This window comes from Candidatus Pantoea rara (assembly GCF_051136265.1).
Taxonomy (GTDB): domain Bacteria; phylum Pseudomonadota; class Gammaproteobacteria; order Enterobacterales; family Enterobacteriaceae; genus Pantoea; species Pantoea rara.
In genome coordinates this window covers 57,422-113,448 of the sequence record NZ_CP194943.1, presented here as the reverse complement: position 1 = coordinate 113,448, position 56,027 = coordinate 57,422, and the positions used below count along the sequence as shown (strand labels likewise).

The 56,027-nt window shown below is 51.2% G+C and carries 56 protein-coding genes and 1 pseudogene (2 of these 57 running past the window's edge); 25 read left to right on the top strand and 32 right to left on the bottom strand.

The window, feature by feature from the left end; translation table 11 throughout:
- Window positions 1–1,266: the beginning of an amino acid adenylation domain-containing protein gene (locus ACR8BF_RS19010; protein WP_434746131.1), read on the bottom strand. It extends 2,628 nt beyond the left edge of the window; only the first 1,266 of its 3,894 coding nucleotides appear in the window; its start codon is at window positions 1,264–1,266; its stop codon lies beyond the left edge, outside the window.
- Between the two features lie 157 nt (window positions 1,267–1,423).
- Window positions 1,424–1,909 (bottom strand): MarR family winged helix-turn-helix transcriptional regulator, encoded by a 486-nt coding sequence (locus ACR8BF_RS19005; protein ID WP_434746130.1) that lies wholly within the window; start codon window positions 1,907–1,909, stop codon window positions 1,424–1,426.
- Window positions 1,910–2,058: 149 nt separating this feature from the next.
- Here ACR8BF_RS19005 and upp point away from each other — a divergent pair, with 149 nt between their 5' ends.
- The 5 genes from upp (at window position 2,059) to ACR8BF_RS18980 (ending at window position 4,956) form a co-directional block, all read left to right on the top strand.
- The gene (gene upp, locus ACR8BF_RS19000) at window positions 2,059–2,724 is read left to right on the top strand and encodes a uracil phosphoribosyltransferase (RefSeq protein ID WP_434746129.1); all 666 of its coding nucleotides are present in this window, start codon (window positions 2,059–2,061) and stop codon (window positions 2,722–2,724) included.
- Complete coding sequence (locus tag ACR8BF_RS18995; RefSeq protein WP_434746128.1) at window positions 2,717–3,622, top strand: EamA family transporter; 906 nt, start codon at window positions 2,717–2,719, stop codon at window positions 3,620–3,622. Before upp ends, ACR8BF_RS18995 begins: the two co-directional genes overlap by 8 nt.
- 44 nt (window positions 3,623–3,666) lie before the next feature.
- On the top strand, window positions 3,667–4,368 hold the full coding sequence (locus tag ACR8BF_RS18990; protein ID WP_434746127.1) for an HAD family hydrolase: 702 nt from the start codon (window positions 3,667–3,669) through the stop codon (window positions 4,366–4,368).
- 27 nt (window positions 4,369–4,395) lie between these two features.
- Window positions 4,396–4,647 carry a hypothetical protein gene (locus tag ACR8BF_RS18985; RefSeq protein WP_434746126.1) on the top strand — a complete coding sequence of 84 codons (252 nt, stop codon included), beginning with the start codon at window positions 4,396–4,398 and terminating at the stop codon, window positions 4,645–4,647.
- 165 nt (window positions 4,648–4,812) lie between these two features.
- A complete protein-coding gene (locus ACR8BF_RS18980; protein WP_434746125.1) occupies window positions 4,813–4,956 on the top strand; it encodes a hypothetical protein in 144 nt (47 codons plus the stop codon).
- A gap of 397 nt (window positions 4,957–5,353) precedes the next feature.
- On the opposite strand, the gene ACR8BF_RS18975 is transcribed toward ACR8BF_RS18980, so the two are convergent.
- Both ACR8BF_RS18975 and ACR8BF_RS18970 read right to left on the bottom strand, forming a co-directional pair.
- Entirely contained in the window at window positions 5,354–6,730 is a 1,377-nt protein-coding gene (locus tag ACR8BF_RS18975; protein ID WP_218928197.1) for a glycoside hydrolase family 10 protein, read from the bottom strand.
- A gap of 93 nt (window positions 6,731–6,823) precedes the next feature.
- Window positions 6,824–8,314 (bottom strand): PLP-dependent aminotransferase family protein, encoded by a 1,491-nt coding sequence (locus ACR8BF_RS18970; protein ID WP_179898211.1) that lies wholly within the window; start codon window positions 8,312–8,314, stop codon window positions 6,824–6,826.
- 110 nt (window positions 8,315–8,424) lie between these two features.
- Here ACR8BF_RS18970 and gabT point away from each other — a divergent pair, with 110 nt between their 5' ends.
- Window positions 8,425–9,711: a 4-aminobutyrate--2-oxoglutarate transaminase gene (gabT, locus tag ACR8BF_RS18965; protein WP_434746124.1), complete on the top strand. Its 1,287-nt coding sequence runs from the start codon at window positions 8,425–8,427 to the stop codon at window positions 9,709–9,711.
- A gap of 77 nt (window positions 9,712–9,788) precedes the next feature.
- The gene (gene gabP, locus ACR8BF_RS18960) at window positions 9,789–11,204 is read left to right on the top strand and encodes a GABA permease (RefSeq protein ID WP_179898209.1); all 1,416 of its coding nucleotides are present in this window, start codon (window positions 9,789–9,791) and stop codon (window positions 11,202–11,204) included.
- Between the two features lie 328 nt (window positions 11,205–11,532).
- Here the strand turns inward: gabP and ACR8BF_RS18955 are convergent, their stop codons facing one another.
- The 3 genes from ACR8BF_RS18955 to ACR8BF_RS18945 form a co-directional block, all read right to left on the bottom strand.
- The gene (locus tag ACR8BF_RS18955) at window positions 11,533–11,835 is read right to left on the bottom strand and encodes a type 1 fimbrial protein (protein WP_434746123.1); all 303 of its coding nucleotides are present in this window, start codon (window positions 11,833–11,835) and stop codon (window positions 11,533–11,535) included.
- Between the two features lie 462 nt (window positions 11,836–12,297).
- Window positions 12,298–12,717, bottom strand: coding sequence for a bleomycin resistance protein (locus ACR8BF_RS18950; protein ID WP_292986133.1), 420 nt, complete (start codon window positions 12,715–12,717; stop codon window positions 12,298–12,300).
- Between the two features lie 21 nt (window positions 12,718–12,738).
- A complete protein-coding gene (locus ACR8BF_RS18945) occupies window positions 12,739–13,635 on the bottom strand; it encodes a LysR family transcriptional regulator (protein WP_292986132.1) in 897 nt (298 codons plus the stop codon).
- Window positions 13,636–13,781: 146 nt separating this feature from the next.
- Between ACR8BF_RS18945 and ACR8BF_RS18940 the strand changes: the two genes are divergently transcribed.
- Window positions 13,782–14,633: a Vmh family MBL fold metallo-hydrolase gene (locus tag ACR8BF_RS18940; protein ID WP_292986131.1), complete on the top strand. Its 852-nt coding sequence runs from the start codon at window positions 13,782–13,784 to the stop codon at window positions 14,631–14,633.
- Window positions 14,634–14,716: 83 nt separating this feature from the next.
- On the opposite strand, the gene ACR8BF_RS18935 is transcribed toward ACR8BF_RS18940, so the two are convergent.
- Together ACR8BF_RS18935 and ACR8BF_RS18930 are read right to left on the bottom strand one after the other, a co-directional pair.
- On the bottom strand, window positions 14,717–15,388 hold the full coding sequence (locus ACR8BF_RS18935; protein WP_313552731.1) for a hypothetical protein: 672 nt from the start codon (window positions 15,386–15,388) through the stop codon (window positions 14,717–14,719).
- Window positions 15,389–15,576: 188 nt separating this feature from the next.
- Window positions 15,577–16,464: a LysR family transcriptional regulator gene (locus ACR8BF_RS18930; RefSeq protein ID WP_434746122.1), complete on the bottom strand. Its 888-nt coding sequence runs from the start codon at window positions 16,462–16,464 to the stop codon at window positions 15,577–15,579.
- A 97-nt stretch (window positions 16,465–16,561) separates the two neighbouring features.
- Between ACR8BF_RS18930 and ACR8BF_RS18925 the strand changes: the two genes are divergently transcribed.
- Complete coding sequence (locus ACR8BF_RS18925) at window positions 16,562–17,620, top strand: SDR family oxidoreductase (protein WP_434746121.1); 1,059 nt, start codon at window positions 16,562–16,564, stop codon at window positions 17,618–17,620.
- Between the two features lie 54 nt (window positions 17,621–17,674).
- Here the strand turns inward: ACR8BF_RS18925 and rluF are convergent, their stop codons facing one another.
- The 4 genes from rluF to ACR8BF_RS18905 all read right to left on the bottom strand — a co-directional run bounded on the left by rluF (window position 17,675) and on the right by ACR8BF_RS18905 (window position 22,374).
- Complete coding sequence (gene rluF, locus ACR8BF_RS18920; RefSeq protein WP_434746120.1) at window positions 17,675–18,553, bottom strand: 23S rRNA pseudouridine(2604) synthase RluF; 879 nt, start codon at window positions 18,551–18,553, stop codon at window positions 17,675–17,677.
- A 103-nt stretch (window positions 18,554–18,656) separates the two neighbouring features.
- Window positions 18,657–19,127, bottom strand: coding sequence for a GNAT family N-acetyltransferase (locus tag ACR8BF_RS18915; protein ID WP_434746119.1), 471 nt, complete (start codon window positions 19,125–19,127; stop codon window positions 18,657–18,659).
- A gap of 185 nt (window positions 19,128–19,312) precedes the next feature.
- The gene (locus ACR8BF_RS18910; RefSeq protein WP_434746118.1) at window positions 19,313–21,286 is read right to left on the bottom strand and encodes an autotransporter outer membrane beta-barrel domain-containing protein; all 1,974 of its coding nucleotides are present in this window, start codon (window positions 21,284–21,286) and stop codon (window positions 19,313–19,315) included.
- 197 nt (window positions 21,287–21,483) lie between these two features.
- Entirely contained in the window at window positions 21,484–22,374 is an 891-nt protein-coding gene (locus ACR8BF_RS18905; protein WP_434746117.1) for a MurR/RpiR family transcriptional regulator, read from the bottom strand.
- Window positions 22,375–22,846: 472 nt separating this feature from the next.
- Between ACR8BF_RS18905 and ACR8BF_RS18900 the strand changes: the two genes are divergently transcribed.
- Both ACR8BF_RS18900 and ACR8BF_RS18895 read left to right on the top strand, forming a co-directional pair.
- Window positions 22,847–24,967: a TonB-dependent siderophore receptor gene (locus ACR8BF_RS18900; RefSeq protein ID WP_434746116.1), complete on the top strand. Its 2,121-nt coding sequence runs from the start codon at window positions 22,847–22,849 to the stop codon at window positions 24,965–24,967.
- 34 nt (window positions 24,968–25,001) lie between these two features.
- Window positions 25,002–26,096, top strand: a complete 1,095-nt coding sequence (locus tag ACR8BF_RS18895) for an ABC transporter substrate-binding protein (protein WP_434746221.1) — start codon at window positions 25,002–25,004, stop codon at window positions 26,094–26,096.
- On the opposite strand, the gene ACR8BF_RS18890 is transcribed toward ACR8BF_RS18895, so the two are convergent.
- The 5 genes from ACR8BF_RS18890 to ACR8BF_RS18870 form a co-directional block, all read right to left on the bottom strand.
- Window positions 26,085–27,068: an XdhC family protein gene (locus ACR8BF_RS18890; protein WP_434746115.1), complete on the bottom strand. Its 984-nt coding sequence runs from the start codon at window positions 27,066–27,068 to the stop codon at window positions 26,085–26,087. The two genes, ACR8BF_RS18895 and ACR8BF_RS18890, sit on opposite strands and share 12 nt — an antisense overlap.
- Window positions 27,065–27,631: a nucleotidyltransferase family protein gene (locus ACR8BF_RS18885; protein WP_434746114.1), complete on the bottom strand. Its 567-nt coding sequence runs from the start codon at window positions 27,629–27,631 to the stop codon at window positions 27,065–27,067. Before ACR8BF_RS18885 ends, ACR8BF_RS18890 begins: the two co-directional genes overlap by 4 nt.
- A gap of 94 nt (window positions 27,632–27,725) precedes the next feature.
- The gene (locus ACR8BF_RS18880; protein WP_434746113.1) at window positions 27,726–30,035 is read right to left on the bottom strand and encodes a xanthine dehydrogenase family protein molybdopterin-binding subunit; all 2,310 of its coding nucleotides are present in this window, start codon (window positions 30,033–30,035) and stop codon (window positions 27,726–27,728) included.
- Entirely contained in the window at window positions 30,032–31,024 is a 993-nt protein-coding gene (locus tag ACR8BF_RS18875; RefSeq protein WP_434746112.1) for an FAD binding domain-containing protein, read from the bottom strand. Before ACR8BF_RS18875 ends, ACR8BF_RS18880 begins: the two co-directional genes overlap by 4 nt.
- Window positions 31,021–31,485: a (2Fe-2S)-binding protein gene (locus ACR8BF_RS18870; RefSeq protein WP_179898382.1), complete on the bottom strand. Its 465-nt coding sequence runs from the start codon at window positions 31,483–31,485 to the stop codon at window positions 31,021–31,023. The genes ACR8BF_RS18875 and ACR8BF_RS18870 overlap by 4 nt, the downstream gene beginning before the upstream one ends.
- A 431-nt stretch (window positions 31,486–31,916) precedes the next feature.
- Here ACR8BF_RS18870 and ACR8BF_RS18865 point away from each other — a divergent pair, with 431 nt between their 5' ends.
- Window positions 31,917–32,045 (top strand): hypothetical protein, encoded by a 129-nt coding sequence (locus ACR8BF_RS18865; protein ID WP_434746111.1) that lies wholly within the window; start codon window positions 31,917–31,919, stop codon window positions 32,043–32,045.
- A gap of 315 nt (window positions 32,046–32,360) precedes the next feature.
- Window positions 32,361–32,801 (top strand): GNAT family N-acetyltransferase, encoded by a 441-nt coding sequence (locus ACR8BF_RS18860; RefSeq protein ID WP_179898191.1) that lies wholly within the window; start codon window positions 32,361–32,363, stop codon window positions 32,799–32,801.
- Window positions 32,802–32,942: 141 nt separating this feature from the next.
- On the opposite strand, the gene ACR8BF_RS18855 is transcribed toward ACR8BF_RS18860, so the two are convergent.
- The 4 genes from ACR8BF_RS18855 to ACR8BF_RS18840 form a co-directional block, all read right to left on the bottom strand.
- Window positions 32,943–33,881: an omptin family outer membrane protease gene (locus ACR8BF_RS18855; protein ID WP_292986118.1), complete on the bottom strand. Its 939-nt coding sequence runs from the start codon at window positions 33,879–33,881 to the stop codon at window positions 32,943–32,945.
- A gap of 268 nt (window positions 33,882–34,149) precedes the next feature.
- On the bottom strand, window positions 34,150–34,638 hold the full coding sequence (locus ACR8BF_RS18850) for a GNAT family N-acetyltransferase (RefSeq protein WP_179898189.1): 489 nt from the start codon (window positions 34,636–34,638) through the stop codon (window positions 34,150–34,152).
- Between the two features lie 153 nt (window positions 34,639–34,791).
- Window positions 34,792–35,094 (bottom strand): hypothetical protein, encoded by a 303-nt coding sequence (locus ACR8BF_RS18845; RefSeq protein ID WP_179898188.1) that lies wholly within the window; start codon window positions 35,092–35,094, stop codon window positions 34,792–34,794.
- Window positions 35,091–35,993 carry a LysR family transcriptional regulator gene (locus tag ACR8BF_RS18840; RefSeq protein WP_179898187.1) on the bottom strand — a complete coding sequence of 301 codons (903 nt, stop codon included), beginning with the start codon at window positions 35,991–35,993 and terminating at the stop codon, window positions 35,091–35,093. The genes ACR8BF_RS18845 and ACR8BF_RS18840 overlap by 4 nt, the downstream gene beginning before the upstream one ends.
- Before the next feature lie 117 nt (window positions 35,994–36,110).
- Here ACR8BF_RS18840 and ACR8BF_RS18835 point away from each other — a divergent pair, with 117 nt between their 5' ends.
- Window positions 36,111–36,836 (top strand): SDR family oxidoreductase, encoded by a 726-nt coding sequence (locus ACR8BF_RS18835; RefSeq protein WP_434746110.1) that lies wholly within the window; start codon window positions 36,111–36,113, stop codon window positions 36,834–36,836.
- Window positions 36,837–37,055: 219 nt separating this feature from the next.
- Here ACR8BF_RS18835 and ACR8BF_RS18830 read toward each other — a convergent pair whose 3' ends face one another.
- Entirely contained in the window at window positions 37,056–38,258 is a 1,203-nt protein-coding gene (locus tag ACR8BF_RS18830) for an MFS transporter (RefSeq protein WP_434746109.1), read from the bottom strand.
- Between the two features lie 60 nt (window positions 38,259–38,318).
- Between ACR8BF_RS18830 and ACR8BF_RS18825 the strand changes: the two genes are divergently transcribed.
- A complete protein-coding gene (locus ACR8BF_RS18825) occupies window positions 38,319–39,398 on the top strand; it encodes an AraC family transcriptional regulator (protein WP_434746108.1) in 1,080 nt (359 codons plus the stop codon).
- Between the two features lie 195 nt (window positions 39,399–39,593).
- Here ACR8BF_RS18825 and ACR8BF_RS18820 read toward each other — a convergent pair whose 3' ends face one another.
- Window positions 39,594–39,911 (bottom strand): ArsR/SmtB family transcription factor, encoded by a 318-nt coding sequence (locus tag ACR8BF_RS18820; protein WP_179898183.1) that lies wholly within the window; start codon window positions 39,909–39,911, stop codon window positions 39,594–39,596.
- Between the two features lie 52 nt (window positions 39,912–39,963).
- On the opposite strand from ACR8BF_RS18820, the gene ACR8BF_RS18815 reads away from it, so the two are divergent.
- Window positions 39,964–40,956, top strand: a complete 993-nt coding sequence (locus ACR8BF_RS18815) for a threonine ammonia-lyase (RefSeq protein WP_179898182.1) — start codon at window positions 39,964–39,966, stop codon at window positions 40,954–40,956.
- Window positions 40,957–41,197: 241 nt separating this feature from the next.
- Window positions 41,198–41,803 carry a hypothetical protein gene (locus tag ACR8BF_RS18810; RefSeq protein ID WP_434746107.1) on the top strand — a complete coding sequence of 202 codons (606 nt, stop codon included), beginning with the start codon at window positions 41,198–41,200 and terminating at the stop codon, window positions 41,801–41,803.
- A 228-nt stretch (window positions 41,804–42,031) separates the two neighbouring features.
- Here the strand turns inward: ACR8BF_RS18810 and ACR8BF_RS18805 are convergent, their stop codons facing one another.
- Together ACR8BF_RS18805 and ACR8BF_RS18800 are read right to left on the bottom strand one after the other, a co-directional pair.
- Window positions 42,032–42,445, bottom strand: coding sequence for a hypothetical protein (locus ACR8BF_RS18805; RefSeq protein ID WP_434746106.1), 414 nt, complete (start codon window positions 42,443–42,445; stop codon window positions 42,032–42,034).
- Complete coding sequence (locus tag ACR8BF_RS18800; RefSeq protein WP_313698543.1) at window positions 42,429–42,629, bottom strand: hypothetical protein; 201 nt, start codon at window positions 42,627–42,629, stop codon at window positions 42,429–42,431. Before ACR8BF_RS18800 ends, ACR8BF_RS18805 begins: the two co-directional genes overlap by 17 nt.
- 355 nt (window positions 42,630–42,984) lie before the next feature.
- Here ACR8BF_RS18800 and ACR8BF_RS18795 point away from each other — a divergent pair, with 355 nt between their 5' ends.
- Both ACR8BF_RS18795 and ACR8BF_RS18790 read left to right on the top strand, forming a co-directional pair.
- Window positions 42,985–43,764, top strand: a complete 780-nt coding sequence (locus ACR8BF_RS18795) for an AraC family transcriptional regulator (protein ID WP_255434233.1) — start codon at window positions 42,985–42,987, stop codon at window positions 43,762–43,764.
- 77 nt (window positions 43,765–43,841) lie between these two features.
- On the top strand, window positions 43,842–44,489 hold the full coding sequence (locus ACR8BF_RS18790) for a LysE family translocator (RefSeq protein ID WP_179898178.1): 648 nt from the start codon (window positions 43,842–43,844) through the stop codon (window positions 44,487–44,489).
- 152 nt (window positions 44,490–44,641) lie between these two features.
- Here ACR8BF_RS18790 and ACR8BF_RS18785 read toward each other — a convergent pair whose 3' ends face one another.
- Window positions 44,642–45,670 (bottom strand): CHAT domain-containing protein, encoded by a 1,029-nt coding sequence (locus ACR8BF_RS18785; RefSeq protein WP_179898177.1) that lies wholly within the window; start codon window positions 45,668–45,670, stop codon window positions 44,642–44,644.
- 229 nt (window positions 45,671–45,899) lie between these two features.
- Between ACR8BF_RS18785 and ACR8BF_RS18780 the strand changes: the two are divergent.
- A pseudogene (locus ACR8BF_RS18780) lies at window positions 45,900–46,020 on the top strand (molecular chaperone DnaJ); the annotation flags it as partial.
- Between the two features lie 202 nt (window positions 46,021–46,222).
- Window positions 46,223–46,513, top strand: coding sequence for a Bor family protein (locus tag ACR8BF_RS18775; RefSeq protein ID WP_010259114.1), 291 nt, complete (start codon window positions 46,223–46,225; stop codon window positions 46,511–46,513).
- Window positions 46,514–46,722: 209 nt separating this feature from the next.
- Here the strand turns inward: ACR8BF_RS18775 and ACR8BF_RS18770 are convergent, their stop codons facing one another.
- Window positions 46,723–47,124, bottom strand: a complete 402-nt coding sequence (locus ACR8BF_RS18770) for a VOC family protein (protein WP_179898176.1) — start codon at window positions 47,122–47,124, stop codon at window positions 46,723–46,725.
- A gap of 369 nt (window positions 47,125–47,493) precedes the next feature.
- Between ACR8BF_RS18770 and ACR8BF_RS18765 the strand changes: the two genes are divergently transcribed.
- A complete protein-coding gene (locus ACR8BF_RS18765) occupies window positions 47,494–49,431 on the top strand; it encodes a methyl-accepting chemotaxis protein (RefSeq protein WP_069729944.1) in 1,938 nt (645 codons plus the stop codon).
- A gap of 317 nt (window positions 49,432–49,748) precedes the next feature.
- Here the strand turns inward: ACR8BF_RS18765 and ACR8BF_RS18760 are convergent, their stop codons facing one another.
- The 4 genes from ACR8BF_RS18760 to ACR8BF_RS18745 are packed head-to-tail and all read right to left on the bottom strand — an operon-like array spanning window position 49,749 to window position 53,637.
- On the bottom strand, window positions 49,749–50,849 hold the full coding sequence (locus ACR8BF_RS18760) for an ABC transporter substrate-binding protein (protein ID WP_192377946.1): 1,101 nt from the start codon (window positions 50,847–50,849) through the stop codon (window positions 49,749–49,751).
- Between the two features lie 15 nt (window positions 50,850–50,864).
- On the bottom strand, window positions 50,865–51,701 hold the full coding sequence (locus ACR8BF_RS18755; protein WP_434746220.1) for an ABC transporter permease: 837 nt from the start codon (window positions 51,699–51,701) through the stop codon (window positions 50,865–50,867).
- Between the two features lie 2 nt (window positions 51,702–51,703).
- Window positions 51,704–52,573: an ABC transporter permease gene (locus ACR8BF_RS18750; RefSeq protein WP_192377948.1), complete on the bottom strand. Its 870-nt coding sequence runs from the start codon at window positions 52,571–52,573 to the stop codon at window positions 51,704–51,706.
- Window positions 52,570–53,637 (bottom strand): ABC transporter ATP-binding protein, encoded by a 1,068-nt coding sequence (locus ACR8BF_RS18745; protein WP_192378042.1) that lies wholly within the window; start codon window positions 53,635–53,637, stop codon window positions 52,570–52,572. Before ACR8BF_RS18745 ends, ACR8BF_RS18750 begins: the two co-directional genes overlap by 4 nt.
- Before the next feature lie 215 nt (window positions 53,638–53,852).
- Here ACR8BF_RS18745 and ACR8BF_RS18740 point away from each other — a divergent pair, with 215 nt between their 5' ends.
- The 3 genes from ACR8BF_RS18740 to ACR8BF_RS18730 form a co-directional block, all read left to right on the top strand.
- Window positions 53,853–54,680, top strand: coding sequence for a glycerophosphodiester phosphodiesterase (locus tag ACR8BF_RS18740; RefSeq protein ID WP_434746105.1), 828 nt, complete (start codon window positions 53,853–53,855; stop codon window positions 54,678–54,680).
- 29 nt (window positions 54,681–54,709) lie between these two features.
- Window positions 54,710–55,828 (top strand): ROK family transcriptional regulator, encoded by a 1,119-nt coding sequence (locus tag ACR8BF_RS18735; protein ID WP_192377949.1) that lies wholly within the window; start codon window positions 54,710–54,712, stop codon window positions 55,826–55,828.
- A gap of 70 nt (window positions 55,829–55,898) precedes the next feature.
- Window positions 55,899–56,027, top strand: partial view of a DUF1868 domain-containing protein gene (locus ACR8BF_RS18730; RefSeq protein WP_192377950.1) — the start only. It continues 576 nt past the right edge of the window; only the first 129 of its 705 coding nucleotides appear in the window; it begins with the start codon at window positions 55,899–55,901; its stop codon lies off the right edge, out of view.

Sequence of the window (56,027 nt, the reverse complement as noted above, 5' to 3'; positions counted from 1 at the left end):
CGTATTTCCCGCTTTATCCTGCCAGACTAAGTCACCGGTTTTATAAAGCAGTTCATGACCGGGAATCATTTTTCTGGGATTCGGTATAAATTTCTCGTGAGTAAGGTCTTGCCGATTATAGTATCCATTCGAAACCTGCAAACCTGATATATGGAGTTCACCGGTTTCACCGTGTAAAACGGGTTCTCCATTCGGGTTTAGCACATGATAAAGTGTATTCGATGCAGGCTTCCCTATAGCAATAGCGTCGGGATAGGAAGAGACGACCGCTGCATTAAGCGTAAAACTCGATGTATTGATGGTGCACTCGGTCGGACCGTATAAATTAGTCAGCATGGCGTGTGGTAAGCGCTGGAAAAATTCCTGTGCCAGATTACGCGTAAGAATCTCGCCGCCGCTGAATACCTGCTTTAACGAGCAGCAGTCTGGAAAAAGTGGGTGATCAACCAGTGCCTGAAGCAATGTCGGCACACATTGTAATACGGTAACGCCCTCTTTAATCAGAGTGTTGATTAAAGCATCGGGATCTCGATAGCAATCCTTTGGACCAACAATTACCTGACAGCCCAGTGCTGGTGCCAGTATTTCCCATTGAGCAGCATCAAAACTGGCAGGTGTCTTCTGCAGAATGCGATCGTCATGGTCAAAATTAAACTGATTCTTAAGCCACGCCATCTGATTAGATATATTGGCATATGTAACCATAACACCCTTTGGTTTACCGGTGCTGCCTGAGGTGTAGATCATATAAGCCAACCGATCACGTCGAATGTGTGAACACACAGTAATCTCATTCGCTGCAGACGGATAAAGATCGTCCAGAGTAAGGATTGTGACCCCCGAGTCCACCATCGAAGCAAGTTGCGCTTTAAGGTGTTGCTGGGTAAGGACCAATCTGATTCCAGAGTCCTCGATCATATAACGGAGTCGGTCCTCGGGATAATCGGGCGCAAGTGGGAGATAAGCTCTCTCTGCAGCGAGGATACTCCAGGCTCCGCAGATCATTTCAACTGAAGGGTCACAATACAGCCCAATATATTGCAGCTCATCATCAATCAAAGCACTGAGATTCTTGCTGTTGCTCCACACCTGCTGCAAAAACTGGCGATAATTGAGAGACTTTATCTCATCCCTGACGGCAATTTGCTCTGGAAAATGGTGTGCATGCGTTTCAAGCATGGAAAATAAGTTATTTGAATCAGTGAGTTGACTACGTTCTGTTAAGTGTTCTGCGAAAGCTGATGATAAAGGAGCTTTAACATTCATGATGAAGTAACATTCCCATAGTTAATATTTCATACAAAAGATACTTTCAGGAAAGTTAAAGTCAAGTGTCTTTTTGGAAAGTTACTTTGATTTGAAATAAGTCAGGGGGACTTGCATTAAGCGGTGGTACCAGCCTGCAATGAGGCCGGTATAGGGTTTACTTTTCGTTGGCGAGTAACCAGGTACGTAGCAAAGAGGCCAGCTGCTCTCTCTGTTCATGGTTAAGAGGCTTAAGGATCTCATCTTCGTTAGCAATATGCTCAGATATTGCCTTATCAATCAGATGCCTGCCATCTTTAGTAAGTCGAAGATTACAGCTGCGACGATCTTCTTCACTATATATCCTTTCAACCAGATTACGCTTAACAAGTTGTTCTACGCGAGTACTCATTGCCCCTGAAGACAACATTAATGTCTGGTACAGTTCAGTTGGCGTCGTCAGGGCATTAAAACGTCTGAGCGCAGCCAGAATGTCAAACTCAATCGCACTCAAGTTGTTATTTTTGAATGTCTTATCGAGTTTTTTATCTACTATTCTGCTCATACGACTAATGCGACCAAGAACGCCCATCGGTGAGCAGTCCAGCTCTGGGCGTTGCTGAAGCCATTGAACAAGTAATCTGTCTACATGGTCATACTGCATAGTGTTCCTCATGAGTAAAAAGGGACTTGAAATGAAGTGTTGTTATGATTATCTTTTATGTAAGTATCTTTTGAGAAAGATACTATTATATGAGATATATTTATCTTAACACTCTATAGCCGATTCTCAAGGCTCAACAGGAATGACCTATGACTATACAAAAGAATGTTTATGAGCTTCCCGATTCTTACTGGCTTTCTTACCTTCAACTGAAAATGCGTGATCGTACGGCTAATGTTGCAGTTTTTACCCATTACGCAAACCAGCTAATACGTTTACTTCTCCAAAGCGCTGCACAGTTATTACCGTATGCGGATGATGCGGTAACCACACCAATTGGCGATCAATTCACAGGCAAAGTTTTTACCCGCGACATCTGCGGTGTATCAGTGATCAGAGCCGGGGAGAGTATGGAAGCAGAGTTCCGGTCAATGTTTCCGAACCAACCCATCGGTAAAATTCTTATACAGCGAGATAAAAATTCCAAACTTCCTCATTACTTCTATTCTCATCTTCCACCGGGTATTGCGGGTATGAGTGTGATGCTCTTTGAACCGATGCTGGCCACCGGCGGTTCATTGCTGAAAGCTATAGATGTTCTTAAAGAGAGTGGCGTCCTGATTGAAAATATCATTGTGGTTAATGTACTGGCATCGCCATATGGTATACAACGCCTGAACGAAACATGGCCTGATTTAAAAATTTTGACGTCTTCGATTGAGACTGGGATGACAGAGTCAGCTTTTATGCGGCCCGGCATAGGCGATTTTGGCGATCGTTACTTTGGTACATATCCAGGTACATCTCATGAATAAATTTGGAACATTGATAAATATTGTTATCACTGCACTGGCTCCCGTTATCTGGGGAAGTACCTATATTGTCACCACTCAAACATTGCCGGCTGGTATGCCTCTACTGGCATCAGTAATCAGAGCGTTGCTCGCAGGTATCATTTTATTACTTATATGTCGCGTTCGGCCTAATGGCATCTGGTGGATGAGAATGGCTATATTAGGTTTTCTCAATATTGGCCTCTTTTTTTACTGTCTGTTTGCCGCAGCTTACTTTTTGCCTGGTGGTTTAGCATCGCTAGTGATGTCGTGCCAACCCATAATTGTGATGGTGATCGGCGCTATGGTGTTCAAGCAAAAACTGAGCGTGATGCATTTAGTCTCTGCATTAATTGGAGTAACGGGAATCAGCCTGCTGGTGTTCAACAGTGCAGTTGAGCTTAATATTCAGGGGGTCGTAATTGGACTGGTTGGCACCACAAGCATGGCTTTAGGTATTCTTCTTACCAAGCACTGGGGTCGTCCTGGTAACATGTCATTACTTGCTTTTACCGGCTGGCAACTTACGCTCGGCGGCATAATGTTATTACCCGCAGCACTTCTGATGGAACAACTCCCCTCTCATCTGACATTAACCAATATCATAGGCTATGGATGGCTAAGTCTTGCTGGCGGTGTTTTTGGCTATTTCGTCTGGTTCCGTGGAATTGAAATACTGCCACCGGTGACAACATCATTCCTGGGTTTTATGAGTTCCTTATCGGCCGGTGTCCTTGGGTATCTCATTCTCGGTCAGACTTTTACTCATTTACAGCTAATTGGGTGTATAGCCATTGTTTCAGCCATTTACCTGGCACGTCCGCCACGCCACAAGTCAAAATCAACCTTGCTACCTCAGCGCAAAACGTTGAGCCAGTAAAATTTTCTTGTTAGAAAGCTAATGATTTAAAGAAAGGAAAATAAATGAATACCAATCATATTATCGCTATGTTTGACCTGGACGGCACACTTTTCGACACAGCTCAGGCAATCCCTTTGGCATTTAATGGTGCTTTCCGCGAGTTGGGTTTATCAGAATTACCGTTAAAAACCATTAAAGAGACGATAGGCTTACCGTTAGAAAAGGCATTTTCTGTCCTCTTGCACCTTCCCGTAGCGAATCCGCTGGTCGATCATGCAGTTGATGAGTATCAAAAGCAGTTTAGAAACACTATTCTACCCTTAGCTAAATCATTGTTATTCCCTGATGTGGTTAACGGGCTTGAAACTTTGAAACATTCCGGGCTCCGTTTATCCGTTACAACTAATAAATTTGCGCAGAGTGCAAACACTCTGCTAGCAGCAGCGGGTATAGCGCATTTTTTTGACATTGTGGTATGTGCTGATGAGGTTAATGAGAAGAAACCAAATCCCGAATCAGGCCAAAAGATTCTCGATTATTTTGCAGCTAAAAAATCACACGCAGTGATGGTGGGAGATACCACTCACGACATTCTTATGGCAAATAATCTGGGGTGCGAGTCAATAGCCGTCACTTACGGCATTCATGATGAGGACACACTACACACTGCTTCACCAGGATCAATAGCTAATGATTTTAATGAAGTGGTGCAACATTGCCAGCAATTTCACCAATCCAAATCACGTTTATTTATACTCTGCTAAAGTAATGCCAAAAAAGATGAGGTAAACATGCAGACTTTACTTTCAGATTTCATATCTGCCTATATTTTGGTGGGGTATGCAGCAACAGCTTATATCATTTTTATTTTTATTATCAGTGGAAAGCATATCTTTCGAGGCGTAACAAAAAAGCTTTCAACTGATGACCAGATAGGGTACGTGCTGGCTATGATTATAATCATGCCGGTCTTCTATATTTTTTATCTCAGTGAGATTCGCCAGTTAAATCCCGACAGATCCCATAATAGTTCTGCGGTTTAAAAAGCAGGAATGGTGAAACAGCACTTGAACATTAAGATATTTATATAGTGTGACTCCATATTCGGTCAGAAAGGTATACCGACAGCCTCTTTGATTAATGATTGGACTAACTGGCAATTGAGCAACATATTATATCTTGTATGACTATTGACGGGATGTTGTCTCATGGCGCGCTGGCATGGCAGGCATGCCATCTGCGAAAAGCCTTTTGTACTGAAAAAACAGGAAGCGGAGCACCTCTTTGCGCTTGCCACTGAGCAGCGTCTTTGGTTCATGGAGGCTCAAAAAGTTCTATTCCTTATCTCATGAAGGTAATAGAACGCCTCCTGAAAAGTGGCTACCTTGTGACAGCTCATTCAGAGTGGATTTGCTCAATCAGAGACTCTCTCTGGTTAAAGATGCCCTATTTCGGCCTGAACAAAGCGATCCTGCGGCTTTGCATAGCACCTCAAACCCATCGCAAATGGGTATCAGTAAATGGGCGCACGCAGTGCCTTCACAATCCCGCGTTTCACCACTGTAATACTACGGAAAAAAACGCATTAACTATTGGCATTTTTGGCAATTCACCAGCTATTGCGGTCAGAACCGGAATAGCCGGGAATCGAAAGAAAACAGATGAAACAGAAACTGTTATACGGCGCTAGAATAGCAGTAACTCACAGGGAAAAACTTAACCGCACTGGTCATACTGGTGTGGCATTTTTCAGCGTCCCCAGCGGCTTTTTAGATAGCTCACCGCCTGCTGAGTCTGTGGCTGATTCAGATAGTTCTCTCTGAACAGAATGGTGCCGTTGATGTTGGGGTTCGATGCATTGAGATCGAGCTGTTTTTTCAGCTCTGGCACGCCACCCTGGAGTGTCCAGTCAGGCTCAATTTTTGAAGGCTCCCCTACTTTATAGAGCGCGAGACCAATATAGAGCCGGGTTTTAGTTGGTTTCACGACTTCAGCCCACCAGTTTGCCAGCACGTCGTAACGGGCAGCCTGGCGGGAGAATGGCCAGTAGAGCTGGGGCGCGATGTAGTCCAGCAGGCCCTGCTGTACCCAGCGGCGAGTATCTGCAAAGGCTTCGTCATAGGCCGCCGCGCCGCGGGTATCGGAACCGGCGGGATCGTGCGACAGATTACGCCAGACGCCCGCCGGGCTGACGCCAAACTCAACCTCCGGCTTCAGCTGCTTAATGGTGCGAGATACCTGCTCAATCAGCTGCTGAGTGTTGTGACGCCGCCAGTCTGCTTTGCTGGCAAAACCCTGGCCATAACGGCTGAAGGTCTGATTATCGTTGAGCAGCGAACCCGCAGATTCGGAATAGAAGTAGTCATCGAACTGCACACCGTCAATGGGATATCGCGCGACGACCTCGGCAACAATGCTGGTGATCCAGTCACGAGCTTCGGGGATACCGGGATCGAGCACATAGCGATCGCCTGAAGTGCGGATCCAGTCGCGATGCAACACAAAAACGCTGGCCGGATGCAGTGAAAGCGTGCGGTTCAGTTCGCTGACGGTCGAAGGCTTCGTATTTACCGATACCCGATAAGGGTTAAACCAGGCATGGACTTTAATACCGCGTTTATGTGCCTCATCCAGCATAAACTGCAGCGGATCATAGCCCGGATCGTCGCCGATTTTGCCGGTCAGCATATCTGACCAGGGAAGGATTTTTGAGGGCCATAGCGCGGTAGCATCGGGCTTGACCTGGAAAAAGACCGTGTTAATCCCCAGGCTTTTCAGCTTATCGAGCTTGTCAGTGAGCGATTGCTGCTGCAGGCGGATACGCTGCGCGGGACTGGTGCCATTGACCGACGCAACCGGCGGCCAGTCGAGGCGCGACACCGTGGCAAGCCAGACGCCCCGCACCGGTTCATGCACCTGAGGGCGGTCTGGCTTGCCGGGTGCAGGTAATGGCTGTTTGGTCACGGGCGGAAAAGGGGTCACCAGCGATTTCGGCGGCTCAGAGGCGCAACTGACCAGCAACAACGCCGCAGCCAGTGCGGCGCCTCGCTTAATAGCGGTTCTGGCCGGTGCAGTGAAGGGATTCAGGACGATGATAAACTCCAGTATTGTCTGGTCGGGACGCAAAGAGGTGTATTCTCGGTGAGTCTGGTTAAATGTCAATGCGCTCGCTCAGCGGCAAACGTAAATCGCCGCCCTCAATATCAACCTCTGAACCCACTAGCGCTGCGGTGTGAACTCAATACCCGCAGACGCCAGACAGGCTTTAAGGGTGCCAAAGGCATCCTGACACTGCCGCTCATTGACACAGGCGTAACCCAGCAGCAATCCGCGCTCTTCCTGCGGGTGCATGTAATATTGAGAAAGTGGCCGCACTTTAACTCCGCGCTTTAACGCTTCTGCGGCTATTGCCACGTCGTCCGCGCCCGCTGGCAGCGGCATCACCAGATGCAGCCCGGCTTCATGATTGAATGCCGGTAAAAAGGCGGGTCCCAGATAGCGCTCAATCAGGCGGCAGAGAAACTGTCGCCGCTGACGATAAAGCAGACGCATCCGTCGGATATGTTCCATGTAATGACCCAGCCGGATGAACTCCGCCAGCGCCCGCTGAATCAGCAGATGCCCACCGCGATAGAGTTCCGCCGCCGCGATACGCAACGGTTGTGCCAGCGGTTTCGGCACGACCAGGTAGCCGATGCGCAAGGCGGGATAGAGCGTTTTGCTGAACGTGCCCATGTATATGACCGGTGCATCCGCTTCCAGCCCCTGCAGGGAAGGATGGGGCTGCCCCGAAAAACGAAACTCGCTGTCATAGTCATCTTCAACAATCCAGCTCTGATGACGGCGAGCCAGGGCGAGGAGTGCCTGACGACGGGCCAGGCTGAGATGCACACCCAGCGGATACTGATGAGAAGGCGTCACAAATACCATCTTAGGTGGCGGGCCGCTGTCTGGCACCAGCCCCTGCTCATCCACCGGCATCGCGCGAATCTTCAGACCATTCATGCGCAGCAGATTGCGTGTACCCCAGTAGCCCGGCTCCTCCATCCAGACCCGATCGCCAGGATCACATAATACCCGCGTCACCAGATCGACCGCCTGATGAACCCCTTCGGTAATCAGGATCTGGTCGGCATCGGCTCGCACAGAGCGCGCCACGCGCAGATAATCTACCAGTGCATGCCGCAGATCGGGACAGCCCCCGCCGCTGCTGTAGACCAGGCGATGGACGTCAGGTTCGCGGTTCAGCCGCGCCTGAATCTGACTGAACAGCTTGTGGGGAAATTCGGTGACATCGGGCGCGCCGGGAACAAATGCGCCCCACTGGTAAGGCGATGCGGTGGCATGCCCCAGCAGACTGGCGCCACGCTTAGACAGCGTTGCCTGTCGCTGCGCCCTCACCGCCTGGAGATCGGCAATCGCATCGCTCTGCAGACAGTTTTCCGGCAGCGTCTCGGCAATCCAGGTGCCGCTGCCGGTTCGCGCAGTGACATAGCCCTGCGCCATCAGGCTCTCATAGACATGCATAACAGTGTTTCGCGACACGCCCAGTTCGCGCGCCAGATCGCGGGTGGGTGGTAAACGGCTTCCGCGCGGAAACACCTCTTCAGCGATCGCGGCCTGCATACAGTTCAGCAGCCGCTGATGTAATGAGCCTGTTCTTAAAAACTGTAACCGTGCTAATAGATGATCTGCGTACAACAGTCGCAATTGGCTCCACCTTTCCTCTCACAATTGGCTCTGGCAACTCACCACGCCTCAGGCATAAATAAACGTGTTTGTCGGGAATTGTAAACACGCATATCAACGAGGTGGAATAAATGAGCGAAAAAAATAACCTGCTGCAGCAACGCAAAGCACAGGCTCTCCCCAAAGGTATCGGCACGCTGTGCGACTGGTACGTTGCCCGGGCAGAGAACGCCACCTTATGGGATCAGGACGGTAATAGCTGGATTGACTTCGCGGGCGGTATCGCGGTGCTGAACACCGGCCACCGCCATCCACGCATTGAACAGGCGATTGCCGAACAGTTAACAAAGTTTACCCATACTGCTTTTCAGATCACCCCTTATGAAAGCTACATCGCCCTGGCTGAGCGCATTAATCAGCGGGTGCCCATTAATGGTCCGGCAAAAACCGCCTTCTTCACGACTGGCGCGGAAGCGGTAGAAAATGCAGTCAAAGTGGCGCGCGCCTATACCCGTCGTCACGGCATCATCACCTTTGGCAATGCATTCCATGGCCGCACGTTCATGACCATGGCGATGACCGGCAAAGTGGCACCCTACAAGCGGGATTTCGGTCCGATGCCACCGTCTGTATTCCATGCACGCTACCCCAGCACAGTTCAGGGAATCAGCATTGAGGCCGCACTGACCAGCCTCGACGAGATTTTTACCCAGGATATTGCGCCGCATGACGTTGCCGCAATCGTACTGGAGCCGGTTCAGGGCGAAGGTGGATTCCATGCGGCACCCGCAGAATTTATGGTGCAGCTGCGTGAGCTGGCTGATCGCCACGGCATTCTGCTGATTGCGGATGAAGTCCAGAGCGGATTTGCCCGTACCGGCAAGCTGTTCGCCATGGAACATTATCCGGTTAAGGCCGACATCATCACCATGGCGAAAAGTCTGGCCGGTGGAATGCCGCTCTCTGCCGTCGCCGGTCGCGCTGAGGTGATGGATGCCCCATCACCAGGTGGCCTGGGTGGGACTTATGCCGGCAACCCGTTGGCAATCGCCTCAGCCCATGCGGTGCTGGATGTGATTGAAGAGGAGCAGCTCTGTCAGCGCGCGGTTGATCTCGGCGCCCGGCTTGAAGCTGAACTGCAGGTGCATCAGCGCAGGCATCCGGATATTGCCGAAGTGCGTGCGCTGGGTTCAATGGTGGCGATGGAGTTCTATCAGTCCGGCACCGCGCAGGCCGTTCAGAAGAGGGCGATGGAACAGGGCCTGCTGCTGCTGACCTGCGGAGCGAAAGGCAACGTCATCCGCTTTCTCTATCCGCTCACCATTCCTGATGCCCAGTTCAGCCAGGCGCTGACCATTCTCTCTGCGGTGATTGATCACTGTGTCGCATCTGCCGGAAATCCCGTCGTCCCAGCCTGATGTCGCTGGCGCGTTAAGCAAATTTATTCCCCCGTGCGTCCGGCCACACAGGCCGGACGCCGCCAGGAGACGTTTACATGACGATGACTCAGAGTGCGAATGAAGACTCGCTCGCTCAAAACCTGAAACCGCGCCACGTGCGTATGCTCTCAATTGCTGGTGTGATTGGCGCAGGGCTGTTTGTCGGCTCCGGCCACGCTATATCTGAAGCAGGCCCGGCGGTGCTGATCTCCTATGCCGCTGCCGGTGCGCTGGTGGTGCTGATTATGCGAATGCTGGCCGAGATGGCCGTCGCCTCACCCGATTCCGGCTCGTTCTCAACCTACGCGGATAGGGCGCTGGGCCGCTGGGCCGGATTTACCATCGGCTGGCTCTACTGGTGGTTCTGGGTGCTGGTTATCCCGCTGGAGGCCAATGCAGCAGGCACTATTCTGCACGCCTGGTTCCCTGAGGTCGCTATCTGGCAATTTACCTTCGCCATCACCTTACTGCTGACCATCACCAACCTGCTCAGCGTGAAGAATTACGGGGAGTTTGAGTTCTGGTTTGCCCTGATCAAGGTGGTCGCTATCATCCTGTTCCTGGGTGTGGCGGGTGCGGCAGTGTTTGGTCTGCTGCCTGACAGCAACACCAGTGGCCTGTCGCATCTTTATGACACGCACGGATTTATGCCGAATGGGATGGGCGCGGTCGTGGCGGCTATCCTTACAACGATGTTCTCTTTTATGGGCACAGAAATCGTCACGATTGCCGCTGCCGAATCAAAAAACCCCGGCAAGCAGATCACTCAGGCAACTAACTCGGTTATCTGGCGTATTGCGCTGTTCTATCTGCTGTCGATTTTCTTTGTGGTCGCGCTGGTGCCGTGGAACACGCCAGGACTGGTGGAACAGGGTTCATGGCAGACAGTATTAACGGCGATGAACATCCCGCACGCCCGACTGATTGTTGATCTGGTGGTGCTGATGGCGGTATGCAGCTGTCTCAACTCCGCGCTCTATACTTCATCGCGCATGCTCTACTCGCTGTCACGCCGTAAAGATGCACCGGCTGCCGCTTCACGCACCAATCGCAGCGGCACACCGTGGGTTGCTGTACTGCTCTCAACCGCGGCTGCGTTTCTGGCGGTGATCGCGAATTATCTGGCACCGAGCGTGGTATTTGAATTTTTACTGGCGACCTCGGGGGCGATTGCATTGCTGGTCTATCTGGTGATCGCCGCATCTCATCTGGTGCTACGTAAAAAGCGCGAAAAAGCAGGTGAAGTCCTGAGTTACCGGATGTGGCTATTCCCCGGCCTGACGTGGGTCACTATTCTGTTTATCGTGACAGTGCTGGTGATCATGTTGTTTGACGCGAAACATCAGACTGAATTACTGGCTACAGGCGGCTTAACGCTACTGATTATTACCACCAGCCTGGTTCTGCGTCGTAAAAAGGAAAAGCGTCAGAGCACGAAGTACTTTACTCAACGCTCTTCAGACCCTTACTGATTCTCAGACATTTTATCTGAATATAAATAATGCCCACCTTTAGTAATAAAGGTGGGCATTTCTCTTTATCCACCAGCAAAGCAATACAGAACTCAACAACCCCGTAAATGAAAGGGGTTTAACCAATTACCAGCCTCACCAGTATGCACTTTTGAGCCCGACCGGCTGAACTTAACGGTTTACTTTCCGCTTACTGTGTTCCCCAGAATAGGTGAGTTAATAATCGAACCTGATTGAGCAAGGGCTTTAACGTTAACTCACTACATACGTGCTATCACAGGCAGATTGCGCTGGCGTTATCCGGTGATAGCAAAACCTGTTTTAAGAATTACAGATAGCTGACTTCAATAATCCCTTTGGTTTTCTCAGGATTAAACCACTGCATCTTTACTGCTAACGGCAGGCCGGTAAGGGATTTTGGGTTCATCAGATTAACAGCAATCACAACAGACTTGCCACGGGCAGGATCGTAACAGTCAAACCCGACTGGATTCTGGCCGATATTCATATTACATGAACCATTAATGATGGCGCCACTGAAGTTGATAGGACCTGAATATGAATCTGCCCTTGCTGCACCCGCCAGGGTAATCAGCAGCGTGGTAAAGCAGGTTATTAAAAGTGATTTCATTTTTCGTCCTCCAGAGTATGTGTTACCGGTTATCGGCTCACAGACTCAAAGATTAAGTGCTGAGTGAAAAAACAAATGTAAATTTTCAGACGCCTGGCCCAATGAAATCCATTAAGATGTGTTGTGACGAATTATCCCGATCCTGCCAGTAAAAATGAGTATAGTGTAATTAATGCACTTGATTGAATTTTAATATCTTTTAAAGCACATTGACAAAAAATCAAAGAACCCGCATTAAAGTCTCACATTCTCTTCAGTTGGGATTCATTCTGGCGATCGACATGGCATTAAAGTAACCACTAACGTAGCTGGGTACAAAAGCATTCATTATAAATGCCTCACACTTCTTATTTTTTCGCAATATCAGTACATTCGGACATAAAAATCTAAAAGTGATGCTTGATGAGTTAATTAACTCACGCCAGCCTCACGAATTTAGATATTTCCCGACAACTCTTCAGTTTATTCCAGATACTGACTAAAGCGCAGAAGGTAACCATCCGGATCCTGTAGCAGAAACTCCCGCTGGCAGGCGGTGGTCTCGCCGGTGTCATAGTGGTTATCACGAAGCGCCCGATAAAGCGGAATGGCGTGCTGCTGCAAGCGCACCAGGACGGTCTCAATGTCATCGACTTCAATCTGAAAATTGATTCCCCGCCCCAGTGGCCAGCGCAGATCGGCTGTATTCCAGCCCTGTGGATGGAACTGCTCAATCATCAGTTGCGCCTCTCCATAACAGAGATAAGCGAATTCAGGATCCTGACGCTGGATCCTCACCTCAAACCCCAGCACCACAGTGTAAAAGTGCAGCGAGGCGGTAAAGTCTGTGACGGTCAGTTCTGGCACCATTCGGTTCCAGTACAGGTTTTGATTGTTATCCATAAGTGCGTCCATTGTTGTCAGTTACGACCTCTGTTCATTCCCGGCTCGCATGCTGCTTTGCAATTCATCCAGCATCAGCCGAAGTGCAGCAGACTGATGCTCACGCGACTGATAAAGCCCCCAAATCCCAATACGCTGCGGCTCATAATCGGCCAGTAACGTCACCAGCTTCCCGGACTCCAGTGCGTGGCGAGCCTCCTGCTCAGGCACCATCGCTATCCCGCAATCCGCTATTGCCGCATCACATAACAGCGAAGAGATGCCAGCACTGAGATTCCCCTTAACGGCAACGGCAATGGTTTCTCCTCCGGTCGCGGTGAAATGCCAGCTCTGCCCGGCAAAGCGACTGTAGTAGAGGCAGTTGTGCTGCGCCAGATCGTCCGGCGTTTCCGGGATGCCCCGTTGCTGCAGATACGCAGGTGAGGCGCAGAGTACTGAGCGACATTCGCCGAGGCGGCGTGCGATAGCGCCCGGCTCTGGGGCATCGGTGATGCGAACAGCAAGGTCGATGCGCTCTCCAATCAGACTCACCGGCTGATTGTTGATCTCAAGCTCGATGCGCAGCGCAGGATAACGCGCCAGAAAATCGGGAATCACCGGGCCGACAAGGTGAAGCGCCGTAAAGTGAGCGCAAGCGATGCGTAGCGTTCCGACGGGTACACTCTGGGTATTTTCCTGCTGGATCGCCTCTGAAAGCAGCGCCAGTTGACGGGTCTTTTGAAGAATCGCCTCACCGGCAGGCGTCAGGGTGAGTCGCCGCGAAGAGCGATGCAGCAGCCGCGTACCCGCCCACTTTTCCATCTCCTCAAGATACCGACTGACCATCGGACGCGAAATCCCCAGCGCACGTGAGGCGGCACTCAGACTGCCCAGCTCACATATCCGGTTGAATACGGCTGCCGCCGTCACTCTGTCCATGACATCCACCTGTTCGGATTATGAAACTCAGCATCTCTGATTGCGGGAATTCTAACAGATTCTCAAATGGGTAGAATAGCGCCACTGACGCTAAACCGCGCCCGATACCCCTGCCTGAAGCGGGCATTTATCTCTGAGGATTCTCAATGAAAACCACACTATTACCTGTGATGTTAATTCTGGCTTCGGCCTCCGCCAGCGCGGCCAGTCTGAAACTGGAAACCTATAATCCGCAGGAGAAGGGCATCTTTCCTGTCTCCTCCACGCTGGTTTCCGGGCCAACCGAAGCGATCCTGTTTGATGCACAGTTCAGCACGCTCGACGGTGAAAAACTGGTGGAGATGATTAAAAAGAACGGTAAAAAGCTGAAGGAAATTGTGATCACCTCAGGCGACCCTGATTTTTACTTTGGTCTGGAGCCGATTATTAAGGCCTGGCCGGATGTAAAAGTGGTTGCCGCGCCTGCGGTGGTGAAACATATTCAGGAGACACATGACGCCAAGCTGAAGTACTGGGGTCCACAGATGAAGCAGGGCGCACCGGATAAGGTGTTCGTGCCTGAAGTAACGCATCAGACAAGCTTCAGCGTTGACGGCGAACAGCTGGAAATGCGTCATCCTGAGCACTATGCCGCCTACATCTGGATCCCCGCTGCGCGCACCATTCTGGGTGGAACGGCCCTTTCCTCTGGTATTCACGTCTGGACGGCTGACACCCAGACCGTTCAGAGCCGCGCGGAGTGGCGTCATATCCTTACTGAAATGCAGACGCTGAATGCGAAAACGGTTATTCCGGGTCACTACCTCGGTGCACGTCCTGCGGGTTCGCAGGCGATTGATTTCACTCTGAATTACCTGAAGCTTTTTGAAGCGGCACTGTCACAAGACAAAACCTCATCAAAGGTGATTACCACCATGAAAGCCGCCTGGCCAGAACTGGCTGAGCCGGCTTCGCTGGAACTCAGCGCCAAAGTTAATACCGGCGAGATGAAGTGGTAAAACCTATTGTGCGGCCAGTTAACTGCCTGGGGCGTCGTGTTTCAGCGGCGACATCCCTGAACTAAAGCAGAGATGCTCAGGTGCTATTTTTTAGCCAGATAGCGCCTGTCATCACGCGCCTGCAACCGCGCCTCCGCCGGGGTCGGAAAGATATAGTGAAACAGATCGCGGTAAAAACTCAGGTGCTTCAGTAATCCTTCCTGAATAGCTTTACTGATGTCTTTGATCAGGAATTCCTGGGTGGTATTGAAGTTACCGACGCTGAAAAAAGTTTTGTCATAGACGTTGACCACCCCTTCCCATTTCATCACCTGCTCCTCCGGAGAAGCGCCCTCAGAAGCGACGAACATCCCTTTATGGGATTTCACACCCTGTTTGCTGACATAGGTCGTTAAGGCGTCATAACCGCGTTTGTTGCGCCAGCGGCAGAATTCATAGGGCACATCGTAATGCGGCAGCACAAAGTCCGGGCTGCGAAAATGTTCATCCCCAATCAACCCATCCAGCGTAACCGTGAAATGCAAAAAGTCCTGCAGGAAGTCAAACTGGCGGGTTTTCGTCAGCGAGACATTAATGGCGTAGTGACCCGCCTGCACATACCAGTAATTGGTAAAACCGGTGACCAGAATACAGAACGCCTGCCAGTCACTGAGTCTTCGATCCCCCGCCAGCCCCCTGAAACGGCTGATCATCATCCGTGATTTGGGATGCTGATACGCTTTCAGCAGCGGATCGTTCATACCTTTCAGTAACATCAGGGACACTCCTTGATTGATTGCGCTTATCCTGCCACGCCCGGATCAGGGTGAAAAGTGTCGTTGTTCTGAATATGAGCACATTAAGGTCTATAGGGGGAGAAGCTCACTGCTTGATCTGGAGGCAAGAGGATGCCGTTATAACCCGTCAGGTATTGGAGGCTGGAAGCCTTACCGGATCACCCTTATCACCGCACCACCAGTACCTCACTCACCTTCGCCACCAGCTTGCGGACTTTATCAGGAATAAAACGGGCATCAGGGAACACCGCATACAGATAGCGGTCGGGAAGTCGCCAGTCCGGTAACACCCGTATCAGTCGGCCAGATGCCAACGCGTCTGCACCCATCAGCGTCTGTAAGCCGCCGATCCCCAGCCCCGCTTCAAGCGCCTGCATGAGTGCATCACTGTTGTTAGAGCGAAATACACTCTCTACCGGCACAGATACTTTCGCCTCCGCCGAAATCAGCTGCAGCTGCGCATTGGGTGACACACCGCTGAAACGTATGTGGGGATGGCGCTGCAAATCATCGGGTGTCTGCGGTGTGCCGTTACGTGCCATCCATTCCGGGGAAGCCACCAGCACGGTTTCAACCGTGGTCAGCGGGCGGGCAGCTAAAGTGGCAGGCGGTGACTCGCTGAGGCGAATCGCCACATCCACGCCCTCGGCGATGAGGTCCGACAGGCGATCCTCCAGCGCAATATTCAGACGCAGCGCGGGATGTGTCTGCTGGAAGGCGATGAGATGCGGCATCAATCGCTGCCCGATGCCGCTCGGCAGCTGAATATGCAGTTTGCCGTGAAGCGGCTGCGATCCGGGCCGCAATTGCTCCTCCAGCTCCTCCATTGCGCTGAGCACTAGCCTGACCTGCTGGAGATAATGCTGCCCCTGCTCCGTCAGCGCCATTTTTCGTGTAGTGCGGTGCAAAAGCACCACACCCAGCGTCTCCTCGAGTGCTGCGATCTGCTGGCTCACCGCCGATTGCTTCATGCCGTTTTGCCGTGCCGCTGCTGAAAAAGATCCCGCTTCCGCCACCCGGACGAAAGTCTGTATCGCCGTCAGTTTGTTCTGCATTTATTGATTTTTCTGATAAATGATATCCGGTTGAGGGTATTTAATCAGAATTAAGCGCAGGTGAGAATGCGGCTTCTCTCTTAACAAGGCTGTAAACATGAAAACGACGCAAGGTAAAAAGGTTGCGCTGGTGGCAGGAGCCAGCGGGATTGTCGGCCAGCAACTCAGCCAGGCACTGGTGGCAGACCAGTGGCAGGTAACCGCGCTCACTCATCGGTCAGACTTTGCAGTTAACGGAGCCGGGGTCATCGCAGTGGATCTGCGCGATCCGCAGCAGAGCCGTGAACGGCTGGCCTCGCTCACTGACGTCACCCATATCTTTTACAGCGCCTGGCTGAATAGCGCTGACTGGGAGTCGATGGTTGGGCCCAATCTCGCCATGCTGCAGAATCTGGTTCAGGTAATGGAAGATATCGCTCCGCTTGAACATGTCAGCCTGATGCAGGGATACAAAGTGTATGGCGCCCATCTCGGGCAGTTTAAAACGCCGGCGCGGGAAAGCGATGCTGGCGTACCCGGTGCCGAATTCAATGCCGCACAGCTAAACTGGCTGGCTGCACAGCAGCTGGGTAAAGCCTGGCACTGGAGTGCTTTACGGCCTGGTGTCGTCGGCAGTAACCGGCCTGGCAACAGTATGAATCTGGCACTGAGCCTGGCGATCTATGCGTCGATCTGTCGTGCGACACGACTGCCCTTACGCTTTCCCGGTTCGCAGAAAACCTGGAACAGCTTAGTCGATTTTACCGATGCCACGCTGCTGGCCGACGCCACGATCTGGACCGCGCGCAGCCCTGATACACACAATCAGGCGTTTAACATCAACAATGGCGATCTCTGGCGCTGGTGTGAGCTGTGGCCGGTGATTGCAGCCTGGTTTGAACTGGACGTCGCGCCACCCGTCTCGCTGTCGTTCCGGCAGATGTTTCAGGACTATCGTGCGCTGTGGGGGGGCATCGCCGCCGAAAACGCACTGGTCGAAGCCGATATTCTCAGGCTCAGTGACGGCGCTTTCGCAGATTTTGTTTTTGGCTGGAACTACGACATGTTTGGCGATGGCAGCAAACTGCGGCGGGCGGGTTTTCACGGTTATCGTGCAACCGATGAGATGTTCTGCGATCTGTTTACCCGCTTTCGGGTGGCAGGGATTATTCCGTGATGGCGTAGTGAAAGCACAGAGAGCGAGGTTATCGCTCTCTGCACAGGACGGATCTTAGCGCCCTTTCTTCTTACGTCCCGGCTGCACAAAGCGCTTGCGTGATGCACCGCTGGCGTCCGTTTTTTCAGCCGGTTTAGCGGCACTCTTCTGCGGTTTTTTAACGGCGGCGGCTTTTGCCGGGGCTTTGGCTTTCTTTGCGGGTTTATCTTCTGAGGAGGAGTTCTCCAGCAGTTTAAACAGCTCAACGAGTTCGTCGTCGGTAAGATCGCGCCATTCCCCCAGCGGTAAGCCTTTGAGATTGACGTTCATGATGCGGGTACGTTCCAGCTTCGTCACTTCAAAGCCAAAATGCTTACACATGCGGCGGATTTGACGATTCAGACCCTGAACCAGTGTGATGCGGAAGACAAACGGCGCTTCTTTTTTCACTTTGCACTTTTTAGTCACCGTGCCCAGCATCGGTACGCCTGCACTCATTCCGGCGATAAACTCGTCGGTGATGGGCTTGTCGACCGTCACGACATACTCTTTTTCGTGGTTGTTACCGGCGCGCAGGATCTTGTTGACCAGATCACCGTGGTTGGTGAGGAAGATCAGGCCCTGAGAGTCTTTATCAAGGCGGCCTATCGGGAAGACGCGCTTGCTGTGATTGACGAAGTCGCTGATGTTATCCCGCTCACCCTCTTCCATGGTGGTGATGATCCCCACAGGCTTATTGAGCGCAATCAGCACCAGATCGTCTTCGTCGCGCGGTTCAATCAGCTGACCATTCACCTTCACCACATCGCCTGCAAATACCTGCGCGCCTACAGAGGCGCGTTTGCCGTTAATGAAAACGTTGCCCTGCTCGATGTAACGATCGGCGTCACGACGGGAGCAGATACCGCTCTCGCTGATGTATTTATTAAGACGTGTTGATGATCCAGTCAGCATGATTCCTCCAAAAAACGCGGACTATACCTTACCGGCGGTGGCTTGCGAAGTCTTTGCGCGGGAAACTTTTCCCACTCTTCCTCAGGCCGGGGAGTGTCCGCAATTACAGGTCAATCTCCATCGCCATACAGCGCAACGCGCAGCCCGCCAGCTTTGATGGATAAAGACTTTCACCCAGCGGCCGGAAGCCATGCTGCTGATAAAAGCTCACGGCGTTCGGCGTCGACTCAAGCGTCAACCGGCGATAGCCTCGCTGCAGCGCCTCCGCTTTGATGGTGTCGATGATCAGACCCGCCATTCCCTGTCCGGCGAAATCGGGCAGCGTAAAAATGGCTTCAACGCTGTTGGCAGCGAGATCCAGCGATCCCATAGCAACCGACATACCGTCCGGGCCATCAATCACGAAGAAGGGATTTACACGAATCATCGCAGGAAAACTGGCCGGCATGCGGTCCGGCGTCCACGCCGCAAGGACATCGGGTGGATAGGCATTCTGGCAGCCATGACGGATGGCCAGATTACGAATATTCCATAACACATGTGCCTCTTCGGGCGATGCCTGTCTGACAATCATGATGCACTCCGGCTCCTGGACTGAGCCGTTACGTTATCACACTGCAGCGCGGGTAGAGGCGTGAAAACAGCACGCTTCAGGAGAGTGAAACACCTGAGCGTGCCGGAGGCATAATGAGGGTGCCATCCCGCAGCAACATTGCCCGCCGTTCTCCTCCTGGGATAACGACAGACAACGCTGAATGCTTAAAAGCGGGCGTTAAGCCCGACATTCCATGTCACCTGATGCGTGTCGCTGTTGCCTGCCACAGCAGAGACGCCCGCGAACGCATTGACCGATGCGCCAATGGGCACGCTCGCACCGACCGCCATATCGATCCAGTTATCATCACGGGAACCGCTGCTGCGGGTAAAGGCGGTGCGGGTCGACTTCAATCCGGCGGTGACCGCAGAGTCGCTGTCACCAAACTGGTGGTTATAGCTGACCTGCGCCCAGGGATTGATCAGCAGTTCTTTGCTGTCGATGCGCCAGCCGACTGAGCCGATTTGGGAATGCAGTGTCTGGTCGCCAAAGCGCATAGAAGTACTACTGTTGCCTTCTTCCTTATAGCCATCGACCTGGGTGTAATCCAGCGCATAGCTGGCCATCGGGCCGGTGGAGACATAGCGACCCAGCGGTAAATCCCAGCCGGTCTGTACCCGCATACCCAGCACTGTGCCGTCACTGCTGCCCTTTTCAGTGCGTGTTGCCGGTCCCAGCCTGATCTGACGCTTGATATCATCAAAGTTGAGATCGGCATAATGGACATCCACATTAATCCATCCACTCTCGAGATAATTGAACTGACTCCAGAGCGCCACCAGATTGCCGCGTAAACGGTAATCAAAGCGCGATGAGGGATCCTGACGTTGCGAGGTGGTGGAGAGCATTGCTCCGGCCTGCCAGTGATCGGTCAGCTGATAGCCGACACCCACGGTGCCAGTGGCGCTGGTAGCATCGCCATCGAGCAGGTTGTCGCCGCGAAAATCACGCTGCTGCCCGGCATAACCGCCGAAAACTGTCAACTCACCCGCGCTGGCGGGCTGCTGACGCTGTTGCTGCAGATGTCCATCGAGCGTATTATGCGCATCGCCCACCAGCATCGACGGCGCCTGACTTAGCGCCGCCACCTGCAGCGGAGCATTCAGTACCGACTCAATATAATCGGCGATCAGCGCATGCACTGCCGGGCTGGGGTGCAGTCGGTCGGCGAACAGATATTGCTGTGACTGCGAAAATCCTGGCGTTGAGGAAGTACAGTCCATGGATGAGACGCCAGGCGGACAGGCCATACCCGCCGTATTGCTGAGTCCATACAGACGCGGATTATCAATCACCTCATTAAACAGGCCATTGATATCCACCCGCGCGATGTTCCCGCGTGCTGCTACCAGCCCCTGTTCTTCAGCCTGATTGTAACGATCGGTAAGAGACGCAGCCTCCTGACTCAGTAACTGCCAGGCGGCAAACAGCTGTTGCGCAAGGGCATCGCGGATAAGCGGAATCGAAGAGACCTGTCCCGCCGCCTCGTTAAGCGCGGTTTCAATCGCCTGCTCTCTTGCAGCACGGTCCGGTGTGGTGGTGGTGCTCAGCGACTGAAACAGCGCCGCCGTAGCGGGTTGCGCGGCCGGGCCAAGCACCTGCAGTATCGCCTGCAACAAAGCAGGCGTCGCTCCCACATTCGGCACCGTCGGCACAATCACCGTTCCGGCCCCGGCATTCAGCAACCGGATGACCTGTGAGGCCGCTGCACTGGCACTGTTATCCACGATCTGCTGCGCAGCAAGCGGCGCCAGGGCTGCCGCCGCTAAATCATTGCCGCCAATCCAGTGAATGTAGAGACCGTTCGGGTCGGCCCGTCCGCCGCGCGCCGCAAGGTAGCTATCAAGCTGATCCTGAGTATTAAACAGAGGATTGATCGCCGGCACTGCAACGGCGCCACCTTCGGCATAGTTCTGTCCACCCTGGGATGAGGGACGCAGGGTATCGCCCAGCGATTGCGCCAGGATTTCGTCATAAAGCGGATGGGTCGCGCTATCGTAGGTAAAGCGGCCTACGTTGCCGCCATCACTCAGGCTATCGCCAAAAACGGTGAGATCGCTCCAGGCAAGAGCAGGCAGAGGGGATAGCAGGCTCAGGGTTGCACAGCAAAAAAGGTATTGCGCGTGAAGGGGTTTCATCAGCAGCTCCGCACAAATCAACATTAAAATGAAAGTAAGTGTCGCACCCGGTGGCGCGGCAGCTGTAAGCGTAGACGTCTGAGAAAAGAGGCAGAAGAAAAGACGCGATCGACGTCGCAAAGCGGAGAAATTTGACTTAAAGGAAGCCATGACAATCGGTCTATCGGGAAATTCCGGTCACGGCTTAGTGATATTTGTTACTTTTTACTGGCAGATTTCAGCCCGCGATAGAGATCCTGTAACCGTTTCATAGTTTTAACCGTGCGCTGCGGCAGTGTCGAGGCCACCGACAGGATCAGCATCTCCAGGCAGACCATAATCGTGCCGTGCAGCGGAATGCGTCCCTTCTCGCCACCGCGAGGCACATTAATCACCACATCCGCCTCGCGCGCGAAAAAGGAATCAGTGGCGTTGGTCAACAGAATGACTGGAATACCCAGCCGCTTCGCTTCACGTACCACGGTAGTGCCTTCCCGGTGTGCCGACTGCTGCGCCATCATCACCAGCACGTCACCACGCTGCAGCGCCAGCATCTGTTCTGCCAGCGCAATACCGGCGCGATTCAGAGAGAAGGCGGGAAGACCAATACGGTTTAGCAACCGCACGCTATAGTCCGCCAGAATTCCCGAGGCATTTATGCCAAAAATAGCGACTTCCCGCGCTTCGCCCAGCAGTGCTACGGCATCGGCCACCGCCACCCGATTCTGCGGCTGCGACAGCACCTCACAGGCGTGCCGGTGGCCGCTCAGCACAAAGTCGATGGCGCTGTTCACGTCGCTGGTCACCTCACTGACAGTGGTGACCATCTTATCTTCAGAGGTCAGCGACGGACCAAACCAGGCTTTCAGCGTCTGCTTGAGGTCGCGCAGCCCGCTGAAGCCCAGTGCCTGAATAGCGCGGATCACCGTGGCATCAGAAGTATGATTCGCCACGGCGATCTCCATCGCGGTGCTTTCGAGCACCGTTTCGCGTTGCTGGTCAATATAACGCGCCACGGCCAGCAGGCGGGGAGAGAGCTGCTTTTCGCGGGCACGAAGACGCTCTGCCACCACATCCACTCTGTTTTTGATCGGCCTGTTCAGTTTCATGCTGTTCCTGCTGCTGACGTTAAAAGTAAGAAAGGCTCACTACCGGTCTGTAACCACGGTGACATTTTCAGAACATGAAAATGTAGTGAAAGTCCCATGCTGTTATGCATTTCACCTGCAAAAGCCAGGGATAAAGCCCTTTTACCGCATCCTTTAATGCATAGATATTTAATATTATCAATAAATTAATCATAAACCCTGAACAATTATCTTATCAAAAGCGATGCGTCAAAAATGTAGCAGAACTGCTGCGATTTATGTTTACTACTACATTATCGGATGTTTGAATGATTCTCAATTACAGATGAGAAGTATTGTCGTCCGGGCGACGTAATGATGTCTGACCCTGATGTGCTCTCCTCTGCTTAACGCGCTGCATATTGCAGACCACCTCCAGGGAAGCCCTGCGTGAATGACAGCCATCAGGGCGTATTAGCTTCAGAAACTGCCAGTTACAGACACGAAAAGAAAAATGAAAAACAAAGACTCACGATATCCGGCCCGACACCCCGCTCTGGTCGTGGCGATGTGCGGCAGCATGATGCTGCCGCAGGTCCGTGCAGCAGCCGACAGCGCTCAGGATATGACCGTGACTGCGGATGCCAGCGCAGAGGGAAATTACAGCGCCAGCGAGAGCAGCGTCGCCAGCAAAATGCCGACCGCGCGGCTCGACGAGGTGCAATCGGTGAGCGTCGTCACACAACAGCAGCTGGAGGACTTTCAGGCTAGCTCTCTGGCGGATGCGATGCGCTTTGTCAGCGGCGTCTCCGAGGCGAACACGCTGGCAGGCACCGAAGATGGTTTTGTCCGACGCGGTTTTGGCAGCAACGCTGATGGGTCGGTCTACCGGGATGGCATTCGCAGCAGTCAGGGACTCAATTTTGACGCCACCACCGAAAGGGTTGAGGTGCTGAAAGGCTCCTCCTCGCTACTGTATGGCATCCAGAATCCAGGCGGCATTATCAATGTGGTCAGCAAAAAGCCGCAGTACAACTGGCACTCCAGCGTCACCGGGCGTTACGCCAGCGAAGGTGGCGGCGCAGGTACGGTGGATGTTACCGGCCCGCTGGGCAACGGTTTTGCCTTCCGACTAATTGCCGAAAAGCAGAATCAGGATTACTGGCGCAACTTTGGCAGTGAAGATCACACACTACTGGCGCCATCACTGCAGTGGTTCGGTGAGCAGGCCAGCTTTCTCATCAGCTATGCCGACTATCGCTATGACATTCCCTACGATCGCGGCACGGCCTTTATCGACGGCAAGCCGATCGACATCGGTTATAAAGATCGCCTGGATGACAAAGCCAACCACGCCTGGGGCCATAACAAAACCCTGAATGCCCACTATGACTGGCAGTTTAATGATGAGTGGCGAACCCGGTTAACGCTGGGCTGGAATCAACGACGTTATGACAATAACGAGGTGCGCGTGACAGCGGTGAATGCCACCAGCGGCGTGGTGACACGTCGTGCCGATGCCAATCGCGGGTTTAACCATAAAACCAAATACCTGAGCTGGGATCTGCTGGGTAACCCGGAAATCATGGGGATGCAGCACGCGCTGGTGGCAGGCACCGACTATGAGATGAACCAGACTTATCGTGCCCATCAGTATCAGGGCAAGATTAACCGCCAGTTCAACTATTTCAATCCCGACTATGACCTGCTGTCACCGGTCACGGACAACAGTACGGAAAACAGCGCAGCAGCCAATAATCTGAACCGTATTCATAGCCGCTCGCTCTACGCTAAAGACAGCATTTCCCTGTCACGTGACTGGATTGTCGTGCTGGGTGGTCGCTATCAGCATTATGAACAGCGCGCCTCGCGCGGCTTTAATCCGCAGGTGGAGACACTTAACGATGAGGGCAATAAATTCCTGCCGCAGGCGGGGGTGATCTACAAACTCACGCCAGATCTCTCTTTCTATACCAGCGTCAGCAAGTCGTTCACGCCTTCAACCGATGTCGATGATGACGGCAACGTCGGTAAACCGGAACAGGGCACCAGCTGGGAAGTCGGCAGTAAATGGCAGCTATCACCGGCACTGCTGGCCAGCGTGGCGCTTTATCGGATAGATGAAAGGGCGATGTCACTGAATATCAATGGCAGCACGCGGGCGATTGATAAAGCGCGATCGACGGGTGCTGAATTTGAGCTGAACGGCCAGATTGCTGAAGGCTGGGATTTGAGTGCGAACTACAGCTATGATCAGACGGAAATCGTCAGCGACCGGGTTAATCCGGATAACAACGGCAATCGTCTGCAGAACGCCCCGCGTCATGCCGGTGCGCTCTATCTGAGTCATGACCTGCAGGTCAGTGGTCTGCCAGGCTCGCTGCGACTCGGCGGCGGCGCGCGCTATATCGGTAGTCGCGCAGGCGATCCCGATAACAGTTTCACCCTGCCCGACTATGTGGTGGCAGACAGCTTCGTCGCGTGGAAAAACCGCCTGTTCGGCGAAAAAACCGAGCTGCGTCTGAACGTCAATAACCTGTTTAATCAGCACTATTACACTTCAAGCGGCGGCAATCTGCGCGTCCGTGAAGGCGAAACCCGCAACCTGATGGTACAGGCCCGTGTTGAATTTTAAATCGCTTCGATCTGCGATGCTGATGCTCGGCGTGATGCTGGTCAGCGCAGGAGTACACGCCCGCACGCTGACCGACATCACTGGTCGCCAGGTGACCATCCCAGACCATCCGCAGCGTATTGTGCTGGGTGAAAGCCGGATGCTCTACAGCGTTGCGCTGCTGACGCCAGGCAATCCGCTAAAGCATATCGCTGGCTGGCCGCAGGATCTGAAGAAGTATGATCCCCAGACCTGGCAGATCTTTGCCCGCCAGTTTCCCCAGATGAACACTATCCCGGTACTGGGTCTGGATGGCGTCAATGACATGAACCCTGAACAGGTGATCGCGCTCAAGCCTGATGTGGTCATCCTCCCGCAGCTGGCCCGCAGCAGTGAAAGCGGCGCCGTGCTGGAGAAGATGCTCGCGGCGGCGAATATCCCGGTAGTGAAAATCGATCTGCGGGTTGAGCTACTGAAAAACACCGAGCGTAGCATCACGCTTCTGGGTGAGGTACTGAATCAGCCCCAGCGTGCTGCTGACTTTAATCGCTTTTACCGCAGCCATATGCAGCGCATTACGAGCCGGCTGGCGGCCTACCATGGCCCGAAACCGTCCGTGCTGCTGCAGTTGCATCTTGGACGCCGCAGTGAGTGCTGCGTGACGTCGGTCAATGGTAATCTGGGTGAGCTGCTGAAGTTTGCCGGTGGCAACAACATTGCCAGCCAGCAGATCAAAGGGGTGTTTGGGCGGCTGAGTGAGGAAAGCGTGATTGCGGCCCAGCCGGATTACTACTTCGCCACCGGCACCGGCAGCGCTGATGACGCAGGCGCGCTGAAGGCTGGTCCCGCCGTCACCACGGCGCAAACCCGGCAAAGCCTGCTGGCGCTGACGGGTCAGCAGACTGCGCTGAAGCAACTCACAGCACTGCGCGACGGTCATGCCGGCGCCATCTGGCACAACTTTTATCTCAGTCCGTGGCATGTGGTCGCGACCGAGTTTTTCGCGACTACGCTCTATCCACAGCTGTTTCATGACGTCGATCCTGAACAGACGTTACGACAGCTGTTTCGGGATTTCCTGCCTGTCCCCTATTCGGGCAGCTACCTCTATCGGCTGGCTCCCGAGGAGAAACCGGCATCAGGCGGCTGACTCCCCGCGGTTTTTCACCCGGACGATATCGGCCATAACCGACAGCGCAATCTCTGCCGGCGTTTTGCTGCCGATAGGCAGGCCGATGGGCGCATGGATGCGGTCCAGTTCGGCACGATCCAGTCCGGCGATCTGTTGCAGTCGCGCCCGCCGTTTCTCGCTATTTTTCACCGATCCCATGATGCCGATATAGAATGCGGGTGTGGCAATCGCCTCCATCATGGTCAGGTCATCAATACGCGGATCGTGGGTCAATGCTACAATCGCCACCGCCGCGTGCGCGCCGTTCAGCTCCAGCCAGCGAGCCGGATGCTGTGACACCAGCGTCACGTTGTCTGCACCACTGAAGTGGTTCTCCAGTTCCGTCAGCATCTCCGGGCGGTGCTCACAGACCCGCACGTGAAATCCCAGCATCTGCCCGAGCCGGATGCACTCATGGGCCACGCTGGAGTAGCCCGCGATCAGCAGTTCCGGTATCGCACCGACCGGCAGTAACATGTGGTCTTCGCTGGCATCCAGCGCGGGTAAAACCCGATCGACGGTGAGGATTTCCCACTGCGCGCGTTCGCCGGGCCGTATCATTTTTACCACTGGCTGTTGTCCACTCAGCGCGCGCTGCATCGCCGTCAGCAGCGCCAGCGTAGTGTCGTCAGGCGGCAGAAACTCTATGACGATCTCAAGACTGCCACCACACGGCAGACTGACGTCAGGCCGCATGCCGCCCTCGCCGTATCGCACACGCTGACTGCTGGCGCGATAGGCACCCGCCGCCAGTTGTGCCAGAAAATCCTCTTCAATGCAGCCGCCTGACAGCGATCCGCAGTACGCCCCGGTTTCGTTAACCGTCATCAGCGTGCCCGGCGCGCGCGGTGAAGAGCCGTAGGTGCGCAGCACCGTGCACAGCCAGACCTGCTGGCCCGCCTGGCAACTGCTGAGTGCCGCATCAATGACGCGTTGATCCAGCGTTATCATGAAAATTCCTTTATTAACTGGAGATCGGCGGGGAAGTCGATATCACACAGGCAGCCGCGATCGTAAAGCGGTAGCCGGACGGCCAGTGACTTCACTGCCGCCTGCGGCCCGGCATCGCCCTGCAAAACGCTCAGCATCGGATAACATTGCTGCTGAAAGCCCACCGGATGGCCTGCCCTGCCGTCAATCCACGGCCTGACGATCGGCGCATCCGCCAGCGCGGCACTGACCGCACGATAACTTTCAGGCGTGACAAACGGCATATCGCCCAGCGCAATCAGCCAGCCATCATAGTCGCGGCTGGCGTCAACGCCGGCAGCGATCGATTCGCCCAGCCCGCCGCTGTCACAGGGTACTAAAGTCGCCTGCGAGCAGAGCATGTGGATAGCAACAGCATCAGGACGTGTCACCACGAACAGGTCAAGCCCGCTGGCAGCGGCATTCTCCAGCGTGTGCTGCAGTACCGGTTTGCCCGCCAGGTCAGCCAGCAGCTTATGCTCGCCAGCCTGTTGCCGAAAACGGCGGCTCAGCCCGGCGGCCAGTATGACCAATGCTATCTTCACTTTCTTCTCCGCCTGACGTGCAAAACGGGCGCAGGCTCCAGCCCACGCCCGCAAAACGACAATCTGATCTGCTGTCAGCAGATCAGGAACCGGCTCAGATAATCTTGTCGAGCGTAATGGGCAGGTCGCGTACACGCTTGCCGGTGGCATGGAATACGGCATTACTGATCGCTGCCGCAACGCCGACGATACCCAGTTCACCCACGGGTTTACCCCCCATCGTGGTCGCCTCAAAGTCCGGCTCGCCAACGTTGATGGTGGTGATGTCAGGAATATCACCGTTAACCGGCACCAGATAATCTGCCAGGTTGTTGTTGATCACCCGACCGTTACGCGGATCGATAATGCCCTCTTCCATCAGTGCCTGACCGACACCCATGATCATGCCGCCAATCCACTGACTGCGCGCCAGTTTAGGATTGTAGAGACGGCCGCTGTCGAGTGCCGCCACCATTCGTTTTACCCGAATGGTGCCGAAATCTTCATCGACGCGCACTTCAACAAAATGCGCACTCCAGCTGTGAGCAGAGAATTTTTCAGGACGGGTCCCGTCATTGAGGTTGCGCACCATCTTGTCGCGCTCACTTTCTGACATATCATCCGGGAAGGTTCCGCCTTTCACCGCCAGACTCTCCGACGGTGCAAGGCTCGCCAGCTCCGCGAATGACACCGCCAGATTGCTGCCCTGAATATGCTGCACCCCGCCGCCTTTCAGCGTGAGCTGGGATACGGGCGTTCCCTTCAGTGGCGACTGCGGCAGCTCGCTGGCCAGCTTCAGCAGCTGGTCACGCATACGTTTAGCCGTGTCGTCCACCGCGGCGGTTACGTTGCCTGCCAGCTGCGAACCGCCTGCTACACCTGCGCGCGGCAGCTCGGTATCACCCAGCTGAACCTCAATGGTAGTGGAAGCGACGCCCAGAATGTCGGCGGCGGTCTGCGCCAGAATGGTATAGGTTCCGGTGCCGATATCCGCACCGCCGCACTGCACCACAAATGTTCCCTGCGGCGTCAGAATGATTTTCGCTTCAGCGGGCAGTTTGTTTACCGGATAGGTGCCGGAAGCCATGCCCCAGCCAATCAGTTCACGCCCTTCGCGCATCGATCGCGGCGTCATGATCCGCTGGTCCCAGCCAAAGGCTTCTGCGCCTTTCTGATAGGCCTCTTTCAGACGGCGCGAACTCCACGGCAGGTCGAGCTGATAATCTTTGTCTGCCCAGTTGCGCAGACGCAGCTCCAGCGGATCGATGTTCAGGGCATAGGCCATCTCATCCATCGCGACTTCCAGCCCAAAAGCGCTGGGGTTTTCACCCGGCGCACGCATCCAGCCTGGGGTCACGGTGTTAATCGGCCTGATCTGATGCTGAGCAGAGACGTTTTCCACCGCATACATACGAGCGGTAACTTTGCTGCAGTTCTCGGCGAACACGTCAATGAGTGACGTTTCACTGAAGCTACGCTGGATAATCGCCTGGATTTTGCCATCACGGGATGCACCCAGCTCCAGCTGCTGTGAGGTGGCGGCACGTCCGCCGAAGCCGGTAAAGGTCTGCGGACGGGTCAGCGACACCTTGATCGGACGGTTCAGCGCCCGTGATGCCACACTCGCCAGCGCGACGTGGGTATAAGGAACCGGCTTTGAACCAAATCCGCCGCCGACATAAGGCGAGATGATGCGCACGTCCTCAACCTCAATGCCCATCCACTCGGCGATTTCCACCTGCGCGCCCGCTACCCACTGGCTCGGCTCCCAGACGGTGATGCGTCCATCCTGCCACTGCGCTACACAGGCGTGCGGCTCCATCGGCATGTTGTATTCGCGCGGTGTAGTGTAGCGCTGGCTCAGACGCACCTCGGTCTGCTGCATCGCCGCCTGCGCATCGCCCATATCGATATCCTGCTTCGAGACCGGTTTCGGCTCGACGCCCTCATCCGTGGCAAAAATCAGCGCGGGTGAGGTTTCATACTCAATTTCCACCAGCGAGGCCGCATAGGTCGCCTGCTCAAACGTCTCTGCCACCACCAGACCGATGTTCTGGCCGTTGTGAATAATCACATCGTCCTGAATGGGGGTATAGGTTGTCTGCGCTGCACCGCCGTCTGCAATTGCGGTTGGCTTGTTGATCTTCAGCGTGTTCAGGTGCGTATAGACCGCCAGCACACCCGAGGATTGTTGTGCCTTTTCCGTCGACATGCGGCTGATACGACCGCTGGCGACAGTGGACTGAATCACCACGCCATAGAGCGGATTTTCCGGCTGATGCTCGACCGCATAACGTGCCTCGCCGGTGACTTTTACTTTACCGTCGCCTCGCGAGCGTGGAGCACCCAGCCCTTCAATCGCTGTGTCTGCCGCTGAGTTCGCCTTTGTTAAATCCGGACGCGCCTTGTCATTTACGTCACTCATGCGGTTTCTCCTGCTGCCATCAGCGCGCGTGCAATCACGCGCGGTGCCAGTTTCACTTTATAGGCGTTATGAGTCAGCGCCTGCGTTTCCTGAGTAATGAGTTCAGCCGCCTGGAACACCGTCTCTTCATTAAACGGCTGGCCTTCCAGCGCCTGCTCTACTGACCTGACCCGCCAGGGTTTGGTTGCCACGCCGCCAAGAGCGATATGCACCTGACGCATCACACCGTTTTCCAGCGTAAAGCCTGCGGCTGCGCTGGCTGCAGCAAACTCATAGGAGCTGCGGTCGCGGACTTTAAGGTAGTGAGAGTGTCGGAGAGAGTCGGTTTGCGGCACTTCAATCGCCACAATAATTTCGTCATCACGCAGATTGTGCTCGCGGTCAGGCGTATCACCTGGCAGCAGGAAGAAATCATCAATTGCAATGCGGCGGGTTTCGCCCTGCTGATTCTGCAGGACCACAATGGCGTCAAACGCCACCAGCGCAACGGCCAGATCGCCGGGATAGACCGCGATACAGCTGTTGCTGGCACCGAGAATGGCATGGTTGCTGTTGACGCCATCCAGCGCGGCGCAGCCAGATCCTGGATTGCGTTTGTTGCAGGCCGTAAAGGTCGCCGGATCGCGATAATAGGCGCAACGGGTGCGTTGACGTAAATTGCCACCCAGCGTCGCCATGTTTCGAATCTGGGGAGATGCAGCCTGCCACAGGCTGCCATAAATAGCTGGCGCGTTCTGCTGGCACGCGGGATCATCCGCCAGCTGGCTCATGGTGACCAGCGCGCCAGCGGTGATCTTATCTTCTCCAAACTGCAGGTTTTTTAGCTCCGTTAAGCCGCTGATGCCAATTAACTGCGGGGGAGTGAAGACGCCACACTTCATCAGATCGAGCTGCGTGGTGCCGCCTGCCAGCAACTGGCTGCCTGACTGCTGTTTCAGTGATGCAGCGTCCTGAGGAGACTGGGCGACTTTCCAGCTGAATTCATTCATGCGATCTCCTTCGCCATCTCTGCGGCAGCCTGTTTAATGGCATCGACGATGTGCGGATAAGCCCCGCAACGGCATAAGTTGCCGCTCATGTATTCACGAATCTCATCGTCCGAACCGGCGTGGCCCTCTTTGATGCAGGCGACGGCGGACATAATCTGGCCCGGCGTGCAGTAGCCACACTGGAAGGCATCATTTTCCATAAAGCAGCGCTGCACCGGGTGCAGTTCACCCTCGCTGGAGGCCAGCCCTTCAATGCTGGTCACGTCTGCGCCGTCCGCCTGGGCCGCCAGCGTCAGACAACTCAGCACACGCTGACCATTAATCAGTACCGTGCAGGCACCGCACTGTCCCTGGTCGCACCCTTTTTTGGTGCCGGTCAGGTTCAGTTGTTCGCGCAGCGCGTCGAGCAGCGTGACACGCGGATCGACCTGCATCTGCTGCGACTGGCCATTAACCTGCATTGTTAGCGATATTTTTTCCGACATTGTCTGCTTCCCATTGTTGTGGGCTAAAAAGATAAGTTTTTATTGGTATTTTTCTGACGGGAGTTAAATCGGGGAAATTGTGATAACCCTAATCTTTACGCGCGTATCTCTGCCTTTATGTTTAGCAGCTTTTTTGGGATCTGGTGGAGAAGTCGGTAAAAGTCAGCGTTATCTGAGGTGTATAAGGAAATAAAACGCTATAAAAATAATGATATAACGTTTTTATCTGTCTGATCTTAGTCGATTTACTGGAAACACCTCTTGTCCGGGGAGCTTACGAGGGATTTACAGCTTTTTCATCAACTTTGCCGTAAAAAGCGCAGCCGTGAAAGCCATTTTCAGGATCGCCAATCTGCCAGACATCAATGTGGCTTTAACGCTCTGTGGATAAGCGTCTTTGTCAGTAAATGCTAATCACGGCTCATCATTTTCTGATCAACATCTGGAGTAATGCCGATCAGGCGACTGAACACATGTACATGGGCGACATGGGCCGGACTATCGCCACAGACAGTCACGCGGTGATTCAGCGCTGAAACCGGCTTTGGCTTCCCTGAAGATAGACAGCGTGTGCGGCTCCTGAACGTCTGGCTACGGTTCAGTCTGCAAGGGCAATCGTGCTGGATTTGGGCTACGACAATGTGTGTGCATTTATCATCTTTTTTCGCCGTGTATCTGGCGTGACGTCTGGACGATATAAATTTTGAGATCAGGAGACTGATATAAGGTTTGTTAAGAGCAAAAAAGCGGGCATCATCTTCAGCAGCAATGTCACTTTGTGTTATTCGGCTCTTAAGGATATAACTGCATTATCATTGACATTTATCTTTGTCATACAGGGAGTAAGACTGATGAACATAAATATCAGACCAGCCAAATTATCTGATGTTGAGAGTATTTTCACTGTCAGAACATCTGTTATCGAAAATCATCTTAGCCATGAAGAAATGCGGAAGATGGGCATCACCGAAAGTACTGTAGGCGAAATGATCGAAAAGGGTCATTGCACATGGGTTGCGACAAAAGATGATGAAGTTATCGGTTTTTCGATGATTTTAACGGAGAAAGGCTGTCTTTATGGTCTTTTTGTTCTTCCTGCCTATGAAGGCAAAGGCATCGGTCGCAGACTGACCCTGCTTGCGGAACAGGAGCTGTTCAGGCATCACGATATTGCCTGGCTTGAAACCGATGGAAATAGCCGCGCGGCGAAATTCTATATGCAACTCGGCTGGGATAATAAGACAAAAATTGATGGTGATTTTATCCGGTTAGAGAAGCAACGCTGCACTTGATGTGTATCGCTGAAACAGATAACTGGCTGTCGGCTTATTAAAAGCCCTCTTTTCAGGATTGATGCATCTGGTGATTTTTTGAAAAACATAAAGCCCCTGGGGGCTTTATGTTTAAACAATCATATGACCCAGAGATCTGAATCAGAACCGGTATTGCAGACCCGCGGTAATGGTAGTGTTTTTATTTGATATACCAGCCGCATCTCCGTTAATTGTTCCCGAATCACCGGAAAATCTGTCAATAATCTGCGTACTGCCTTTGCCTTCTTCGTATTTGCTGTAAGTGAATTCGGCAAAAACTTTGGCATTTGGGGTCACATAATATCCGGCATCTACCGATGTTCCGTAATATCGCGAATTAGTCGCTTTCTCACGGAAAGTAAGATCACGCATATAGTGCTCGTCGTTGTCATGCGCCCGGACCCAGTCACTGAATTTAAATAAGGCGTTAAATTCAAAGTCGTTAATACGGTACTGGCCCGCAAGGCCAATGTACGGCATGGAAAAACGCTGGCTGTAGCCAATACCACGTTCGCCTCTTGGGAAATCACCGGTAGAAGCGCCGTTATCGTAATTGTAGGATCCGCCAAAGGCCGTCCAGCTTAAACGCGTTTCCTGATAACCAGCAGTTAACCCGGCCTTATAGTTATCTCCCTGTAAAGCCCAGCCCTTTATATTGAGATCGTATTCATTGGCGTAATTAACATCCGTGCGGGGATGGGAGGAATGGTCTGTCCAGTCAGACTGGTTGTCATCAAGCCAGTCATAGTCATCCATATGACCTGAACCAGAAGCCAGGGAAGTCCAGCCTCGCGCATTCAGCGTCAGAAATGAATATGCATCCCATGAGAGTTCGCCTTTCAGAATAGCCACATTCTTTATTTTCCAGTCCAGCTGACTCACTTTGCGGCCTGTTTCTGTATCGTAAACCATCTCATGAGATTTGCCACTCAGCATCCCGGCTGACGTCGAGACGGTAAAACTTTCAGGCGAAAGAGTCGGTGTAAACCGACCTGAATCTGCACAGGCTCCGCCTGATAAAGTCATCATCATCATCACTGCAACGGTGCTTTTTTTCATTTTAATTCCATATCCATGAAGGTAATCCTTGTACAGCAGTGCCGTTCTTTTCGTAGCACGACCACTGCGTTTCTATACTCACCTGTGGGGCACGAAACCTGGAAAACTGACGAAACCCGGCGCTATGACTCGTCTAAAGCCCCGGGGACGCTTAAACCTTTTTGCTCGCAGGTTTGAACCGTTAAGGCAAATTCCTTCATCGGTTTCTTTTTAAAAAACATTAATTATTTTTTTCATTGCGCCGTTCTTCAGCAGCCTGAGGTACGACCTAATCCCCGGAAGCCAGCGCGCTCAGGCGTTCACCCTGAAGGGCATAATTCACAATGCTGTCATCTACTCTTCCACCTAAAGAGCGATAAAAATGATTAGCCCGGTGGTTTGATTTCTCAGCATTCCAGCTCAGGCTGCGGCAATCCTGCTCAAGAGCGAGTTTCGCCATAAAGCGCATTAAGGATTTTCCTGTACCCTTCCCTCTCTCGCTTTGTGAAACATAAAGCTCCTTGATATGAAGTTGTCCGCTGTATCGGGGTGAGGGATAGAGAATACTGCAGCAGGCCAGCCCAATAATATGCGTCTCGCAGCGAGCCCTGATCACCCATGTACCGGAGGACTGGCTGAAAAGTTGATGGCGGAGATAATGCTTCAACAGTGGTTCCTGAATAATGCCTTTTCCATAATAGTGTTCTTCCATTTCAGTAAAGATTGTTACTACAGATTCCCATTCATCTGGTGGACACCGTTCTACCGTGACTTCCATGTTTATTCCTTTTAGTAAATTTGACGTAACGTCGGGATATGAGTGAAAAACAGGGCATGCTGACAAAAAAGCAGTTTATATGCGAGTAGCAGATGCAGTAAACGCAACGCGGAACGCATACGGTCTGCATTGCGTTACCGGGCATTACTCTGCTTATTTGTAAATATCAGCGGTGTCAGAAAGGACGTTGTTGCCACCTGCGCTTTTGCTGCCAGAGTAGCTTTTAACGCTGAAAGCGGTGAATGCCGTGAATGCCGTAAAAAGCGTGCTGCCCGCGACCACGCTGATCCTGTTCGAATAGCCTTCATGGGGATGAACGCCGTTACCTGGTGATTGTGAAAGGCACCGCCGATCAGCATGGCAAACCGCAGCAAGTTCAGGTGCATTTATCTCCGCTTTGACTCTGGTAGCCAGATTCACATGAGAATCTGGCTTTTTTATTGTTGCGGCAGTCAACTGAGCGGCTCAGGCTGTTCCTGTACCTCTTTCAGAAAATCCACAAAGGCGCGCAGCGGTGCTGAAATAAATCGGCTGGGGAAGTAGAGCCAGGGACCTTCAAATTCAGGCCACCAGTCCGGAAGAACGGGTTGCAGTTCACCTGTCGTAAAGCTGGGCTGCAGCCAGTTTTCAAAGACGGCGATAATCCCCTGCCCTTTTTTTGCCAGCTCAATCGCCCCTGAAGCCCCATTGACGCCGATCGTCAGGCGACCAGCAGGGTTAACACTGCAGGTTTCGCCGTTACGTTCAAATTCCCAGGGTATCAGCGCGCCGCTGGAATATTTAAGGCGGATGCAATGATGTTCGGTCAATTCAGTCGGATGAACAGGAGCACCGTGGGAAATGAGGTAGTCGGGAGCCGCCGCCAGTGCCAGACGCTGGCGGCGCGGACCGACAGGAACGGCAACGCTGTCCTGGGCCAGATGTTCTCCATAACGTATGCCTGCATCGCAACCTTCTGCCGTGGCATCAATCAGGCGATCGTCCACCATGATCTCGACGCGCAACAGGGGATGGCGATTGAGAAATTGCTCCAGTAAAGGCGGCAGAATATCGACCATCACCGCGCCCGTCACGTTTAGCCTGAGTAGCCCACGCACCTCGTGTTGAGAACTTGCCACGTCATTCATCACCGATCTCATTTCGCTCAGCAGAGGTGCCATGCGCTCAGCCAGCATCCTGCCCGCTTCGGTCGGCGTTACGCTGCGGGTTGTGCGGATGAACAGCGGAACGCCCAGGCTCACTTCCAGCGCGGTGACCCTCTCACTAACCGTTGAGGGTGCCAGTCCTGACGCCTTTGCTGCGGCCCGGAAACCCCGGCCTCTGAATACGGCAAGAAATATCGCGATATCATCCATCTCAATTCCGCCATTGTTCGAATATCCGAACAGCGTATTCGTATTGTGACCTCTTATCAAACAGACCTGAGAGATTTATAACTCAACTACACCTGCATAAATTACTGAGGCAACAACATGAGCAAGAGAACAGTTTTAATTACGGGCGCAAACAAAAGTATTGGCTTTGAAACGGCCAGAGAGATGGGGCAGTCGGGATTTAAGGTCTGGCTGGGATGTCGCGACGCAGTACGCGGTAAGGATGCAGTCAGTCTGTTGCTCTCGGAAGGAATTGACGCACGGCTGGCTATCATTGACGTGACAGACCAGGAGAGTATTGATGCGGCCGTCGGGCAGTTAAAGTCAGAAGATGGAAAGCTTGATGTGCTGGTTAATAATGCGGGTATTCCCGGAATCTACCCCAGCGCGCCAGAGGCACAGAGCATCAGCGATATTATGACGGTTTATAACACCAATGTTTTTGGCGTCATCAGGGTAACGCAGGCTTTTCTGCCACTGCTCAAAATGGGCGATGCGCCGCGGATAATAATGGTCAGCAGCGGACTGGGATCTCTGGAGTGGGTTTCCGACCGAACGCATCCTTACTCTCAGGTAGCGGCACTGGGCTATACCAGTTCGAAAACAGCACTTAATGGCGTTACGGTGGCATTTGCCAACGGGCTGTCAGAATATGGCATCAGCGTAAACGCAGTTGACCCGGGTTATACGGCCACCGATTTTAACGGACATACCGGTTACAGAACGGTCTCCGAAGCGGCCAGAGGAATCGTCTGGCTCGCGGCTGAAGCATCCCAGACACTTACCGCAGGCTTCTATTTCGATGAAAAGCGTGCGCCCTGGTGAATAATATTTCCAAAAGCAACCCACCTGCCTGGATGTAGCAGGTGGGTTGGCAGATTGCGTCACAACGCCTGGAGTGTTGCGTCAAATTCGATTTCAATTATGGTGGCATTATCCTGCACGAACATAAGCGGAACAACGCAGGAAATCTTAAGGCTTCTATTCTGGCCAGCCATCGAATTCAGCTGGCTTTTATATAAATCGGGATCATATTCGTAATGATCAGATCACCGCGACCTTCACTTTCAGTCCAATAACGAGCGTGGCAAGAAACATTATGCAACCCGCTGTGATGAAAACACCGGGTACACCGCTGATAGTAAACAGTAAGCCTCCCAACACAGCCCCAGCAGCAATGGAAGACTGTACTGCTGCGACTACCATCCCACCTGCTGTTTCAGCCTGATCGGGAACGGAACGCGCAACCCAGTTTGACCAGGCTACAGGCACGCCACCAAAGGCCATCCCCCACAACGCCACAAGCCCGATCAATCCCTTTTCTTCCAGTGGAAATAAAATCATGCTCAATGCGGCTAAACCCACAAGTGCCGGCATCATTATCAGGGTTAAGCGCAGGCTTCTTTCCATTAGCCATCCCGCCAGTAGCGTACCAATAAAATTAGCGACACCGAATCCAAGCAGTATTAAAGACAAATGGTCTGAATCCAGATGAGCAATATTTTCAAGAGCCGGACGAATGTAGGTAAATAGGGCATATTGGCCCGTGTGCGCAATAACACATCCTGTCATTCCAATCGCAATGCCCGGGCGTCGAAGGACATCCATGACAGATGCTGTCACCCTCATTTTGCGCGGAGCCATGCCAGGAAGCGTAAACAGCTGAAAGACCAGGGTCAGAACACCTACACCGGTTGCAGCGATAAATGCACTGCGCCAGCCATATAGCCCACCTAAATAGCTCCCCAGTGGAATTGAAATGACGGTGCCAACGGCAATACCACTAAAAATAATGGAGAGAGCGCGCGGGACGCTTTTAGCAGGGACCAGTCGCATAGCTACGGCGGCAGCCATACTCCAGAAGCCTCCCAGCGCGATGCCCAGCAGAATGCGCATGACTAACAAAACGGCCAGACTTGATGAAAGTGCGACCAGCAGGTTGGAGGCAATCATAAGCAAAGTAAAACCCAGCAAGACATTTCGACGATCATAATTACGCGTCAGGCGGGGAACCATCAGGCCGGCAAACAGGGCTACCACTGCAGTCACAGTCACAGCCTGACCTGCAAGGGCTTCGGTCACACCAAGATCGGCGGCCATAGGTGTCAACAGGCTGGCAGGAAGATATTCTGCCGTCAGCAATCCAAAAACTCCCATAGTCAGTGAAATAACAGCCATCCATGAGGATTCTTTAGGTTCTGAACTATACAGACTAGCGGATACCGCTTCAGTAGCTTCATTTCTCATAACATACTCTTTCTGAAAAAATTTCAGTTCCAAGTCTAGAGGTGAGAAGCTGGACGATCTATGATGCCACATCCTGATTTTTTACCCGAAACCCCGGACGTGTATGTGAATAAACATTTTGCCCTGTCATCCGAGCTCGTCAGTGAGCTGCTGCTGGAGATGCGTCTGCGTGGTGTGCAGTACCGCCGTTTACAGACTGGCTCTGAGTTTGGCATCGGTTTTAGTAACAGGCCGGGACATGCCTATTTTCATTACATTGCGGTGGGAACTGCACTGCTGCGCACAAACGACGGTGCAATTCACGAGCTGAAAGCCGGAAGCATGGTATTTATGCCCCAGGGTGAGGAGCATCAGCTTATATCGGAAGCTGGCTGTGCATTCCAGGATATCGATACATTAGGCTCTGCGCCTTTGGGCGAGGCCGTTAGCGGAATTAATACCTGCCCCAGTTCGCATCCGACGCCCAGTACAGTTCTGTTTTATGGCTGTATGGAGTTCGACCTCGGTGGAATGCAGGGCCTGGGTAAACTAATGCCGCACGCTATAGTGGTCGAGGCAAATGAACAGATCTATCCGGGGCTGGTTCCCATTCTGGGTGCGATGAAATTTGAAATCTGTTCCGGACGCGCGGGCTTCGCAGGCATTCTGGCACGTCTGGCAGAAGTGGCTGCTGCCATGATCGTGCGTGGATGGATTGAAAACGGCAGCGAGAATGCCGCTGGACTTATCGCTGCGCTTCGTGATCCACGCCTTGCCCGTGCGATTCTGGCCATTCATCGCGATGCGGGCCGTGAGTGGTCTGTTGCTGAGCTTGCTGCCCTGTCTCATGTGTCACGTTCTGTTTTTGCTGAACGCTTTACATCAATCATTGGAATACCTCCCCTGCGCTATGCAAGGGAAGTGCGCATGCGCCTCGCAGGTGACTGGATTCTTCATGATAAAATTTCGATAGACACCGTAGCTTTACGTCTTGGCTATGCCTCACAGGCTGCATTCAGCAGAGCTTTTAAGCGCATCAATGGATATCCGCCGGGCGCTATGCGGCAACGGCCAACTAAAAGCGATTTGGCAAAGTCCGCTTCTGGCAGAGAGCGGACGGAATCAGATGAACGTCAGCTAAGAGCGAAAAGCACACCCTGACCTGCAGGATGGTTATCAGCCAGTGTAGTTTCTGAAGTTTAAACTGCACATAAGATGACGGCAGATAACGATGATTCGATATGTCCCTCTGAAAGGCAGGAGTACTATAAACGAAGTATACCTACTTACCGGTTTTGCTCGCTTCGTTATGGACACTCTGCCCGATTATGGCTGTTAATTTGGACCTGTAGCAAGCTACCCATATCCTGACAGCATTACTGTTGCTTCATCCATCCGCTGACGGTCGAGTTTATAGAACACCCAGTTCTTGATACGTTTCGAGGTCACTATTCCGGCCTTAGCCAGAATCTGAAGATGGCCTGTCACGGTCGGCTGACTGAGACCAATCTTTTCGGTAATAAACCCGACACACACCCCATCCTCAACCAGATCGCCATCCTGCTGTTCCGGAAAATGCGACCTGGGATCGGAAAGCCACTCCACCATCACGAGCCGGTGCTCATTGCCGAGAGCGCGGAAAAGGTCTGCCATTGATGTTTCAGGATTGTTCATATAGCCAACCTCCTATATAGTTATTTTCCTATATAAACTCTGAGGTCATATTATGACAAACCACACACAAAGACCAATGGACAGTGTCACGCTAAAGGCGATTTATGCTGCTTCCGCGCGCATCAAAACAACGGTTTGCAGAACCCCGCTGCAGCTTTCGCAGGCGCTGTCTACTCTTGCAGGAGCAGAGGTCAGGCTCAAGATGGAGAGTCTTCAGCATACGGGTAGCTTTAAACTGAGGGGGGCTGCAAACGTCATTGCCAGTCTTAATGCAGACCAGCGCATTGCCGGCGTCATTGCCCCGACGGCGGGAAATCATGGCCTGGGGCTTGCCTGCGCGGGTCACGCAGCAGGTGTACCGGTGTCCATATTTCTGCCCTATTCAGCAGACCCGATTAAGGTCTCAGCAATGAAAAGCTATGGTGCTCAGGTTACGTTCTTTGAAAATATTGAAGAGGCGAGACAGGCCGCGATTGTGGCTGCGCAGGAGTCCGGCGCGACGTTTGTCTCCGCCTACGATAATGAGCAGATGATAGCCGGAGCCGGCACCGTCGGTCTGGAAATAATGGAAGACTGGGCAGACGCTGACGTCATTCTCGTAAATATTGGCGGCGGCGGGCTGGCGTCAGGTATTGCGACGGCCGTCAAAGCTATCAACCCTGCAGCCGAAGTGTGGGCAATTCAGAGTGAAGCCAGCCCGACTTTTGCACACTGGAAAGAGGCTGGCCAAACGATCCCGGTTGAATTATCCCCGTCAATCGCCGAAGGCATCAGTGGCTATATTGAGCCTGAAGCAATAACCTGGCCCCTTGTACGCGACCGCGTTGATCGTGTTCTTATTGTTTCAGAAGCCGGGATCAAAGCAGCGATGCTGTTAATGCTGAATCAGCACAGCCATGTTATTGAACCTTCGGGAGCACCTGCAATTGCGGCAGTCCTTCGTTATGCAAAAGAACTGAGTGGACGTAAGGTCGTCTGCGTGGTTAGCGGCAGAAATATATCGGGTTACCGTTATCTGAAATTAATGAATGAGGCCACACTCTGACGACACGCAGCAAAGGTGCAGGCAGGAAACAGAATAGCACGCAGCCGGTGTGAGAGTGAGAATTGATAAAATATCACGCCCCCTTCTTTACTTAGATCGATATGCGAACTTGCCCTAAAAAGCGAGGTCTGCCCCGATTATGTTACTCTGTGCAGAAGACCGGGCCTCATCTGAACGCAGTCTGTCAAAATAATTACATTGTCCGTACCTTCTCTCCGAAGCTAAATAAAATGAGAATAATATGAATAAAAGCAGTCTTAAAACCTTTCACCTGTTACGTATTCTGATGCTGACGTGCGTACCCATGTTTTTACTGGGTTGTGCCAGTGCATTATGCCCTTTTGGCAGCTTTGAAGGCACGGTTCCGGACTTTAAAAATAGTTACTGGAGGTCCACTGAAAAACATCCGGCTAAGTCTGATGAACAAGTCCAGGAAGAATGCACTCATGCTGCCGACGCTGAGGAGCAACGCCTTTCGCAGGTCTATCTGCAGTTGTGTAAAAACGGCCAGTTAACCGCCGAAAATCAACGATTTGCACAGAAATTACTGGTCAATCCACTCTATTCTGGCTTGAAATCAGCAAAAGCCGTACCACAGGATAAGTCCGTTAATACAGTTGAAGCCCAGCTGAGACGGTCGATTTCTGGGAGCGATAACGCTAAGTATTTCAAAGAAAATTGTGGCTATTACATTGAAAAAAACGCAGCCGAACGGACCAGCACCCTGCTGGGTTTACAGGCAGGGGATTACAAAAAGGAGGTTTTTAAACAGTGCATGGCAGAAAATCATATGGCGCTCATTGTTCCACAGACTGAATTCAGCCGGTGCAAGTCGATAGGATGGTAAACAACCCAGGCCTGACCTCTACTTCAGGTGAACAGGTAAAATGATGACATTGGCCATTTACGCTCCTTACCCCAGACAAACAGTGCTATGCAGGCAGATATAAAATTAAATGCGGGCTTTGCTATAGAATGCATGAGCCCGGAACAACATTAAATATGCTGAACAGCGTTCATGCCAGGCGGCGCGTTCGCCGTTTACCTTCGGTCTGCACTATCTGATGTATACGCATCATTCCCGGTAAACCAGGTAAGCAAGTGCAGCAGCTGAACAGAAAACATAGGGGCTTAAAAGCAAAATATCCGAATAAGACGCCTCACATATCCTGATAACAGGCCATGCCAGTATAAACAGCCACATGAAGAGCACAGAGCACACAATACAAAAGCTCCCCTTCAGGGCGGCATCAGGATAAAATCGCTTCGAAATCATCGCTAATGGCATGCCGATTATCATTGTTCCCATCGTGGTCCCAATAATACTCATCGTAACGATGAAAAAATAAATAAATATGAGGCCCATTACCGGTGCACTGTCTTTCCCCAGGGAAAGATATATTAAAACCAGTAATGAACCCACGAGACTACTAAATGTTGCTGATATCACAGATATCCTAATCCAGTTATCGTCAATAATGTTCGCCATAACTCTCTCTTTGTCTGAGCAGATTTATTGATGCACCGTACCCGCTAAAATTTTCGGCACGAGGCTTGACTTCAAAACAGGCTTCAGGCACAGCATCCTCATGACGACCTGCGACGGGCATCCTGACAATAAGGACATAACGCCGCCAGTCAGTTTTTTTGGAGCAGGCCAGCATGATTGTCATCGCTTTTCCTGGTGAGTTTTATTCTACGAGCCTTTTGCATGTGCCATAAAAATTTTTAAGCATAACTATCTAATTCGAGTAAGGCGACAACATCTGCTTATGGCACAAAGCGGACTGACATCAGGCTAATGTCCTCTATGAGCGAAGAGCGGACACATTAATAGATATGTGCAGGCCTGCCTGAGGTAATATCGGAATTAATCGTATTATGTCTGGCTCAACACCTTGCAGGCATCACCGCAATGATTTGTACAAGGATGGAACCAGTATGCTCACCCTGCCCCCATGTACTTCCAACTGCAGGTGCGATAATGGCAGCACCTGTAACCTTGCAGAATTCTGGCGCGATTCGTCTATGAATTTTGTAGAAAGCCGTCGCGCCTGCCACAGCCGCGCGTGTTACAAGCTACACAGTCATCCGACTTTTTCTCTGGGCGCTGTTGACGCGGGCAGCAGTGTGTTCACAGGGGCGACGGGTGATACCTGGTCTCTGCGACCGGGGATGATGGTATTCATTCCAGCCGGCGCTGTTCATTCCTGTAATCCCTTACCCGATCAGCACTGGAGCTATCAGATGCTGCATATTGATGCCGCGTGGTTAAGGGCTTTGATTGCTGAAATGCATGATGTTTCAGGCAGTCTTATTTGTGACGAAAGTGTTCGGGTGACAACTGATGAGGACCTGTATCGTCGCTTCTGTGAACTGAATGCCACCCTGTTTTCGACAGTCAGTGCAGAAGACAAAAATGTGGCGTTAATTGAGTTTATCGGCGACTGCGAATATGAATCCTGTGGGGCGAAGGCTTTTCCTGTCATGTCGTCTGAAGTGAGGCGGACGTTGAAAAACGTTATTGATATGATGCAGCAGACCGAAAGGCAGCCCTGGACTTTAGCGGAGCTGGCACATTTGTCAGGCATGAGTCGTTATCAGATCATCAGGGCATTTCGCGCTGCGACCGGGATGACACCGCATGCATACCAGCTTAATGCACGCATCAATCAGGCGCGGCGGTGGCTGCAGTCAGGTCATGATATGGCCGAAATTGCTTACCGGCTGGGTTTCGCTGATCAGAGTCATTTCCAGCGCGTATTCAAGGCGCATGCCGGCGTAACGCCAGGCTGCTATCGGAGCTGAAAATCTGCAATTTTGTTCAATACAATCCTTCCCGAGGAATGCACCCTGTTAAAAATTTTTAAGAGGGTAATACCTGGATGCATGAATTTCTTTTTTTAGCTGCAGCGCATTTTCTGGCGTTGCTGTCACCCGGTCCGGATTTTTTTCTCGTTGCGCGCACCTCCATCAGAGCCGGCTGGCGTCACGCTGCAAATGTCTGTCTGGGAATAGCGATAGCGAACGGGTTGTTCATTCTTGCCGCCTTCAGCGGTATCACGCTGTTCAGTCCTGACAGCATCAGCTTCATCGTTATTCAGCTCACGGGCTGTGCTTATCTGCTCTATATGGGTGTGCTTTTTATTCGCTTTGCGGGAGCAAACTCTGTTTCTGAATACAATGTAAAAAACCATGGCTCAGTTACAGAGTCTGCTGGCGGATGGAGACACTGCCGTGAGTTCAGCATGGGATTTTTATCCGGTATTCTCAATCCAAAAAATGCGCTGTTTTATGTCAGTCTGGCCACGCTTATTGGCGGTACAACCGTGATGAGTCTGAAGGTCGTCTATGGCGTATGGATGTTCAGCATTGTGCTGCTGTGGGATTTACTGGTAGCTATCTTCATTGGCAACCGCGTCATACTGAAATACTTTTCGCAGATATTGCCCTGGCTGGAGCGTGTCTCAGGCGTCATTCTGATCGGTCTGGCATTAAGTGTCATCATGGTCAATCTGATCGCACTGGCCTGACAGCCAGCGGCTGGCTTCACTTTTGCGCCAAACTGGTGAGGCCGCTTCTGGCACAAAACGGACTGACATTGACCCAATGTCCGCTATGAGCGAAAGGCGGACGTTTGCCCACATTATACAAATTCTCAAAGTCACTCTCATGCAAGCTCAGATTACTGTGAGATAATGTACATATCAGCTGCTTCAAGACCATCTCTCATAAAAAGCATAGGAGTATCTTCTTGTGGAATACCCTCAAGCATCAGAGCTGCTTTTGCCTGATTAAAAGATTTTTCAACTGAAAGTCCAAAAGTTAGCGAGGAGTAAAATTGAGCTGAGAAAACTCTTGCTGCATCATCTCTTATAGATGTACTCATTCCAATAGCGCATTCGACATGTTCGATTACTTTACTTGCTTGATTTTGCGAGTGACAAGTATTGAAAAAAACCAGTCTCAGATTGTCATTTGCCACACTCATAGCCTGTACAATGGATTGCATAGAAACCAGTTTAGTATTGGACTGATTATCCATGAGAACCAATTCATCATCAGAACTTCCATGCCCACTAAAATGCACAATAGTTGGTGAGTACTCGTTTATGTTTTGCAAAATATCACCCGGTCTGACTGCCCAACATGACTCCAGTTTTACGGCATCACGATGTCGTGACATTCTTATCATCTCTTTAATAGACCTTACCTCTTCATCTAATCTCAGTTGTCCTTGATCTTGAGGGTTAGAGGCAAAAAAAAGTACCGTAATTTCTTTAGGTAACTTACTCAAAGTGTTTATCATGTCGGTGTGTTCCGAGAGAGTTTTGCTAACATCGCTCAATGCGCTTTTTTGCTGACGCTGAAATTTTTCCTGCATTTTTTGGCGACTCTTATGTTCTTTTAGCTCTTGAGCATCTAGTTTTCGCTGTTCATCCTGTAACTCTCTGTTTTTTGAAGCTATTTTTGCCTCAAAATCGGCAACCTTTTTTTCTATTTTTGATATATCCACCTGAAGTTTGAAAACATCCTTTTGCCGGTTGTTAATTGTTGTTGCGGACTTAGACGAGTTCATTTGCCGAATCGCGGTTTGAATTTTATTGTTCAAACCTGAAATCTTGGCTAATTCTTTAGATTTTTGCTCGCTCAATCGGTTTAAGTCACTGCGCTTACGTTCAATATTTTTTCTGTATAAGTCAATGATTCCCAAATTATCCCTCACATTTAAAGATGTTTGCTTTTTACATTTAAGATTTTAACCCACGGTTGTTTAAAAACAAAATATGTAGCATTTGAACCTTCAAAGGTGGGGTCTACCGTGGCAGAAATCACTAGCCTATAAGATCGTGAGCTGTTATCTAGGAATCAATGTGATACAGAGTTGGCAACGTCCGCTTCTGGCACAGAGCGGACTGACGGCAGGCCAGGGTCCGCTGCATAAATCGCTGCTGCGTGAGCGGGAATTGAGCTTTGGTGTTGCGGCAAGCGAGAAGAACAGTCCGCATTCAAAAATGCTTTCTCGATGGCGTCAAAAAGTTCTTCGACGATTTGACCCGCTAAGCGGAAACGCTGCGGCAGACATAAAAAGCCCCTGATCTGCAGGGGCTTTTTTTATTGCTGTACTATTCAGCAAAACCTATCCGTCAGGCGTACTTAAAAAATCTTTCTCATGTTTCAGCTTTCGTTGTCGATAACCTGATTGCTGGCTGGGTGATGATTTCACTCAGCATTTATTTTTTCATTTAAGGCGATAAGGATATTTATGAACAAGCTTTGTGTTGCGGCGTTGTTGGCTCTGAGTTTAACCGGCTGTGCGCAGCAGACTTTCGTAATGAAACAGAATCAGGTTGGCGCAGCGACGAAAACAACCAGCCAGCCGTTCTTTGTTTCAGGTATCGGTCAGCGTAAGAGCATTGATGCGGCGCAGGTGTGCGGCGGCCAGGAAAAAGTTAACCGGGTTGAAGTGCAGCAGACGTTTGTTAATGGCTTACTGAGCGTGGTGACGTTTGGTATCTACACGCCACGTGAAGCGCGCGTTTATTGCGCCATCTGATAATGCCTCAGGCCGGTTCGCCGGCCTAATCCGCACCTGTTATTAAATCGCACTAGTATACTGTAACTATTACATTCTACTGTCGCAGCGCTGCGCGGCTTGCCTGGTAAAAGTAATGGTAAGCTGTTGAGGCATGCCCGTCCGCTTTGAGCAAAAAGCGTATGTGGTATTGGGGCCGATTGCGTATGGTTAATCTGACCCTCAGTGATTTAATTTTGCCTGTTCTGGTAAAGATCCCAACGGTTGCCGTAGATGTCCTCAAACACAACGACCATCCCGTATTCCTCCTCTCGCGGCTCCTGGCAGAAGTGGACGCCCTTCGCTTTCATGGCGTTATAGTCGCGCCAGAAGTCGTCACTCTGCAGGAACAGGAATACCCGGCCGCCGCACTGGTTGCCAATGAAGCCTTCCTGTCGCTCGTTTGAAGCACGGGCCAGGAGAAGATTGCAATCGCTTTCCGGATTTGGCGTTACAACGACCCAGCGCTTACCGGGTTGCGGCGTGTCTTCAACCAGCGTAAAGCCCAGCTTGTCTGTGTAATACTCAATTGCGCGGTCATAGTCGTCGACTACGATGGCCACATAACCCATGCATCTTTTTTGCGTTCTCATTTCTGCTCCATCAGGTACTGAATATAGCTGTCTTGAAGCAATTTTTTAACACAACTGAACGCTACTATCTGCATTGATGAGTCAAAATCAAGACCGCTTCTGGCACAAAGCGGACATGAATCATGTATAAAACTCGTTAAGAGAGAAATTGATATTAACAATCTTTCCTACCTCTTATGAGGTAATTAATAACATCAGCATGGGCTAATTACTGGGTGACAGGTTAGACCTTGTTGCAATTCAACCTAAACATTCACTTTCTTACGCCTGCTATAAAGTTAATGAACAGTTAACCGATAATGATGATTAAGATGCTTTCAATCTGCATTATTTTTGTTCTTATAATAATTAATTCAGCAGGATGTAAAAATGAATAATATTCTTAACAATATTAATCTTACCGCTAAGTTTGCAATTCTGGGCTTGTTTTGCCTTGTTCTTTTTTCAGTTCCTACCGTGCTTTTTGTGTCAGAAGGTAATAAATATATTCAGGACAAGCAGAAAGAAGTAACAGGAGTGCCTGCTGAAAACAAAATCCTTGCCCTGTTGAATCTGATACAGCGCCATCGCGCTGAAACAGCCCTCGCTATTGCGCAAAAAAATCCTGCCACCTCATCGCGTCTAAGTGTTAGAGATGACATTGTTACTATCACCGATGTCATCAAGAAAGAGATGGCGCAGACAGAAGGCAGTGCGGGTTTAATCGATAAAATTAATGGGGTGCGTGCACAGTGGGACGCGCTGCAGCAGGACATTGATGCTTCGAAACTGGATCAAACGGCCAGCCTTGACGCACATGCGCAACTCATCCGCAAACTTCTTAACACAAACCGCGACGTGCTGGATTTTTACGGTCTGTCGCTTGATTCAGATATCAGTACGTACCGCCTGATTACCAGCAATTTCTCATCATTGCCTGAGCTTACCGAAAGTCTGGGTAAAATTCGTGCGTTCGGGACTTCACTGCTTGCCAGGAAAGAAGCCGTTAGTGAGGCTGACTCTGTCCGTATGGAATCATTAATCAGCACGGGTGCCTATAACCTGGATATGTTTGCTCAGGACTCAGAGAAGCTTTTTTCGTCTGATACAGGGCTGAAGCAGAAATTCAGTGCCGATGCCGACGGGGCCGTACAGGAAGCTCAAAATGCCCTGAAAACTGCAGGTGAGTTATTTATTAGCCGCAGTATGACGAATCAGAGTCCTCAGGACTATGCCGCACTTTTTACCAGCGCGATTAACAGATTCAGCACCTACGCGATTGCGGGCGGTAATGAACTGAATGACATGCTGAACCAGCAGATTACGGACCACCGGCATGCACAGTATGGTTTGCTGAGCGTTCTTCTCTTTATGGTCCTGCTTTCTGTCATTTTCGCATTGATTATTATCCGTTCTGTAACACGACCTATCGGTGCCGCGTCCAAGCTTGCGCTTGAAGTGGCAGAAGGCGATCTGACCGCATCTTTTTCCGTGACAGGACGCAATGAAACAGCCGGTCTGCTTAAGGCATTACTGCAGATGAGTCAGCGCCTGACGGTGACGGTAGAAAACATTAAAAGTAATGCTGTCACCATTGCCACCTCATCTGAGGAGATTGCCCGCGGTAACGGCGATCTTTCTGCGAGGACGGAAGAACAGGCTGCATCGCTGGCTGAAACAGCCGCCAGTATGGAACAACTCTCTTCGATCATCGGCAACAATGCTGAAAACACCCGCCATGCTGCAGAAATGGCCAGCTCGGCTACCAGCGCGGCATTGCGTGGCGGTCAGGCAATGGAATCAGTGCTGGGTTCCATGGAGAAAATCAGCAGCAGTGCAGGGCAGATTAAGGAAATCATTTCTGTCATTGATGGGATTGCGTTTCAGACGAATATTCTCGCGTTAAACGCGGCTGTTGAAGCTGCCCGGGCCGGTGAGCACGGTAAGGGCTTTGCGGTTGTTGCGGCGGAAGTCAGATCGCTGGCACAGCGCTCGGCTGGCGCGGCGAAAGAAATTAAAGGACTGATCGAACAGTCTGTGGAGAATGCTGAGCAGGGCATTTCGATGGCCCGGGATGCAGGTGAAAAAGTGAAGGAGAGTATGGATGCGATTGAACAGACAGCACAGCTGGTGAGAGAGATTTCATCTTCTTCAGAAGAGCAGAGTGCAGGCGTATCGCAGATAAATATTGCCGTTACTCAGATGGATCAGGTCACACAGCAGAATGCCGTGCTCGTTGAAGAGTCAGCATCGTCTGCTGATGAACTTGCAAGTCGAGCCGCTAATCTGAGGGACGCGGTTAGCGTGTTCCGCACAAACGCTGGTTAAAATTTCTGTTAAGTGCTTTTTATATGTCTGTAAACGGCGTGCTGCCAGGCGCATTTCTTAGGCCTGTCATCTCAGTAACAGTATTCGATAAGCCATCCTACGGGATGGCTTAATTCCTTCCTTACGTAACGTTGGCACAAAGCGGACATACGTGCTGCAAGGTCCGCTATGAGCGAAAAGCGGACACCCGTAGCCGTAATTACACATAGAGAATTTGCTTACATAGTCGTGTAATCCTTATAAGAAGCAGGTCAGCAAATGCATGAACCAAAGCTCTGATACAAATCCTTGATAGTGAAAGACAGTATTATTAGAATTTATCGCCCTAACAACACCCGGCTTGAAAATTCCTTTTTAAGCTCAACACTGTAGGGAGCGTTATAAAAAATTACTCTCTGAAATTTATCATCGAATTCATTATTCATCTTTTTATTGACCGGAATTGAACCAAAAACATTTTTGAGTTCGCTTTGCGTTTTTTCACTGACCAGCCAGTTGACAAAAAGAGCAGACGCGGCGGGGTGTGCTGAATTTTTAGCTATTACGACAGCGTTAGCTCCGGCAGGCATGCCAAATCCAGGTACATAAAATTTTATGCGTGAAGTTACTGCTCCCGTTTTTTTAAGGGTCAGCAGGTGATCTTCCCATGCAGGCGCCAGTATAAGCTCGCCATCATTGATGCGTGTAAGACTGTCTGCCTGAGATTTTGTGAGGGTAATCTTACTTTTATTTCTGATAAACCATTCCCATCCTTTATTCCACTGCTGCAGAACAGCTGGGTCTGTTTTATCAGCTAACTTATGCTCTGCCTGTCCCTGGAGTGTCAGTACCCTCTGTATAAAAGCTTCACCGGCCCCGCCATTTTGCGGATCATTGTATCCAAACAAATTTGGATTGTTATCGATAAACTCCTGAAGTTCCTCCAGAGTCTGAGGCAGTTTTTTGTTCTGCATTTGCAGTGGATCATATGCCAACCCGGTCTGATTTCCCCAGAATGCAAGACCATACCCGAGGAAGTTGGTACCCTGGAGTTGACCGTAGCCATTCTGGTATTCAGGAAGCCACGCTAATGGCGAAACGGTTTGAGAGTTAAGGACAACCGGCATCTGGCTCATCGTGAAACCTATCACGTCAAGTTTCCCGGTTTTTTTACTTTTTTCAGCAAGTATTTTATTAAGATTCCCGTCTACGGTCGATTCGGGAATGATGACTTTAATACCGTACTCCTGTTCAAATTCTTTTACAAAACTTCGCCATTGCGGCTTCAGATACCAGACGTTAAAGTTAACGGTCGCTTCGTTCTTTGCCCGGGAGACAACCTCGCTCCACGTCATTTCTGACAGCTGCGCTCCCTCTGCTGCGGAAAAAGAGAGACAATTAACCATTATAACGGTACTTAAGGTTCGAAAGCGTTTCATATTCACCTCTTCATATTAATATTTGCCGGTCGACTCAGCCGCATAATTATCCTTAAGCGCTCTTTCAATAATGATCATAAGGAAGATGTTAGGAATAATGAGTATCATTGATACAACTGCTGCGTCTGGTCTTACAAACGTGTATCCAAGGAAAGAATAAAGTATTGTAGGAATGGTGATAAAATCCGGCGAACCCAGCACATATGAGACAGAAAATTCCTCAAGGCTCCTGACGAAAGACAGGATCAAGGTAGCCAGGATGGCACTCTTCAAAAAAGGCAGATAAGCGTTTCTGAATGTAGCCCACCTGTCCGAACCGAGATCGCGGCTGGCGTCAATCATCTCCTGCGGTACAGCCCGAAACCCGGCGGAAAGAATTCTGATTGCATAAGGCAGTGCGAGGACAGTATGTCCTGTAACGATGCTGATAAAAGGGTTATCGAAATTGAGTTGCAGGATCATGGCACTGAAAAATATGCCGATCAGCATTCCTGGCATAACGAGCGGTATCAGTGTCAGGACTTCAGCTACCCCTTTCCCTCTGAACGGTATGCGACCGAAAGCATAAGCAGTAGGAAGAGCCAGTAACAGACTCAGGGGAGCTACTGTTAACGCTATCGAATAACTGTTGAACATAGCGTCAGGAAGCGATGTCGTCTGCCACATGTTTATCCATCTCGTGAAAGAGAGGCTTTTTGGAAAAAGGTCAGGAAAACTCCACGGATGAGCAGGATCAACCAATGACCATAATATCGCCATACCCACAGGTAGCCCAAGCCATATGAAATTAGCAATCAGGAAAAAAAATACCGAAATTCTGATGACTGCACCGGTTTTTTTAGGACTGTTCACGTTCACTTCAGGTCCCCTTTACACGTCATAAAAGGTGACATTAGTAACTTAACTAATATGCTGAACAACAGTGAAGTTATCATGATGATCACAGCAATGACTGCAGCGTTATTCCACTCTCCGTACTCCATGGCCGTTGACTGCATCAGTCGCGCAAGCGAATAAACGTTATGAGGCCCGGCGACAGAATAAAATGCAAAATCACCGATTGCATCAATGAATACAATGATCAATGCCACCTGCAGGGCGGGCAGGGTAAGTGGGAGCACAATAGTGATAAACCGCTGCCATTTATTTGCACCTAAATTTCCTGATGCATATAAAAAATCATTTTTCACAGAATTTACTGAGCTGCTTATCAGAATAAGAGCAAAGGGCATGTTCTTCCATACCTGCAGGACAATAACTCCCGTTCCGAAACTGTCATTCTGCATACGCAGTGGAGTACTGATGATGTTTGCAGCCAGAAGGATCTCATTGATAACACCATGAAATGAAATGATGTTGATAAACAAAAAGGCTGCAACAAGGCCAGGGATAAACATAGGTATACGCAATATGGCAATGAGGCTTTCTTTCATGGGCAGCGGCTTTCTCAGCCATAAAGCGATGGGGTATGCAACAATAACGGCACCCAGCGATCCGAGAAGGGAGACTTTTACTGAATAAAGAAGTGAGCTAACTAGGACGGGATCGCGAAGCATTCCGGACCAGTACTGAAGTGTAAAATAACTTTCACCCGTAAGGTTAAAATAACCCATGCTCTGTGCAATCAGAACATAGAATGTTGAGCCCATCAGCATGAGGATAGTGCCAAGCCCGCTTATCATGAGAATCCAGGCTAATAATTCCTGCCGGATAGTCGTTTTCATATCACAGGCTCCAGAAATACGATGGCATTTTCAGGTAAATAGAAACATGCCTGCTCCCCGGTGTTAAAGGAAGGTCTTTTTATAAGTTGCAGCCGCACGTCGGTTCCATCACTTGTGTGCCCCAAAGCCTCGGTATGGTTTCCCATAAAAGCCATACTTTTAACGGTGATGGTAAAGTAATTAGCGTCTGTTTTGCTCTCAGGTATGTATACAGCATCTTCGGGCCGCCAGCATATCCAGCAATGATCGCTTTCAGGTACTCTGGAAGAGCTGACGTAGAAGCCACCCATTGAAGTGGATACCCTGTAATAGCCGGGTTGCTCTGCCCTGCATATGGTTGCCTGCATAATATTTGCCGCACCAATAAAATCGGCAATAAAGCGGTTTGCCGGCTGATAGTATATCTCTTCAGGTGTGCCGACCTGCGCAATGTTCCCTGCATTAAGTACCACAATTTTGTCTGACATGGACAGCGCTTCACTCTGGTCATGCGTCACATAAACTGACGTAAGATTGTGGCACTTCTGAAGCTGCTTGATTTCATATCTCACACTTTCACGCAGCTTTGCATCCAGATTGGAAAGAGGTTCATCAAAAAGCATGACATGAGGCTTCGTTACCATGGCTCTCGCGATCGCAACTCTTTGCTGTTGACCGCCTGAAAGCTGAGAAGGCATTTTGTGTCTTTGTGTTCCAAGGCCCATCTGTTTAAGCACCGTATCCACTGTCAATTTCTGTTCGCCGGGGGGTATCTTCTTCTGCTTCAGCCCATAAGCAATATTGTGAACAACATTCAGATGAGGGAATAACGCGTAGGACTGGAAACACATCGCAGTGCTTCGCTTCTCCGGTGGTAGCGTATTAATTACCTGACCATTAAGAATGATGTTTCCACTGTCCGGGGTAACGAAGCCCGCAATCATCTTCAGAAGGCTTGTTTTACCGCACCCACTGGGTCCAAGCAGGGTGATAAACTCTCCCTCTTCAACATCGAAAGAAATCTCTCTCGCTGCATAGTACTCATCAAAACGCTTTGTAATCTTTTCAAGTCTGAGTTTAGCCATCATGAAATCCCTAGTTATCATCACAATTAAGTTTAATGATTAAACATTAAATTTTTGTGACAGAGAGAAAAAGGCAGATTATTTGCACATTAAACTATCTATCCATATAATTTAAAAGGAAAAAAATAAATTAAAAAATCCCGGTGCTTTTTTTATTAAGTTTAGATAACATACTTATTAATGAAGGCTAACCCTTTTTCTCAAAGGTGAAGAACGTGTTCAACTTCCATCAGGCCAGTAATGGGGTCGTACTGGCGAACGGCCATCGTGGATACTCCAGTAAATATCCTGAAAATACGCTTTTGGCATTTGAAGGCGCACGCCAGGCTGGAATGTCGAGTATTGAGCTCGATGTGCACATGACCCTGGATGAGAAAATGGTGGTTATTCATGATTACCGCATTGACAGAGTATCGGATGGCTCTGGTTATGTGGCAAATATGACTCTCGACGAACTGAGAACGTATGACTTTGGCGTCAGCGCTTCCTCCAAAGAAGGAAAGGCTGCTATACCGCTCCTGGATGACATTTTTAACTGGGCGATCAGGCTTGATATGGGTCTTGTCGTAGAGATAAAACAGCGCAGTCGTCTTGACCGTTTTATTGAAAGATTCAGCGAACTGGTCAACACCAGAACCGGCATTATCGAAAGAATGCAGTTACTCGGGTTTAACCATGTACTGCTTAATCAGATAAAGGATAGGGTTCCGGGTCTGAAGATTCAGACAGTCTCACTCGAGCGATATAAAAACCAGCTTGAAGCCATCCTCGGTTCGGGTGCCGATTGTGTTTGTCTTGAATATGAACATACACATATAGACGATCTTAAGGCCTATAAGCAGGCGGGATTGGGTGTACGTCTTTACCTTAATTCGGGTAAGCTCGGTCTAGATACGCTGGAGTACTATCGCTTCAAATTCGGGCATGATGTCCGCAGCGAGATACTGTTCTGGATAAAGGAAGGTCTGGTTGACATGGTCAGCCATGATGACGTCCTGTATGTCAAAAGACTCATCGAAGACGCCGGGTTAAAATGCGCTTAACCATTTAATGCCCGTAAACAGGAATTATCATGAATTTAGTCAGTGCACCTTTAGAACTGAGCGCGACGCAGCGTAACCTGATTGACCTGATCAGGAATCATGGCACCGTTACTCGGGCCAAGCTCAGTCGCCTCTCAGGCCTGACCCCGGGAGCTATAACACAGCAGTGTCGTGAACTGATTTTTACCGGGCTGATTATCGAGGGTGAGCCTGTACATGATGGCAAGCGTGGTCAGCCTTCGTTACCCCTGCGCCTGAATCCAGGAGGGGCCTGCTCTGTAGGTGTTTCCTTCAGTCCCGGGTTTATTGACATTGCGGTCGTTGACTTAAGCGGAAAACCGCTCATACAGGTGTCAGAAAAACATACTGAAAACCGTGAAATCGCCCACACGGTCAATCAGGTCATACTGATGGTTGCCGGTGCACTTAAAAAGAAACGTTTAAGTAATTCACGAATACTGGGCATTGGATATGCCGTTCCCGGATTCCTGAAAAAAGACGGCCGTAAAAGGCAGACAGTAGCATGGCTTGATACCTGGAGGGAGGTTGACCTTCAGGCGGTGTTTGGCGCAGCGTTACCTTATCCGACCTGGGTAGAAAACATCGTTAATGCTTCTGTCATTGCCGAATATTACTCCGGTAATCACAGTAACATTTCTGACCTTGTCCTTATTGATCTGGGATACGGAATTGCTGCAGGCATTATTGCTGACAATAAGCTACTGAGTGGGGGGTTTTCAAATGCCGGAGAACTTGGAATGAGTTTCCCGCTCGAATTGCCAAGGCCTTCTTATAAAGATTTGCTTATCACTCTGGAGAAAGCCGGTCTTGATCCCGATGAACTTGATGGCCTTGCTGGGAGCGGTAATGAGGTTATTGAGTGCTGGATAGCCCGGGTCAGTGAACAACTGGAACCCATTATATTCAGCTGTATCCAGTGGCTGGATCCTGAAGTTATCACGCTGGGTGGGGCGATGCCTAAAAAAATCGTCGGCCGGCTGGTGAAAGAGCTCAGGCTGAGAGTCAGCGGACGATTAGAGCCGTTACGGCCATCAGCACAAATTGAAGCTTCTGCTTTCAGTAAAGAGGGTGCGTCACGCGGGGCAGCAATGCTGCCCTTATATTACACACTGAATATAAAAAAGTAGCAGTGTCAGACTAGTTTTACTCTGTTGTAAAGGGTACGCCGGCCCGTAAATCAGTAAATGAGGATGGTATATGTCCCGTGATTTAGTCAGTTACGCCCCGGATGTGGGAAGAAAATTTTCATCCTCCGGGTGTCCTTTGCCTTTTGCGGGTAATACATTTCTTGGCCACCTTGAACAGCAAGGGGAAGGATTTAAGACT

What these genes read in the sequence shown, in the direction of transcription:
- upp (WP_434746129.1), top strand. Translation starts at nt 2,059, where the DNA reads ATGACTATACAAAAGAATGTTTATGAGCTTCCCGATTCTTACTGGCTT.
- ACR8BF_RS18980 (WP_434746125.1), top strand. Translation starts at nt 4,813, where the DNA reads ATGGCGCGCTGGCATGGCAGGCATGCCATCTGCGAAAAGCCTTTTGTA.
- ACR8BF_RS18835 (WP_434746110.1), top strand. Translation starts at nt 36,111, where the DNA reads ATGAGCAAGAGAACAGTTTTAATTACGGGCGCAAACAAAAGTATTGGC.
- ACR8BF_RS18910 (WP_434746118.1), bottom strand. Translation starts at nt 21,286, where the DNA reads ATGAAACCCCTTCACGCGCAATACCTTTTTTGCTGTGCAACCCTGAGC.
- ACR8BF_RS18945 (WP_292986132.1), bottom strand. Translation starts at nt 13,635, where the DNA reads ATGGACAGAGTGACGGCGGCAGCCGTATTCAACCGGATATGTGAGCTG.
- ACR8BF_RS18810 (WP_434746107.1), top strand. Translation starts at nt 41,198, where the DNA reads ATGAATAAAAGCAGTCTTAAAACCTTTCACCTGTTACGTATTCTGATG.
- ACR8BF_RS19005 (WP_434746130.1), bottom strand. Translation starts at nt 1,909, where the DNA reads ATGCAGTATGACCATGTAGACAGATTACTTGTTCAATGGCTTCAGCAA.
- ACR8BF_RS18805 (WP_434746106.1), bottom strand. Translation starts at nt 42,445, where the DNA reads ATGGCGAACATTATTGACGATAACTGGATTAGGATATCTGTGATATCA.
- gabT (WP_434746124.1), top strand. Translation starts at nt 8,425, where the DNA reads ATGAGCGAAAAAAATAACCTGCTGCAGCAACGCAAAGCACAGGCTCTC.
- ACR8BF_RS18925 (WP_434746121.1), top strand. Translation starts at nt 16,562, where the DNA reads ATGAAAACGACGCAAGGTAAAAAGGTTGCGCTGGTGGCAGGAGCCAGC.
- ACR8BF_RS18915 (WP_434746119.1), bottom strand. Translation starts at nt 19,127, where the DNA reads ATGATTGTCAGACAGGCATCGCCCGAAGAGGCACATGTGTTATGGAAT.
- ACR8BF_RS18795 (WP_255434233.1), top strand. Translation starts at nt 42,985, where the DNA reads ATGAATTTTGTAGAAAGCCGTCGCGCCTGCCACAGCCGCGCGTGTTAC.
- ACR8BF_RS18820 (WP_179898183.1), bottom strand. Translation starts at nt 39,911, where the DNA reads ATGAACAATCCTGAAACATCAATGGCAGACCTTTTCCGCGCTCTCGGC.
- ACR8BF_RS18825 (WP_434746108.1), top strand. Translation starts at nt 38,319, where the DNA reads ATGATGCCACATCCTGATTTTTTACCCGAAACCCCGGACGTGTATGTG.
- ACR8BF_RS18905 (WP_434746117.1), bottom strand. Translation starts at nt 22,374, where the DNA reads ATGAAACTGAACAGGCCGATCAAAAACAGAGTGGATGTGGTGGCAGAG.
- gabP (WP_179898209.1), top strand. Translation starts at nt 9,789, where the DNA reads ATGACGATGACTCAGAGTGCGAATGAAGACTCGCTCGCTCAAAACCTG.
- ACR8BF_RS18770 (WP_179898176.1), bottom strand. Translation starts at nt 47,124, where the DNA reads ATGAGAACGCAAAAAAGATGCATGGGTTATGTGGCCATCGTAGTCGAC.
- ACR8BF_RS18840 (WP_179898187.1), bottom strand. Translation starts at nt 35,993, where the DNA reads ATGGATGATATCGCGATATTTCTTGCCGTATTCAGAGGCCGGGGTTTC.
- ACR8BF_RS18760 (WP_192377946.1), bottom strand. Translation starts at nt 50,849, where the DNA reads ATGAAACGCTTTCGAACCTTAAGTACCGTTATAATGGTTAATTGTCTC.
- ACR8BF_RS18815 (WP_179898182.1), top strand. Translation starts at nt 39,964, where the DNA reads ATGACAAACCACACACAAAGACCAATGGACAGTGTCACGCTAAAGGCG.
- ACR8BF_RS18850 (WP_179898189.1), bottom strand. Translation starts at nt 34,638, where the DNA reads ATGGAAGTCACGGTAGAACGGTGTCCACCAGATGAATGGGAATCTGTA.
- ACR8BF_RS18790 (WP_179898178.1), top strand. Translation starts at nt 43,842, where the DNA reads ATGCATGAATTTCTTTTTTTAGCTGCAGCGCATTTTCTGGCGTTGCTG.
- ACR8BF_RS18875 (WP_434746112.1), bottom strand. Translation starts at nt 31,024, where the DNA reads ATGAATGAATTCAGCTGGAAAGTCGCCCAGTCTCCTCAGGACGCTGCA.
- ACR8BF_RS18880 (WP_434746113.1), bottom strand. Translation starts at nt 30,035, where the DNA reads ATGAGTGACGTAAATGACAAGGCGCGTCCGGATTTAACAAAGGCGAAC.
- ACR8BF_RS18985 (WP_434746126.1), top strand. Translation starts at nt 4,396, where the DNA reads ATGCAGACTTTACTTTCAGATTTCATATCTGCCTATATTTTGGTGGGG.
- ACR8BF_RS18890 (WP_434746115.1), bottom strand. Translation starts at nt 27,068, where the DNA reads ATGATAACGCTGGATCAACGCGTCATTGATGCGGCACTCAGCAGTTGC.
- rluF (WP_434746120.1), bottom strand. Translation starts at nt 18,553, where the DNA reads ATGCTGACTGGATCATCAACACGTCTTAATAAATACATCAGCGAGAGC.
- ACR8BF_RS18765 (WP_069729944.1), top strand. Translation starts at nt 47,494, where the DNA reads ATGAATAATATTCTTAACAATATTAATCTTACCGCTAAGTTTGCAATT.
- ACR8BF_RS18750 (WP_192377948.1), bottom strand. Translation starts at nt 52,573, where the DNA reads ATGAAAACGACTATCCGGCAGGAATTATTAGCCTGGATTCTCATGATA.
- ACR8BF_RS18870 (WP_179898382.1), bottom strand. Translation starts at nt 31,485, where the DNA reads ATGCAGGTTAATGGCCAGTCGCAGCAGATGCAGGTCGATCCGCGTGTC.
- ACR8BF_RS18900 (WP_434746116.1), top strand. Translation starts at nt 22,847, where the DNA reads ATGAAAAACAAAGACTCACGATATCCGGCCCGACACCCCGCTCTGGTC.
- ACR8BF_RS18995 (WP_434746128.1), top strand. Translation starts at nt 2,717, where the DNA reads ATGAATAAATTTGGAACATTGATAAATATTGTTATCACTGCACTGGCT.
- ACR8BF_RS18775 (WP_010259114.1), top strand. Translation starts at nt 46,223, where the DNA reads ATGAACAAGCTTTGTGTTGCGGCGTTGTTGGCTCTGAGTTTAACCGGC.
- ACR8BF_RS18990 (WP_434746127.1), top strand. Translation starts at nt 3,667, where the DNA reads ATGAATACCAATCATATTATCGCTATGTTTGACCTGGACGGCACACTT.
- ACR8BF_RS18940 (WP_292986131.1), top strand. Translation starts at nt 13,782, where the DNA reads ATGAAAACCACACTATTACCTGTGATGTTAATTCTGGCTTCGGCCTCC.
- ACR8BF_RS18855 (WP_292986118.1), bottom strand. Translation starts at nt 33,881, where the DNA reads ATGAAAAAAAGCACCGTTGCAGTGATGATGATGATGACTTTATCAGGC.
- ACR8BF_RS18930 (WP_434746122.1), bottom strand. Translation starts at nt 16,464, where the DNA reads ATGCAGAACAAACTGACGGCGATACAGACTTTCGTCCGGGTGGCGGAA.
- ACR8BF_RS18865 (WP_434746111.1), top strand. Translation starts at nt 31,917, where the DNA reads ATGCTAATCACGGCTCATCATTTTCTGATCAACATCTGGAGTAATGCC.
- ACR8BF_RS18735 (WP_192377949.1), top strand. Translation starts at nt 54,710, where the DNA reads ATGAATTTAGTCAGTGCACCTTTAGAACTGAGCGCGACGCAGCGTAAC.
- ACR8BF_RS18745 (WP_192378042.1), bottom strand. Translation starts at nt 53,637, where the DNA reads ATGGCTAAACTCAGACTTGAAAAGATTACAAAGCGTTTTGATGAGTAC.
- ACR8BF_RS18830 (WP_434746109.1), bottom strand. Translation starts at nt 38,258, where the DNA reads ATGAGAAATGAAGCTACTGAAGCGGTATCCGCTAGTCTGTATAGTTCA.
- ACR8BF_RS18950 (WP_292986133.1), bottom strand. Translation starts at nt 12,717, where the DNA reads ATGGATAACAATCAAAACCTGTACTGGAACCGAATGGTGCCAGAACTG.
- ACR8BF_RS18895 (WP_434746221.1), top strand. Translation starts at nt 25,002, where the DNA reads ATGCTGGTCAGCGCAGGAGTACACGCCCGCACGCTGACCGACATCACT.
- ACR8BF_RS18800 (WP_313698543.1), bottom strand. Translation starts at nt 42,629, where the DNA reads ATGACAATCATGCTGGCCTGCTCCAAAAAAACTGACTGGCGGCGTTAT.
- ACR8BF_RS18860 (WP_179898191.1), top strand. Translation starts at nt 32,361, where the DNA reads ATGAACATAAATATCAGACCAGCCAAATTATCTGATGTTGAGAGTATT.
- ACR8BF_RS18955 (WP_434746123.1), bottom strand. Translation starts at nt 11,835, where the DNA reads ATGAAATCACTTTTAATAACCTGCTTTACCACGCTGCTGATTACCCTG.
- ACR8BF_RS18935 (WP_313552731.1), bottom strand. Translation starts at nt 15,388, where the DNA reads ATGTTACTGAAAGGTATGAACGATCCGCTGCTGAAAGCGTATCAGCAT.